Raw genomic sequence first — 42,874 nt, 5'->3', positions numbered from 1 at the left:
TTGTTAGGGTGGTCGGGGGTAGGATGTGGTTGTTGTGTCCCCCCCCCCCCCCCACCGCATCCCCCCCCCCCCCTCCTCCCCCCCCCCCCCCCCCCCCCCCCCCCCCCCCGCACCGGTCGCGGGCCGCGGGGGCGGCGCGGGGCCGCCGGGTTCAGACCTGCGGGCGCAGGCGGGCGTGGTCGGCCGGGGTGCGGCCGTCGCGGGTGCCCGAGAGGAGGGCGCTGCCCTCGCGCCAGTCCTTCCAGTCCATGTTCCAGTCGCCGAAGCCGTTCCCGAAGGTGTCCATGTCCTCGCCGATGCTGTTGACGACCTGGACGATGTCCCCTTCGGTGATGTTCTCGTAGAACCAGGCGGCGTTGGCGGTGCTCATGCCGGTGCAGCCGTGGCTGACGTTCGCGTAGCCGTGGGACCCGACGGACCACGGGGCGGCGTGCACGTATTCACCACTCCAGGTGACACGGGTGGCGTAGTAGACGGGCAGGTCGTAGTTCTCGCTGCCGCCGATGCCGACGGTGTCCCCGCGCATACGGACGTAGTACTGCTTGCCGAGCACGACCTTGACGCCGTTGCGGGTGGAGAAGCCGGGCTTCCCGGTGGTCACGGGGAGGGTGGTCACCACCTCGCCGTTGCGCTTGAAGGTGAGGTGGTGCGCGGCGGCGTCGGTGATGGCCTCGACGCGGTCGCCGAACTCCAGCGTGAGCGGGGTGCCGGCGGCGCCGTGGAGCTCGCCGTCGATCCTGATGCCCTCCAGGTTGCTCCGTACGGAGACGGTGCTGTTGGCGGGCCAGTACTCCTTGGGCCTGAAATGCAGCCGCTTGTCGTCGACCCAGTGCCAGGCGCCCTCGACCCCGGGCGGGGCGTCGACGACCAGGCCCCGTTCGACGACGGCGCGGGCGGCCTTGTCCTTGACGGGCTCGCTGAGCTCGGCCGTGAGGGGCTGTCCGACGCCGTACTTGCCCTTTTCCGGGCCGAATTCGACGTTCAGGACCTTCTTGGCCGGAGTGGTGTGGAACGTCAGCGTGCGCTGCCCGGGGGCGCCCCGCTCGTCCTCGGTGCTGACGGTGACCGTGTAGCGGACGCCGGCGGCGAGGGGGCCGGTGCTGTGCCAGCGGTCGCCCTTGGCGGTGAGCTCGCCGGCGAGGTGGCGGCCGTGCACGTCCACGGCGGTGACGTCGGTGATGCGGCTGCTGCCCGCGCCCTTCGCGGTGACCTCCAGGGGGCGGTTGTGGTCGACCGGGCGACCGCCCTGGACCTGGTTGAAGGCGATCTGCTCGCCCGCGTCGTGCGGGCGGGCTGACAGCGGGTTCTCGTGCGACCCGCATGCGGTGGTGCCGGCACCGAGGGACGCGACCAGCAGGGAGCAGCTGATGACCGTCCAGAGACGCGGTGAGTGGTTCATGGGGCCAACGCTAGGGAAATACGACAATCCCGGCGCGCGGGATGACTGCAAACGAGGGGCCCGGGCTCCTCTGTTCGAGGAGTCCGGGCCCCAGGCGTTCGACCGAGCCGAGTGCGGCTACTGGTTCTGGTTCTCACCGCGGTAGTACTCGTACACCCAGCCCCACAGGCCGATCAGGATGATCGGGGCCGAGAAGTACATCAGCCACCAGCCGAAGACGACGCCCATGAAGGCGAGCGCACCGCCGATCGCCAGCGAGAGCGGCTGCCAGCTGTGCGGGGAGAAGAACCCCAGCTCGCCCGCCTCGTCGGCGACCTCGGCCTCCAGGTTGTCCTGGGCCATCTCGTCGACGCGCTTGGCCGTGAAGGCCAGGTAGTAGCCGATCATCACGCTCAGGCCGAAGGCCAGGAAGAGCGCGGTGGTCCCCACGGGCTCCTTCGACCACACGCCGTACACGACGGCCATGATCAGAATGAAGGCGGAGAGCCAGAGGAACATCTTGCCCTGGATCTTCACTTGCCGGCCTCCTTGCCACCGGTGACGGCCTTGGCGCCGTGGTCCTCGAGGTGGTCGAGGGCCGCGATCTCCGGGTGGTGGAGGTCGAAGGCCGGCGACTCACTGCGGATGCGCGGCAGGGTGACGAAGTTGTGCCGCGGCGGCGGGCAGGACGTCGCCCACTCGAGCGAACGGCCGTAGCCCCACGGGTCGTCGACCTCGATCTTCTTGCCGTACTTGGCCGTCTTCCAGACGTTGTACATGAACGGCAGCATCGACAGGCCGAGCAGGAACGAGCTGACGGTCGAGATGGTGTTCAGCGCGGTGAAGCCGTCGGCGGCGAGGTAGTCCGCGTAGCGGCGCGGCATGCCCTCGGCGCCCAGCCAGTGCTGCACCAGGAAGGTGCCGTGGAAGCCCACGAAGAGCGTCCAGAAGGTGATCTTGCCGAGGCGCTCGTCCAGCATCTTGCCCGTGAACTTCGGCCACCAGAAGTGGAAGCCGGAGAACATCGCGAAGACCACGGTGCCGAAGATGACGTAGTGGAAGTGCGCGACGACGAAGTACGAGTCGGAGACGTGGAAGTCCAGCGGGGGCGAGGCCAGGATGACGCCGGTCAGACCACCGAAGGTGAAGGTGATCAGGAAGCCGACGGCCCAGAGCATCGGGGTCTCGAAGGACAGCGAGCCCTTCCACATGGTGCCGATCCAGTTGAAGAACTTCACACCGGTCGGTACCGCGATCAGGAAGGTCATGAAGGAGAAGAACGGCAGCAGTACGCCGCCGGTGACGTACATGTGGTGCGCCCACACGGTCACGGAGAGGCCGGCGATGGCGATCGTCGCGGCGATCAGGCCGATGTAGCCGAACATCGGCTTGCGCGAGAAGACCGGGATGACCTCGGAGATGATGCCGAAGAACGGCAGGGCGATGATGTACACCTCAGGGTGTCCGAAGAACCAGAAGAGGTGCTGCCACAGCAGGGCGCCGCCGTTGGCCGCGTCGAAGACGTGGCTGCCGAACTTGCGGTCGGACTCCAGCGCGAACAGCGCCGCCGCGAGGACCGGGAAGGCGAGCAGGACCAGGACACCGGTCAGCAGCACGTTCCAGGTGAAGATCGGCATGCGGAACATCGTCATGCCCGGGGCGCGCATGCAGATGATCGTGGTGATGAAGTTGACCGAGCCGAGGATGGTGCCGAAGCCGGAGAAGGCCAGACCCATGATCCACATGTCGGCGCCGATGCCCGGCGAGCGGACCGCGTCGGACAGCGGGGAGTAGGCGAACCAGCCGAAGTCGGCGGCACCCTGCGGGGTGAGGAAGCCGGCCACCGCGATGGTCGAGCCGAAGAGGTACAGCCAGTACGCGAACATGTTCAGCCGCGGGAACGCCACGTCGGGCGCGCCGATCTGCAGCGGCATGATCCAGTTCGCGAAGCCGGCGAACAGCGGCGTGGCGAACATCAGCAGCATGATCGTGCCATGCATGGTGAACGCCTGGTTGAACTGCTCGTTCGACATGATCTGCGTGCCCGGACGGGCCAGCTCGGCGCGCATGAAGAGCGCCATCACGCCACCGATCAGGAAGAACACGAACGACGTGACCAGGTACAGGGTACCGATGGTCTTGTGGTCGGTCGTGGTCAGCCATTTGACCACCACGCTGCCAGGCTGCTTGCGCCGTACCGGCAGCTCGTTCTCGTACGAGTCTGCGGCGGCACCCTGGGATTCGTTGAGGATGCTCACAGTGTGTTCGTCTCCGCGTTCCGGGCCGGGTCAGTCTGCTTGATGCCGGCCGGCAGGAAGCCGGTCTGCCCCTTCTCGGCCAGTTCCTTCAGGTGCGCCCGGTACTCCTCGGGCGAGACGACCTTGACGTTGAAGAGCATCCGGGAGTGGTCGACGCCGCACAGCTCGGCGCACTTGCCCATGAAGACGCCCTCCTGGTTGGGCGTGACCTCGAAGACGTTGGTGTGGCCCGGGATGACGTCCTGCTTGAAGAGGAACGGCACCACCCAGAAGGAGTGGATGACGTCGTTCGACGACAGGATGAAGCGGACCTTCTCGCCCTTGGGCAGGTAGAGGGTCGGGCCGGGGTTGCCGGTCTCCGGGTTCCGGTCGCCCGGGATGCCCTTGTCGTAGACGCCTTCGGCGCCCGCCGGGAAGGCCTTGGTGTAGCGGTCCGGGATGCTGGCGAGTTCCTTGGGAACCGCGCCGGCCTTCGGGGTGGCCGCGTCGCCGTCGACGTTCTCGATGTAGTTGAAGCCCCAGCTCCACTGGAAGCCGACCACGTTGATGGTGTGCGCCGGCTTCGAGAGGGCGAGGAGCTTGGACTCGTCACGCGCGGTGAAGTAGAACAGCACCGAGACGATGATGAGCGGGACCACGGTGTACAGCGCCTCGATGGGCATGTTGTACCGGGTCTGCGGGGGGACCTCCACCTTCGTCCGGCTGCGCCGGTGGAAGATGACGCTCCACAGGATCAGGCCCCAGACCAGGATGCCGGTGACCAGAGCGGCCGCCCAGGACCCCTGCCACAGGGAGAGGATGCGAGGCGCCTCCTCCGTGACCGGGTAGGGCATCCCGAGGCGGGGGAAGTCTTTCCATGTGTACGAGCAACCAGTGGCGGTCGCCAGGACCACGCCCGCAGTCAGCGCCTGCAGCAGCTTCCGCCGCATCGGGCGCCGCGGCGAGCGGTCGGAGCCGTAGGGACTCACGTAGCGCCTTCCCGAGAGTCTCGGCCCGCGCGGCCGGCCGCGGCCGTGTTCGGGTCGGTCGCCGGCCCTGACGCAGGCAGGGGTTTGGATGTTTATGCGGACCAAACCCTACTGGACGCTATTTGGGGTCGCGCGGGGAGGGTGCCCAACGCGCCGCTACTGCCCCCGAAGGGATGGATCCGCCGTACGGGGGACGGGCCGGCACCGGCCGAACGGCCGTGTGGGGGCGGCTTCTGACGGGCCCTGCGCTCCGGCGCCGCGGGCGGCTCCCGGCGGGCCGGACGGCGCCGCGCACCGGGTCGGCGCCGCGCCCGGGGACCGCTGCCTTACGGTGGCGGGATGCCGTACTTCGACACCGCGTCCACCGCACCGCTGCACCCCGTGGCCCGGCAGGCGCTGGCGGCCGCCCTCGACGAGGGCTGGGCGGACCCCGCGCGGCTGTACCGGGAGGGCCGGCGTGCGGCGCTCCTGCTGGACGCGGCGCGCGAGGCGGCGGCGGAGGCCGTCGGCTGCCGGGCCGACGAGCTCGTGTTCACTCCTTCGGGGACCCAGGCGGTCCACTCGGGGATCGCGGGCGCCCTCGCCGGGCGCCGGCGCACCGGCCGGCACCTGGTGGTGTCCGCGGTCGAGCACAGCTCGGTGCTCCACGCCGCCGACGTGCACGCCGCCGCGGGCGGCTCGGTGGCCCAGGTGCCGGTGGACCGCACGGGCGCCGTCACCGCCGGGGGGTACGCGGAAGCGCTGACCGCGTCCACCGCGCTGGCCTGCCTGCAGTCCGCCAACCACGAGGTGGGCACGGTGCAGCCGGTGGCGGAGGTCGCGGACGTCTGCGCGGAGGCCGGGGTCCCGCTGCTGGTGGACGCCGCGCAGTCGCTGGGCTGGGGGCCGGTGGAGGGCGCCTGGTCGGTGCTGGCGGCGAGCGCCCACAAGTGGGGCGGGCCGCCCGGGGTCGGCCTGCTGGCGGTCCGCAAAGGTGTCCGGTTCTCGCCGCAGCACCCGGCGGACGAGCGGGAGTCGGGCCGCTCCCCCGGCTTCGTGAACCTCCCGGCCGCCGTCGCGGCCGCCGCCTCGCTGCGGGCGGTGCGGGCCGAGGCGGAGGCGGAGGCGGCCCGGCTGCGGGTGCTGGTGGACCGGATCCGGCGGCGCGTGGCCCGGCTCGTGCCGGACGTCGAGGTGGTCGGCCACCCGGACCGGAGGCTGCCGCACCTGGTGACCTTCTCCTGCCTGTACGTCGACGGGGAGACCCTGCTGCACGAGCTGGACAGGGCGGGCTACTCGGTCTCCTCCGGCTCCTCCTGCACCAGCTCCACCCTGACGCCGAGTCACGTGCTGCGCGCGATGGGGGTGCTGTCGGAGGGGAACGTACGGGTCTCCCTGCCGCCGGGGACGACGGCGGAGGACGTCAACGGCTTCCTGGAGGTGCTGCCCGGCGCGGTGGCCCGGGTCCGGGCGGCCCTCGGGTCGCCGGAGGCGGAGCCGTCGGAGCCGGTCGCGGACTCGGTGGAGGTCGACGCGCTGGGGCTGCGCTGCCCGCAGCCGGTGATCGAGCTGGCCAGGGCCGTCCGCACGGTCCCCGTCGGAGGGACCGTCACCGTGGTGTCGGACGACGAGGTCGCCCGGCTGGACGTCCCGGCGTGGTGCTCCCTGCGCGGCCACGACTACCTGGGCGAGGAGCCGCGGCCGCGGGGGACGGCGTACACGGTGCGCCGCCGGAGCTGAACCGGGCCGGCGCCCCCGCGGGCGCCGGCCGGCGGCATTACCGGATCAGGCGGCGAGGTGGGCGCGCACCTCGGCCGCGGCGTCCTCGCCGTACGCCTTGGTGAAGCGCTCCATGAAGTGGGCGCGCGCCAGGGTGTACTCCTGGGTGCCGAGCGTCTCGATCACGAGGGTGGCGAGCATGCAGCCGACCTGCGCGGCGCGCTCCAGGCCGACGCCCCAGCCGAGGCCGGCCAGGAAGCCGGCGCGGAAGGCGTCGCCGACGCCGGTCGGGTCGACCTTCGCGGTCTCCTCCGGGCAGCCGACCGTGATGGTCTCCTCGCCTGCCCGCTCGATGCGGACGCCGCGGGAGCCGAGGGTGGTGACGCGAGTGCCGACCTTGCCGAGGATCTCCTCGTCGCTCCAGCCGGACTTCGACTCGATCAGGCCCTTCTCGTACTCGTTCGAGAAGAGGTACGTCGCGCCCTCCATCAGGGTGCGGATGTTCTCGCCGTCCATGCGGGCGATCTGCTGGGAGAAGTCCGCGGCGAAGGGGATGCCGCGGGTGCGGCACTCCTCGGTGTGGCGGAGCATCGCCTCGGGGTCGTCGGCGCCGATGAGGACCAGGTCGAGGCCGCCGACGCGGTCGGCGACGGCCTTGAGCTCGATCAGGCGGGCCTCGCTCATCGCGCCCGTGTAGAAGGAGCCGATCTGGTTGTGGTCGGCGTCGGTGGTGCAGACGAAGCGCGCGGTGTGCAGGACCTCGGAGATCCGCACCGAGGAGGTGTCGACGCCGTGCCGGTCCAGCCAGGCGCGGTACTCGTCGAAGTCGGAGCCGGCCGCGCCGACGAGGACCGGGCGCAGGCCCAGCTGGCCCATGCCGAAGCAGATGTTCGGGCCGACACCGCCCCGCCGGACGTCGAGGTTGTCGACGAGGAAGGAGAGGGAGACCGTGTGCAGCTGGTCCGCGACCAGCTGGTCGGCGAAGCGGCCGGGAAAGGTCATGAGGTGGTCGGTGGCGATGGAGCCGGTGACTGCGATGCGCACGGCGTGGATGCTCCTGCGGGAAGGCGAGCGTTGACAGTCAACGCTACCCCGTCGCGGACCTGCCGCCGACCCTGTGAAACTACCCCGTAGTAGGTCTTTCTCCGCGCGGTGGTGCGAGCCTACGGTGCCCCCATGACCTACACCGAGGGATTCGGCTACGGAGAGTACGCGGTCGACACGCGGCCGGGTTTCGCGCGACTGCTGCGCGACTGCGCCAGGATGGCCCCGCACTGGGCGGTCCCGGCGGACCCCCGGCCGGACAGGGTGGCGCCGTCCCGGATCCACGGGGTGCGCGTCCCTGCGGCCTCGGCCCGCCTGATCGCCTCCACGGCGCAGTACGGCGACGGCGGGTAGTCCGGCGGAACCGGTTTCGCGTCTGTTCCGTCACACCCGCATCAGCCACGGCGATACGGGCGTAAGGAGCAAGCGGTGACGAGCGAACAACCCGAGACATCACGCGGCACACGGCGGCGGCCGGCCTGGGCCATCGGCTCCATCGCCGCCGCCGTGCTGCTCGCCGGCGGCGGGACGGCGTACTGGGCGTCGGCCGCGCAGGGCGGCGGCCGCGCGGGCGGCGAGCCGGCGGCCTCGGCGCCGCGGGTGGCGCCGAGCCCGTCCGGGCCGGGCATCGCCCCGGGCGAGCCGGATCCGCAGGGCGGCGGGGTCACCTACCGGGCTGCGGGGAGGCTGCCGGAGGCGCCGGCCACCGCGCCGTCGTACGCGGCGTCCGGGGAGGTCTCGGCCGAGGAGGCGGGCCGGCTCGCGGCGGCCCTCGGCCTGGCGGGCGATCCGCGGCGGGTCGGCGACACCTGGCGGGCCGGGGAGGGCGCGGACGGCTCGGGGCCGCGGCTGACGGTGACCCGGACGGCGCCCGGGACGTGGAGCTTCTCCCGCTTCCACGGCGGGGGCGGCACGGGCGACGACTGCGAGCGCGGCAAGGACACCTGCGGGCCGGCCAGGCTCCCCCAGGGCGGGGACGGCGGGGCGGGCGCCGGAAAGCCTGTGTCGGAGGAGGCGGCGAAGGCCGCGGCGGCGCCGGTGCTGGCGGCGGCCGGGCAGTCCGGCGCGGCGCTGGACGCACGCCTGGTGCAGGGCTCGATCCGTGTCGTGGCCGCCGACCCGGTGGTCGACGGGCGGCCCACCAAGGGCTGGACCACGCAGGTCAGCGTCGGCCCGGACGGCCAGGTGGTGGCCGGCAGCGGCGAGCTGAAGGCGCCGGTGCGCGCCGGCGAGCAGCGCGTGGTCGGGGCGGCGGAGGCGCTGGCCCGGCTGAACCGCTCCTCGGGCGGCCCGGACCGGACGGGGCCGAGCGGCTGCGCCTCGGCGGTGCCGCTGACGACGGACGACCCGGTGGGGCCGGGCGAGACGCCGCCGTGCGACCCGGAGCCGCGGCCGATGAAGCCGCCGCGTACGGAGACGGTGACGGGGGCGGTGCTGGGGCTGGCCGCGGGGACGGTGAACGGGGCCCGCGGGCTGGTGCCGGCCTGGCACTTCGAGGTGGCCGGAAAGGACGGTGCGCCGGCGCACACGGTGGTGCAGCCGGCAGCGGAGGGCGGCCAGGCGGCGCCCGCCCCGTCGGGGGCGCGCACGGTGCCGGGGTTCTCGTACGCGGAGGCCGACCGGAAGCTGACGGTGAACTTCTGGGGCGGGGTGTGCAGCACCTACGCGCTGGAGGCGCGGGAGGAGGCCGGCTCGGTGACGGTGCGGATCACGGACACCCCGACCGATCCGGGCCGGGCCTGCATCATGATCGCGCAGGAGATGAGCGTGTCGGCGACGCTGAAGCAGCCGCTGGGGACGCGCGCGGTGGTGGACGCGACCTCGGGGAAGCCGCTCCCCCGCCAGGGGTAGTCCCGCGGCGCCGGACGGCGAGGCCCCCGGCACCGAGGACGGTGCCGGGGGCCTTCGCTCTGCTTCCGCGGGCCCTGGCGGGGGCTTAGCTGAAGGAGTCGCCGCAGGCGCAGGAGCCGGTGGCGTTGGGGTTGTCGATCGTGAAGCCCTGCTTCTCGATGGTGTCGACGAAGTCGATGGAGGCGCCCTGGAGGTAGGGGGAGCTCATCCGGTCCGTGACGACCTTCACGCCGCCGAAGTCCTTGACGACGTCGCCGTCGAGGGAGCGCTCGTCGAAGAAGAGCTGGTAGCGCAGGCCGGAGCAGCCGCCGGGCTGGACGGCGACGCGGAGCGCCAGGTCATCGCGGCCCTCCTGCTCCAGCAGGGTCCTGACCTTGTCGGCGGCGGCGTCGGACAGGAGGATGCCGTCGCTCACAGTGGTCTTGTCGTCCTGTACGGACATCTGCATTCACTCCCGAAGTGGGCGGCTCCCCGCCGGCAGGCAGGGAAACGTCGGACTCTTGCCGTCGGTGGCAACGAGCGGGGGCGCGGATTCATTCCGGACCCGACGCGTGTTCCAGACATTCATGCTCGCACACCGGCGCGGACCGGTGGACCGGACGCGGGGACGGGTTCACGACCGGGCGAATGCGTCACATCGACACTATCGGCATCGTCAAAGTGACGTGAACCGGCTATCATAGATAGCGTCAAATAGACGAAAAGTCGAAGCAGACGCTTCCAGAAGTCCCTTGTCGCAGAACAGAAAGGGTGCGTGTCGTGACCACCGCCCAGCCCTTGGACGTCCAGCCGACGCCCCTTGCCCTGCTGCTGCTCGGCCGCGAAGCCGACCCCAAGAGCGAGCGCGGCGTGGAGTGCCCCGGCGACCTCCCCTCGCCGTCGGACCCCGACCTGGTGGCGCGCGCCCGCGCCGCCAAGGAGAAGCTCGGCGACAAGGTCTTCATCCTCGGGCACCATTACCAGCGTGACGAGGTCATCGAGTTCGCCGACGTCACCGGCGACTCCTTCAAGCTGGCCCGCGACGCCGCCGCCCGCCCGGAGGCCGAGTACATCGTCTTCTGCGGCGTCCACTTCATGGCCGAGTCCGCGGACATCCTGACCGGCGACGACCAGAAGGTCGTCCTGCCGGACCTGGCCGCCGGCTGCTCCATGGCCGACATGGCCACCGCCGAGCAGGTCGCGGAGTGCTGGGACGTGCTGTCCGAGGCCGGCATCGCCGACGTGACGGTGCCCGTCTCGTACATGAACTCCTCCGCCGACATCAAGGCCTTCACCGGCAAGCACGGCGGCACCATCTGCACCTCGTCCAACGCGAAGAAGGCCCTGGACTGGGCGTTCGAGCAGGGCGAGAAGGTGCTCTTCCTCCCGGACCAGCACCTGGGCCGCAACACCGCCGTCCGCGACATGGGCATGTCCCTGGACGACTGCGTGGTCTACAACCCGCACAAGCCGAACGGCGGCCTGACCGCCGAGCAGCTGCGCGACGCGAAGATGATCCTGTGGCGCGGCCACTGCTCCGTGCACGGCCGCTTCTCGCTGGACTCCGTCAACGACGTCCGCGAGCGCATCCCGGGGGTGAACGTGCTGGTGCACCCCGAGTGCCGGCACGAGGTCGTGGCGGCGGCGGACTACGTCGGGTCGACGGAGTACATCATCAAGGCGCTGGAGGCGGCCCCGGCCGGCTCGAAGTGGGCCATCGGCACCGAGCTGAACCTCGTGAAGCGCCTGGCGAACCGTTTCGCCCCGGAGGGCAAGGAGGTCGTCTTCCTCGACCGGACGGTCTGCTTCTGCTCCACGATGAACCGCATCGACCTGCCGCACCTGGTCTGGGCCCTGGAGTCCCTCGCCGAGGGCACCCTCGTCAACCGCATCCAGGTCGACAAGGAGACCGAGAGCTTCGCCAAGCTGGCCCTGGAGCGGATGCTCGCGCTGCCGTAGCGGGTCCCGCCCCGCGCACCGAGAGCCGGAAGCACCTGCCGAAAGGGCCGCTCCCCTCCCCCACCGGGGGACGGGAGCGGCCCTTTCGCCTTCGGCTCCGTGCCGGTCAGACCCCTGCCGGGGCGTGCTCGCCGGCCTCGGTGCCCTGCGGCGCCGGGACGGCCGCCAGGCGCGACCGGCGCTTGTCCCTGCGGCGCTCCTTGCGCAGCTCGATCATGGTGTACAGGGTCGGGACGAGGAGCAGCGTCAGCACCGTCGACGAGACCAGCCCGCCGATCACCACGACGGCGAGGGGCTGGGAGATGAACCCGCCCTCGCCGGTCACGCCGAGCGCCATCGGCAGCAGCGCGAACACGGTGGCCAGCGCCGTCATGAGGATCGGGCGCAGGCGGTGCCGGCCGCCCTCGACGACGGCCTCGACGACGCCGAGTCCCTGGGCCCGGTACTGGTTGACCAGGTCGATCAGGACGATCGCGTTGGTGACGACGATGCCGATCAGCATCAGCATGCCGATCATGGCGGGGACGCCGAGCGGGGTGCCGGTGACGAGGAGCAGGCCGAGCGCGCCGGTGGCCGCGAACGGGATGGAGACGAGCAGGATCAGCGGCTGCACCAGCGACCGGAACGTGGCCACGAGGAGCATGAACACGATCGCGATGGCGGCGAGCATGGCGAGGCCGAGCTGGCCGAAGGCCTCGCTCTGGTCCTCGGAGACGCCGCCGATGGAGGCGGTGGCGCCCTCGGGGAGCTTCAGCGCGGCGATCCTGGTCTGGAGTTCGGCGCCGATGGCGCCGGTGTTGTCGCCGACCGGCCTGCCGGTGACGGTCGCGGCGCGGGCCCCGTCGATACGGGTCAGGGAGACCGGTCCGGGCACCTCCTTGACCTCGGCGACGTCGCCGAGGCGGAGACCGGGCCCGACGGGCAGCGCCTGGAGTTCGGCCAGGGTGGACGCGGGCTGCGCCGACTTGATGACGATGTCCCGCTCGGTGGTGTCGAGGACGGCCTTGCCTGCCGGGGTGCCCCGTACGGCCTGGGCGGTGATGGCGCCCAGCGCGGCTTGGTTCAGGCCGGCCTCGGCGGTCTTCGGGGTGGCGGTCACCGAGATCCGCGGCACGGACTGGGAGAGGTCGCTCTGCACGTCGGTGACGTCGTCGAGGCCCGCCATCTCGGCCCGGACCTGCTCCGCGGCCTGCGCCAGGACGGCGGCGTCGCCGGCCTTGACGACCACGCTGAGGTTCTGGCCGCCGAAGCCGCCGCCCGCGGAGATGCTCGTGTCGCCGATGCCGTCGAGCTTCGCGAGGGCGTCCTCGATCCGCTTCTTGACGTCGTCGCTCTCGCCGGCGTCGTCCAGGACGACCTGGAAGGTGGCCTGGTTGGAGCCGGTGCCGCCGCCGAAGGCGGCCAGGAAGCCGGAGGAGCCGACGGTGACCTGGTGGTCCTTGACGCCCTCGACGCCGTCGAGGGCCTTCTCCACCCGGCGGCTCGCCTCGTCGGAGGCGGCCAGGGAGGTGCCGGCGGGCAGCTGCTGCTTGACGGTCAGGACGGCCTGGTCGCCCTGGTCGAAGAAGTTCGTCTTCAGCAGCGGGGTCATGCCGAGGGTCGCGACGAAGATGACGGCGGCCAGCACGAGGGTGGTCGCCCGGCGCCGGGTGACCAGGCCCAGGGCCCGGACGTAGCCGCGCTGGAGGCGGCTGTTCGCCTCCTTCTCCTCGGCCTCGCGGCGGGCCCGCTCGGCGCTCGCGGCGTCCCCGGCGCTCACGCCCTCCGGCGCGCGCAGGAACCAGTACGAGAGCACGGGCACGACCGTCAGCGACACCAGCAGCGAGGCCAGCAGGGCCGCGGCGACGGTGAGCGAGAAGGGGCCGAAGAACTCGCCGACCATGCCGCCGACGAGGCCGATCGGCACGAAGACGGCGACGGTGGTGAGGGTGGAGGAGGTGACCGCTCCGGCGACCTCCCTGACGGCGGTGAGGATGGCGGCCTCGCGCTCCTCGCCGTAGCCGAGGTGGCGCTTGATGTTCTCCAGGACGACGATCGAGTCGTCGACGACGCGGCCGATCGCGATGGTCAGGGCGCCCAGGGTGAGCATGTTCAGCGACAGGTCGCGGGTCCACAGCACGATCAGCGCGAGGACGACGGACAGCGGGATGGAGACCGCCGTGACGAGCGTCGAGCGCAGGGAGGCGAGGAAGACCAGGATCACCACGACGGCGAAGAGCAGGCCGAGCAGGCCTTCGGTGGTGAGGCTGGAGATGGACTGGGCGACCGGCGGGCCCTGGTCGGCGACGACGGTCAGCTCCGCGCCGGAGCCGAGGGCGGCGCGCAGCTCGGGCAGCTTCTCCCGGACGGCGTCGGAGATGGCGACGGCGCTGCCGTCCTTGTCCATGGTGAGCACCAGGGCGAGGCTGGGCTTGCCGTTGGTGCGGGTGAGGGAGACGGGCTTGGCGGGCTCCTGCCGGACGGCGGCGACGTCGCCGAGGCGGACGGCCGGCCTGCCGGGTCCGGCGGTCAGGCGGAGCTCCTCCAGCTGGGCGAGGGAGGTGTAGCCGGCTCCGACGCGGACGGTCCGGTTCTTGCCCTGCTCGTCGAAGGAGCCGGCGGGCACGGTCGCGCCGCCCGCCTGGAGGGCCTGGGCGAGGGAGGCTCCGTCGAGGCCGGCCGCGGCGAGGCGCGCGGGGTCGGGGGTGACGGTGACCTGGACGTCCTGGGCGCCGTCGACGGTGACCTGGCCGACGCCCTTGATGTCCTCCAGGACGGGGACGACGGTGCGGCCGAGCTGGTCGGCGAGGGCCTGCTGGTCCTTGTCGGAGGTGACGGCGAGGACGACGGTCGGGATGTCGTCGGTGGAGCCGGCGACGACCTGCGGGTCGACCTCGGAGGGGAGCCGGACGCGGGCCCGGTTCACGGCCTGCTGGACGTCGGCGACGAGCTGCTTGGTGCCGGCGTCGCCGTAGTCGAAGGTGGCCATGATGAGGGCGTTGCCCTCGCTGGCGGTGGAGGTGATGCCGGTGATGCCGTCGACGCCCTTGAGGGTGGCCTCGATCGGCTCGACGACCTGCTTCTCCACGACGTCGGGCGAGGCGCCCTGGTAAGGGGCGAGGACGGACACCATCGGCAGGTCGATGGAGGGCAGCAGCTGCTGCTTGAGCTGGGGGACGGCTATGGCGCCGAAGAGCAGCGCCGTGAGCGACACGAGGCCGATCAGCGCTCTCTGGGACAGGCTGAAGCGGGACAGCCAGGACATGGGCGTCGGTATCTCTCTGCAGTCGGTCGGAGCGAGGCCGCACGGGCGTGCGCTGCCCCCCAGCCTGCCGCGGCCGGGGCGCTGCCGCGTCGCCCCTGGGTCCCGGCTTTATGCGGCGCATACCGCGCCTGTAGTACGCGGCCCCTACTGCGGACGGCGGCCCTGATCCGCCGGACAGACCCTACTCGCCGCGGGGCCGGACCAGTCCGGACTCGTAGGCGACGACGACCAGCTGGGCGCGGTCGCGGGCGCCGAGTTTGGCCATGGCCCGGTTGACGTGCGTCTTGACGGTGAGCGGGCTGACCTGGAGCCGCCCGGCGATCCCGTCGTTGGACAGGCCCGCGGCGACGTGGACGAGGACCTCCCGCTCGCGGCCGGTCAGCGCGGCGAGCCGCTCGGCGTGCCCGCCGGCCGGGGCCGCGGGGTCCGCTCCGCCGCCCTGCGCGAGGAACGTGGCGATGAGCCCCTTGGTGGCGGCCGGGGAGAGCAGGGCCTCGCCTGCGGCGGCGACGCGGATGGCGTTGAGGAGCTCCTCCGGTTCGGCGCCCTTGCCGAGGAAGCCGGAGGCCCCGGCCCGCAGGGCCGCGGCGACGTACTCGTCGACCTCGAACGTGGTGAGCATGACGACGCGTACGGCGGCGAGTTCCGGGTCCGCGCTGATCAGGCGGGTGGCGGCGAGGCCGTCGGTGCCGGGCATGCGGATGTCCATCAGCACCACGTCGGGCGCGGTCTCGCGAACCCGCTCGTAGGCCTGGGCGCCGTCGCCGGCCTCGCCGACGACCACCATGTCGGGTTCGGAGTCGACGAGTACGCGGAACGCGCTGCGCAGCAGGGCCTGGTCGTCGGCGAGGAGCACCCGGATGGGCGTCGGCGTCTCTTCCACGGCCCGACCCTACGCGCCCGTACGCGCCCGGGGGCCGCCGGGGAGGGGGGTACGGGCCCGGTGGCGGCGGCGGGGGCGGTCAGCCGAGGGCGAGCACGACCAGCGCGGTCGTCGCTGCGGTCTCGGCGACGGCGCCGAAGACGTCGCCGGTGACCCCGCCGAAGCGGCGCACGCACCGGCGCAGCAGCAGTTCCGCGACGGCCAGGGCGGCGGCCACGGCGGCGGCGGCGCGGACGGCGGCCAGGGCTCCGCCGGGGGCGGCCGCCGCCGCGGCGAGAACGGCGACCGCTGCGGCGGCCAGGGCGGCCGTGTGCCGCGGCACGACCCCGGCGACGGCGGCCCCCAGTCCCTCCGGGCGTGCGGGCGGGATCCCCCCGCGGGAGGCCAGCGTCAGGGCGAGGCGGGCGGCCACGCCGGCCGTGGCGGCGGCGAGGGCGCCGCGGGCCCAGCCGTCGGCGAAGGCGTCGGCGAGGGCCCCGGCCTGGAGGAGCAGGAGCAGCAGCAGCGCGACGACCCCGAAGGGGCCGATGTCGGACCGCTTCATGATGGTCAGCGCCTCGGCGGCCGGTTTGGCGCTGCCCAGGCCGTCGGCGGTGTCGGCGAGGCCGTCCAGGTGCAGTCCCCGGGTCAGGGCGGCGGGGACGGTGACGGCCGCGGCCGCGGCGAGGAGCGGGCCGCCGCCCAGCACCGCCAGGGCGGTTCCCGCGGCGGCGGCGGCCGTGCCGACGGCCAGTCCGGCGAGCGGCGCGCACGCCATGCCGGTGCGGGCCGCGGGCCGGTCCCAGCGGGTGACGCGGACGGGCAGCACGGTCAGCGTGCCGAAGGCGAAGCGGAGCCCGTCGCCGAGCGCGGCGCGCTCCCGCGGGGGCGCGGGCCGGGACGGCGGGGACGGGTCGCCGGCGGGGTCTGTCGTGGGATCGGTCATCGGCGGGAACGGTACCTGCTGCCCGCGGCGGCGATTTGCCCGAGGGGCCCGAGCCGCGAAGCTGGTGTCATGGGTTCTTGGTGGTACCGGAACATCATCGAGCCGGGGAAGCTCCCGCTGCTCCTCGCCCTGCTCGCGTTCATCCTGTCGTTCCTGGTCACCCGGGTCATCACGCGCCTGATCCGGGCCGGGCGCGGGCCGTTCGGGAACATCGCGCCGGGCGGGCTGCACGTCCACCACGTGGTGCCGGGGGTGATCCTGGTGGTCATCGGCGGGTTCGGGGCGATCGCGAGCGGCGGGCAGGGCTTCGGGTCGCTGCTGTCGGCCGTCGTCTTCGGGCTGGGCGCGGGGCTGGTCCTGGACGAGTTCGCGCTGATCCTGCACCTGGACGACGTGTACTGGAGCGAGCAGGGCCGCAAGAGCGTGGAGATCGTGGTGCTGACGGCCGCCGTGGTCGGGCTGGTGCTGGCCGGCTTCCTGCCCTTCGGGGTGAACGACCTGACGACGGAAGAGCTGCAGAACCGCGGACTCGTGGTCATGAACATGGCCACGAATTTCTTCCTGGCGCTGGTCGCCCTGTGGAAGGGCAAGGCCCGCACCGCGCTCTTCGGGATGGTGATCCCCTTCGTGGCGCTGATCGGCGCGGTCCGCCTGGCCCGCCCGGGCTCGCCGTATGCGCGGCGGTTCTACGCGAACCGGCCGCGGGCGCGGGCGCGCGCCGGGCTGCGGGCCTTCCACCACGACCGGCGGTGGGCGGCGCCGCGGCGCCGGTTCGAGGAGTTCATCGGGGGCGCCCCGGACCCGGCGAAGACCCCTGCGGCGGCCGCTCCCGAGGAGCCGCCGCCGCACTGAGCGGGCCGCCGGCGGACCGGTACGGGCCCGGGGCCGGCCGGGGTCAGCCGGGGATCAGCCCGTTGTCGCCGAGCATCTCCCGGACCTCCTCCAGCGTGGCGTCCGGAGCGGGCAGGATCAGCTCGGACGGCTCCAGCGCGTCGTCCGGCAGCGGTACGCCGAGCCGGCGGACGGCGTCGAGGAGCGCGCCGAGGGTGCGCCGGAAGCCCGGCTCGTCACCGCCCTCCAGCTCCGCGAGCAGCTCGTCGTCCAGCTTGTTCAGCTCGGGGAAGTGGCTGTCCCCGATCTCGACCTGGCCTTCCCCCATGATGCGGACGATCACGACGGGCCCCTGTCCTACTGCTTGTCGAACCGGTGCTGGGTCTGCTGCTGCTGGGCGGAGCCCGGGGCGCCGCCCTCGATGGCCTGCTGCTGGGCGGAGGAGCCGCCCGCCAGCTCGGCCTTCATCCGCTGGAGCTCCAGCTCGACGTCGGTACCGCCGGAGAGGCGGTCGAGCTCGGCCTGGATGTCGTCCTTGGAGCCGAGGCCGCTCTGGTCGTCGAGCGCGCCGGAGGCGAGCAGCTCGTCGATGGCGCCGGCGCGGGCCTGGAGCTGGGCCGTCTTGTCCTCGGCGCGCTGGATGGCGAGCCCGACGTCGCTCATCTCCTCCGAGATGCCGGAGAAGGACTCGGCGATCCGGGTCTGCGCCTGGGCGGCGGTGTAGGTGGCCTTGATGGTCTCCTTCTTGGTGCGGAAGGCGTCCACCTTGGCCTGGAGGCGCTGCGCGGCCAGCGTCAGCTTCTCCTCCTCGCCCTGGAGGGTCTCGTGCTGCACCTGGAGGTCGCCCACCTGCTGCTGGAGCGAGGCGCGGCGGGAGAGGGCCTCGCGGGCCAGGTCCTCGCGGCCCAGGGCCAGCGCCTTGCGGCCCTGGTCCTCCAGCTTGGCGGACTGCGTCTGCAGCTGGTTCAGCTGGAGCTCCAGGCGCTTGCGGGAGGTCGCGACGTCGGCGACGCCGCGGCGGACCTTCTGGAGCAGCTCCAGCTGCTTCTGGTAGGAGTAGTCGAGGGTCTCGCGCGGGTCCTCGGCCCGGTCAAGGGCCTTGTTCGCCTTCGCGCGGAAGATCATCCCCATACGCTTCATGACACCGCTCATGGGCTTCGCGCGCCCCCTTCTGACGGACTTCGCTCCAGACGACCAACAAGACCCACAGTACGGGCCCTGTCTCCATTACCGCACTGTTCGTGAGCGGATGCGCTCCTCCTCGAGGACGACTGTGCCCCGGCCCCGGTAGGGCGTGAGGATGAGACGCGCCTCCGGGTGCCCCCGGCCGCCGCACGAACCCTGCACCGGTCCAGACGCCCGCCGTTGCCGGATCGTTCCCCGGCAGGGTGGGGCAGCAGTCGCCGACCACGTAGGCTTGGGTTTTGTGTTTGGTAGCCGTTCCTCCAAGGAAGAGAAGGCCGCCGCCGCCGACAAGGTGAGCGCCGAGCCCTCGCAGCCCCGTCACCCGCAGGCCCCCAAGGGCCGCCCGACGCCGAAGCGCGCCGTCGCCCAGTCGCAGCGCAAGGCCGTGGTGGCCTCGACCGGCAACCGCAAGGAGGACATGCGGCGCGCCCGCGAGCGCCGCCGCGTGGAGCTGGCGAGGCAGCGCGAGGCCCTGGCCAACGGTGACGAGCGCTACCTGCCCGCCCGCGACAAGGGCCCGGTGCGCCGCTTCGTCCGCGACTTCGTCGACTCCCGCTTCTCCGTCGCCGAGATGTTCCTGCCGCTCGCGGTCATCATCCTCGTGCTGAGCATGGTGCGGGTCCCGTCGATCCAGAACGCCGCACTGCTGCTGTGGCTCGCCGTGATCGCCCTGATCATCTTCGACTCCGCGGCCCTGGCGTTCCGCCTGCGCAAGGCGCTGAACGAGCGCTTCGCCGACCAGCCGCGCCGCGGCGCCGTCGCCTACGGCCTGATGCGCACCCTCCAGATGCGCCGCCTCCGGCTGCCGAAGCCGCAGGTCAAGCGCGGGGAACGGCCCTGAGCGGACGGCCGTCCGGAGTGTCGGGGGACGGCTTCGCGGGGGGAGCCCGGCTGTGGCTCGAGGGCCTGGGAGGACTGCGCAACGCCGTCCGCCAAGAACTCGTCGGCCGGCAGATCGACGAGCAGATCGCGCAGCGCTTCCCCGTGGGGCAGCGGCTGCGCGTTCTGGACGTCGGCATGGGCCAGGGCACCCAGGCGCTGCGTCTCGCCCGCGCCGGACACCGGGTGACGGGTCTGGAGAAGGACCCCGGCATGCTGGAGGTCGCCCGCGAGGCGCTCTCCGCGGAGCCCGCCGGGATCCAGGAGCGGGTTCGGCTCCTGGAGGGCGACGGCCGGGAGACCGGCGCGCACTTCACGCCGGGCAGCTTCGACGTCGTGCTGTGCCACGGCGTACTGATGTACGTGCCGGAGCCGGACGCCATGCTCGCCGGGCTCGCCCGGATGCTGGCCCCGGGCGGGCTGCTGTCCCTGCTCGTCCGCAACGGCGACGCGCTCGCGATGCGCCCCGGGCTCGACGGCGACTGGCCGGGCGCGCTCGCCGCGTTCGAGTCCGTCGACTACACCAACCGGCTCGGCCTGGAGGTCCGCGCGGACCGGCTGTCCGAGCTGACGGGCACGCTGTCCGGGATCGGCGCCCCGCTCCAGGCCTGGTACGGGGTGCGCGTCTTCACCGACGGCACCGAGGCGGGCTCGGCGCTCCCGCCTGAGGAGGAGCTGGACCGGCTCCTGGCCGCCGAGGACCGCGCGGGCCGCACCGACCCGTACCGCGCCGTGGCGGCGCTGCTCCACCTGTGCGGCGTCCGGGGCTGACCCGGACCGCCGCCCCCCTAGGGATGTTGCGAAGGTCCCGCACGGCGCCCGCGGCGCCCGGCACGCACTCCCGCCGCACCGGCCGAAGCCCCGAGTACGCCCGGTACGAGGGCCTTCGCCCGGCACGCCGAGAGCACGCACCGGGCACCGCACAGGACTTTCGCAACACCCCCTGGACGACCGCGCCCCGGGCCCTGGACGGGTCCCGGGGCACACGTGTGTCCGCCGCTCAGGCGTCGAGGGCCTCGCGCAGGCTCATCGCGTACACCTCGGCGCCGCTGTCGTCCGACAGCTTGACCCGCTCGGTGCCGCCCTCCAGCAGGTCCCTCCAGTACTCGCCGATCCACGACTCCGCGTCGCCCTGCGTGGTGAACTCCTCCGGCTCCACCGCCGGCGCCGCCGGGCTGCCGTCGGCCGTCTCGAAACGCCACGTCCACGCCATGTCCGCCTCCGTTGCTCGTCCGCTGCTCGTCCGCTGCTCGCCTTGAGTCTGCCCGCAGAGTAGCCGGGCGCGCACCACTCCCGGGTACGCGGGAGGATCTTCTCGTGGAACTCACTCTGCTCGGCACCGGAACCCCCGAGGGCCTGCCCCGCCCCGGCTGTCCCTGCGCGGCCTGCGCGGTCTCCGTCGGCCCGCTGGCGCGCGCCGCGACCTCCCTGCTCGTCGACGGGGCGCTGCTGCTGGACCTGACCCCCGGGGCGGTCCTCGCGGGCGCCCGCGCCGGCCATTCGCTGGCCGGGGTCCGGCAGGTCCTGCTCACCCATCCGCACGACGGGCCGCCCGTGGAGCTGCCGCCGGGCCTGCCGACGGCGGGGCGGGTGCCGGACGGGCGGGAGCTCGCCGTGATCAGCGGGCACCGGGTGCGGGCGGTGCCGATGGACGCGCCGGGCACCGGGTACGAGGTCGTCGGCCCGGACGGGAGCCGGCTGCTGTACCTGCCGCCGGGCGGGGCGCCCGCGGGGACGAACGGCACCATGGCCGAGCGCCCGTTCGACATGGTGCTGGCCGACGTGCTGGGGCGGCCGGAGGCGCTGGCGCGGCTGCGTGCGAGCGGGGCGGCGGGGCCGACGACCGACGTCATCGCCGTGCACCTCGACCACGACGTGCCGCCGGGCCGGGAGCTGCAGCGGCGGTGCGCGGCGGCGGGGGCGCGGGCGGTGCCGGACGGGGCGACGGTGACGGTCGGCGAGTACCACGCGGTGCCGGACCTGCCGCGGCGGACGCTGGTGCTGGGCGGCGCCCGCTCGGGGAAGTCGGTGGAGGCGGAGCGGCGGCTGGAGGGCTTCCCCGAGGTCGTGTACGCGGCCACGTCGGGCACCCGTGCGGGGGACGCGGAGTGGGCGGCGCGGGTCGGACTGCACCGGGACCGGCGGCCGGCGAGCTGGCGGACGGTGGAGACCTGCGACCTGGTGCCGCTGCTGGCGGAGGGCGGCCCGCCGCTCCTCGTCGACTGCCTGGCGCTGTGGCTGACGGACGCGATGGACCGGGCGGGGGCCTGGGACGACGCGGTGTGGGAGGCCGGCGGCCGGGAGGAGCTGCGGAAGCGGACCGCGGAGCTGGTCGCGGCGGTACGGGCGACCCGGCGCACGGTGGTGGCCGTCAGCAACGAGGTCGGCTCGGGCGTCGTCCCGGCGACGGCTTCGGGGCGCCGGTTCCGGGACGAACTCGGGCGCCTGAACGCGGCGGTGGCCGCCGAGTGCGAGCACGTCCTGCTGGTGGTGGCGGGTCAGGCGCTGGTCCTGAAGGACTGACGCCGCCGTGCCCCGGGGGCGGCTCCAGGGCGTGCGCCGGGGCGCCCGCGGGGGCGGTCCCGCCGGGCTTGGGCAGGGCCTCACCGGCTGTACGCTCTGGCAGATGACCACGCTGAATCTCGACGACTTCTCCGACCTGATCGAGCGCCCCGACAACGGAGTCCGGCGGGACGCCGAGGAGCGCCGCGAGCGGCTGTCCGTGCCGGCGGGGGCCCTCGGGCGGCTCGACGAGCTCGCCGAGTGGCTGGCAGCCGCGCAGGGCCGGGTTCCGGTCAGGCCGGTCGAGCGGCCCCGGGTCGTCCTGTTCGCCGCCGACCACGGCATCGCCGCCGCCGGGGTGTCCGCCCGGCCCGCCGGCGGCGCGCACGCCCTGGTGCGCTCGGTCCTCGACGGCGCGAGCCCGGTCTCCGTCCTCGCCGGCCGGTTCGGCGCGTCGGTGCGGGTGGTGGACGCGGGTCTGGACTGCGAGCCGGGCCTGCTGCCCGAGGACGTCGTCCGCCACCGGGTGCGGCGCGGCAGCGGCCGCATCGACACCGAGGACGCCCTCACCCGGGAGGAGGCCGAGGCCGCGGTGCGGCTCGGTGTCCGGATCGCCGACGAGGAGGCCGACTCCGGCACGGACCTGGTCGTCCTCGGCGACCTCAGCGTCGGCGGGACCACGGTCGCCGCGGTGCTGGTGGCCGCCCTGTGCGGCACCGACGCGTCGGTGGTCACCGGCCGGGGCGGGGTGCCGATCGACGACCTGGCCTGGATGCGCAAGTGCGCGGCGATCCGCGACGCCCTGCGCCGGGCCCGGCCCGTCCTGGGCGACCAGCTGGCCCTGCTCTCCGCGGTGGGGGGCGCGGACGTCGCCGCGATCACCGGGTTCCTGCTGCAGTGCGCGGTGCGCCGCACCCCGGTCGTCCTCGACGGCGTCGTCTCGGCGGCCTGCGGGCTGGTCGCGCAGCGCGCGGCGTTCCGCGCGCCGGACTGGTGGCTGGCCGGCCAGGCGAGCGGGGAGCCGGCGCAGGCCAAGGCCCTCGACCGGATGGCACTCAACCCCCTGCTGTCCCACGGCGTCACCGTGGGGGAAGGGACCGGGGCGCTGCTGGCCCTCCCGCTCGTCCAGGCGGCCGCCGCACTCGCGGCGGAGCTGCCGGAGCGGGCGGAGGAGCCGCAGCCGCAGGAGCCGCAGCCGGAGGAGCCGGCGCAGCAGGGCTGAGCCGCCGGGCCGTGGCACCGGGCCGCGGCCCCGCGGGACGGCCGTTCGCGGTCGGCGGCGCCCCATATGATCGGCTTTCATGGGAGAGGCCCGCTTGACCAGCGCAGATATCGACCGGAACGCCGCACAGGCCGCACAGAAGACACAAGCGACACAGAAGGCGAAACCAGCACAGACCGCCGGCGGGGGAACCGCCGGCACCTCCGCCAACACCCCGTCCGGCAGCGGCAAGGACGGTGCCGGACGCAAGGACGACGGGGGCCCCGGCTCCGGCCGCGGGTCCGCCCGCTCCCGGCGCAGCGCCGCCTTCGCCGTCTGGTACCTGCGCGCCGTCACCTTCGTCAACTTCCTGAGCGCGGTGTGGGTGTCGCTCGGGCAGGACCTGCGCCGGCACAACACCGCCGACTTCTACACCCCGTACCTGCTGACCGCCGGATTCGCCTCCGGCCTGTTCTCCCTGCTCCTCGCGGTGACCATGGGCCGCCGCAAGCGGGCCGCCTGGATCCTGAACCTGGTCCTGGCCGGCCTGCTGCTGCTCGCCTTCGCGACCGCCGCCTTCGCCCCGTGCACCGGCAGCGGGCCGGACCTGTGCTACCCGGAGTTCCGGGACCACGCGCAGAACTGGGTCTCGCTGGCCCTGACCGCCGCCTTCGTCGGCGCCCTGCTGCTGGGCCGCCGGGAGTTCTACGCCAAGGGCGACCGCTCGAACCCGAAGCTCGCCACCGCCGTCGCCGCGGTCGGCCTGCTCGTCACCTCGCTGCTCGCCGCGCTGATCGTCGGCGCCGCCAACACCGACCCGGACGCCTCCCAGGCATCGTTCCTGGCCCGCTGGCGCTACGGCGCGATGCGGCTGATCACCCTCGACCCCGACGCCCGCGACTACGCCGCCATCACCACGCCCGCCTGGGTCGACGTCGTCATCAACGTGATGTCGATGGTGCTGCTGCTGGCCGTGCTGCTCGCCGCGTTCCGCTCCCGCCGCGCCGTCGACCCGCTGACCGAGGAGGACGAGGAGAAGCTGCGCGCGCTGCTCGCCCGGCAGGGCGACCGCGACTCCCTCGGCTACTTCGCCCTGCGCCGCGAGAAGTCCGTCATCTGGTCCCCGACCGGCAAGGCGGCCGTCACCTACCGCGTCGTGGGCGGGGTCTCGCTCGCCTCCGGCGACCCGATCGGCGACCCCGAGGCCTGGCCCGGCGCGATCGAGCCGTGGCTTGCCGAGGCCCGCGAGCACGGCTGGGTGCCGGCCGTGATGGGCGCCAGCGAGGAGGCCGGCCAGATCTACGCCCGGCACGGCCTGGACGCGCTGGAGCTGGGCGACGAGGCCATCGTCGAGACCGCCGAGTTCACCCTGGAGGGCCGCGCCATGCGGACCGTCCGGCAGGCGTTCAACCGCGTCAAGCGCGCCGGATACAGCGTCCGCATCCGCCGCCACGCCGACATCCCCGCCGAGGAGATGGCCGAACTGGTGCGCCGGGCCGACGACTGGCGCGACGGCGCCACCGAGCGCGGCTTCTCGATGGCGCTGGGGCGCCTCGGCGACCCGGCCGACGGCCAGTGCGTGATGCTGGAGTGCACCGACGGCAACGGCGACCTGAGGGCGCTGCTGTCCTTCGTGCCCTGGGGCCCCAAGGGCCTCTCCCTCGACCTGATGCGCCGTGACCGGGACTCCGAGAACGGCCTGATGGAGTTCATGGTCATCGAACTGCTGGAGCGCTCGAAGGAGATCGGCGTCAGCCAGGTCTCGCTGAACTTCGCGATGTTCCGCTCGGTCTTCGAGCGCGGCTCGCGGCTCGGCGCCGGCCCGGTCCTGCGCCTGTGGCGCTCGCTGCTGAGCTTCTTCTCCCGCTGGTGGCAGATCGAGTCGCTCTACCGCGCCAACGCCAAGTACCGGCCGATCTGGGAGCCGCGGTTCATGCTGTTCGAGAAGAGCTCCGACCTGCTGCGGATCGGCATCGCGGCCGGCCGGGCCGAGGGCTTCCTGGAGGCTCCGGGGCTGCCGAAGTGGCTGAACCGCCGGCACCTGGAGACCAACCGCTGACCGGACCTGCGAAGGCCCCGCCCCCGGCGGGCGGGGCCCCCGGCCCGCACCCCGTACCGTAGGCGGGATGACGACTGACCTCGGGCCGTTCGCCCCCACCCGGCACTGGATGCGCGCGCACCCGCTCGCCACCGATGCCGTCCTCGCGTTCGGGGCGCTCGTCTCCATGGTCGTCGGCTCGTTCGCCGATCCGCACGGCCCGCACGGCCCGACCTTCGGCACCCGCACCCCCGATCCGCTGTCCCTGCTGCTGATGGTGCTGGCCTCGGCGGCGCTGGTGTTCCGGCGCCGCCACGTCCGCGCCGTCCTCGCCGCGACCATCGCGCTGTCCCTGCTGGAGCTGACCACCGGCGAGCCGCGGGCCCCCGTCGCCATGGCGGCCGTCATCGCCCTGTACACGCTGGCCTCCCGCACCGACCGGCCCACCACCTGGCGGATCGCGCTGCTCACGATGGCGGGGATGACCGGCATCGCCATGCTCGCCGGGCCGCTGCCCTGGTACGCGCAGGAGAACATCGGCATCTTCGCCTGGACGGGCATGGCCGCGGCCGCCGGCGACGCCGTCCGCAGCCGGCGGGCGTTCGTCGACGCGATCCGCGAGCGCGCCGAGCGGGCCGAGCGGACCCGCGAGGAGGAGGCGCGGCGGCGGGTCGCCGAGGAGCGGCTGCGGATCGCCCGCGACCTGCACGACGTGGTCGCCCACCACATCGCCCTCGTCAACGTGCAGGCGGGGGTGGCCGCGCACGTCATGGACCGGCGACCCGACCAGGCCAAGGAGGCCCTCGCCCACGTCCGCGACGCGAGCCGGTCGGCGCTGAACGAGCTGCGCGCCACCGTCGGCCTGCTGCGCCAGTCCGGGGACCCGGAGGCGCCGACCGAGCCCGCCCCCGGCCTCGCCCGGCTGGACGATCTGGTCGACACCTTCCGCAACGCGGGGCTGCCGGTGAAGGTGATGGTGGAGCTCGGCCGGGACGCCGACCCGCTGCCGGCCGCCGTCGACCTCGCCGCGTACCGGGTGATCCAGGAGGCGCTGACGAACGTCCGCAAGCACGCGGGGCCGCAGGCGCGCGCCGAGGTCAGCGTGGTGCGGGTCGGGGATTCGGCCGAGGTGACCGTCCTCGACGACGGCGGCGCCGCCGCGGCCGGCGCGGGCGCGGAGCCCGCCCCGGGAGACGGGCCGGGCGGCGGGCACGGCCTCCTCGGGATGCGGGAGCGGGCCGGCGCACTGGGCGGCTCCTGCTCCGCCGGGCCCCGCTTCGGCGGCGGCTACCGGGTCCACGTCACCCTGCCGGTGAAGTGAACCGCGGGCGGGGGCGGGCCGCCGCCCCCGCTCAGCAGGGCTTGCGCCAGGCCCCCAGGTCGTATTTCTTCTGCATCGAGGCGAATCCGAGCTTCCGGGTCTGGGCGCAGAACCGGCTCGCGGGCAGCTCGTACTCGACGTGGAAGACGGCCTTGCCCGCCGCCGTGAACGGGGCCAGCCGCTCGCACTCGTCGTACTGGGCGCACTGCTCGTTGACCGCGAAGTCGAAGTCGCCGACCAGCTGGGGGACCTGGTCGAGGTCGTTCTTCAGCCCGACCGCGAGGCCCCGGTCGCGGGCGAGGCGGGCGATCAGCCGGTTGTAGCGCAGCTGGTCCTCCGCGGTCAGCGGGAAGCCCGTCTCGTTGGCGTACCCGTCCATGTTGTCCGGTTCGACCGCGTCGAAGCCCTTGTCGCGGCACATGTCCAAGCGGGCGGCCATCAGCGGCTCCAGCTCGGCGGTGCGCCGGATGTCCAGCCAGCGCTCCCCCTCCCAGCCGTTCCCCCGGCCCAGGAGTTCGGCGGGGAACGCGGCCGCGTCGGGCCGGAAGTCCTCCCAGGCGCCAGTCGACAGGTAGCAGATGACCCGGCGCCCGGCCTTGTGCAGGGTCGCGACCTGCTCGCGGTCGGTGTCGAATCCGTCGACGTCGTAGACGGGCGCGTCCACCGAGGTGTCGAGCTTCCCGGTGAGCTGCCACTGCCAGGAGGTGACGGGCCCGGGCCGCCACCGCTCCCCCGGCACCGGGTCGGCCGCCCTGTCGGGGGCGGCGTCGTCGCCGGGCTGACCGGTGCAGGCCGCGGCCAGGAGCAGCAGCGGCAGCAGGAGCAGCAGGGGCCGGCGGGGCCGGATCCGCGGGCGGTTCACCGGGCGGCTTCCAGGGCGTGGGGCAGGGTGCCCCAGGGGTGGGCGCCGGTCCCGGGCACGGCGCAGTGGACGGCGGCGCCGCGCTGCTCGGCCAGTTCCGCGGCGGGCGCGCCGGGCGGGACGGCGTAGACGAGGTGGCAGAACCGCTGGGCGGGGTGGTCGGCCGTCCAGGGCGGCACGGCCGCGTCCCGGTAGGCGTCCCAGGGCCCCTCGAAGGTGACGAGCAGGTCGGCGAGTTCGGCGTAGCCGGGGTGCGGGTGGACGCCGTGGTTGAGGACGAGGGTGCGGGCGCCCGCCGCGCGGGCCGCGACGGCGAGCCGCCCGTAGTGGGGCAGCAGCGCCGGGTCGGGCGCGGCCTGGTCGAGGAAGGCCCCGTCGGCCCCGTACCAGTCGCGGTGGCGCAGCAGGTCCCGGACGACCGCGGCGTGCGGGCGCCGCCCGTAGTCGGTGTCGGTGTACCCGAGGACGGGCACCCCGGCCGCGCGCAGCCGCCGGGCGACGGCCTCGAACCGCTCGTCGGGGGCCTCGCCCGGCCCGCTGGCCGGGTTGAGGACCACCGAGTGCAGCCGCCCGGCGGAGCGGATCAGCAGCTCCCAGTCGTCGGGCCGGTCGGCGGGATGCTCGTAGAGCGGCACCAGCAGCATGGCGTCCTTCTTCTCGTACGTGCCGTACGTGTCGTACGCGGTCACGGTCAGCGGTGTGCCGTCGCCCGGCCGAGGAGCAGGCAGGCGAGGACGGCGAGGACGGCCGCGGCGGTGCCGGCCACGGCGAACTGCACCGTGCGGGGCTGACCGTACTCCAGCAGCAGGGCCAGGCTCTGCGCGGCGGCCGCGCCGGCGCAGACGGCGGCGGCGGCCCGGACGGCCCCGAAGGACTGGAGCAGCAGCCCGGTCCACAGCACGGCGCCGAGCAGCAGCAGCGTCGCCGCCCGGGCCCCGGCGAGCGGCGGCGCCCCCGGCCAGCACAGGGTGCCGGCGAGGCCGAGGGCCAGCAGCACGGCCAGGTAGGAGGCGAGGCAGCCGGCCAGCACGCCGAGCATCCGCAGCCGGAACCGCCGTGGCGAGCGGGCCGCGCGCAGCCCGGCGAGGGTGCCGCTGCGGAAGCGGTGGAGCAGCCATTCGGCGGGTCCCATGCTGAGGGTGAGCGCGACGGCGGAGGGCGCGGCGACGGCTTCGGCGGGCCCCCCGGCGAGCACCTCGCCGAGGGCGGTGTACAGCACGAGCAGGCCGGTGCCGAGACCGAAGACCCCGTACGGCACCGAGTCCGCGAGGCGCGGCCCGCCCGGCCCGTACGGCTCATCCGGCCCGCGCAGCATGCGCCAGCGGACCGGGCACGACGCGCCGGCCGCGGCGGCCCGGCGGTGGCGGCGGCCGGGCCGGCGGTGTCCGGCCGCGCGCCGGCGGATCCGGCGCCGGGCGGCCCGTACGCCGGCGGCGAGCGGCAGCTCCCGCGCCGCGAGCGTGCAGGCGGCGAGCAGGGAGGCGGCGAGCAGGGACGCGCGGAGCGCCGCGGGCAGGTCGACGGCGAGGGCGAGGACGGCTCCGGCGGCCATCGGGGAGAGCGCCGCGAACAGCAGCCGCTCCCGGCCGAGGACGAGCAGCACGGTGGCGGCGCCGACGTAGGCGGCCTGCCCGGCGGCGAAGGCGTGGCTGAAGGGCGGCGCACCGGGCACGGCGTAGGCGGCGGCGGTGCCGAGGAGCGCGCCGGCGGGCGCGCCGAGGAGGAGGGTCCGCCCGGCGGCGGCCCGGTCGCCGAGGCCGAGCCAGGAGTAGGCGCGGTGGGAGAGGGCCTGGTCCCACACCCAGCCGATGAGGGCGCCGGCGACGAGGGTGAGGGTGCCGGCGGGCAGCCCGAGCCGGTCGGGCGGGCCCTCCAGGAAGGGGGCGCCGACGACGTAGGCGAGGCCGGGCAGCGCGAAGACGATCCCGCGGAGCAGGCAGGGGCCGAGGGGGACCCTCCACGGGTCGGGGTGCCGGTCGGGCTCGGGGTGGGCGCGCGGCACCCGGGCGTAGAGCTCCTCGGCGAGGGAGAAGGAGTCGGGGCGGCCGTAGGCGAGCCGGATGTGCTCGTCGGTCATCCCGTCGGACTCCAGGACGGCGGCGATCTCGTCGGGGTGGACGGCGGCGGCCGCGACGCCTCCGAAGCGGTCGGCGAGTTCGTCGAGGGGATCGCGGGCGGCCGCGCCGGGGCCGGCGGGGCGGGGGCGGGGGACGGCGGGCAGGGTGTCGCCGCCGGGGGCGTGCAGCCAGAGGGATCCGCTCACCACAGGCTCCCGTCGGCGGCGAGTTCGCGGTACCAGGGGTCGGCCAGCCGCTGCGTCCAGGTGTCGCCGTCGTGGACGGGCAGGAGGGGCTGGCCGGCGAGTTCGCGGTAGATGTGGCGGAAGCCGTCGACGGACTGGTGGAGGGTGAACTTCTCCACGACGCGCCGGCGGGCGAGCCGGCCGAGTTCGGCGCGGCGGGCGTCGTCGCGCAGGAGGGCGAGGGCGGCGCGGGCCATGGTCTCCGGCTCGCGGGGCGGGACGACGAGCCCTGTGTCGCCGACCGCCTCGCGGACGCCCCCGACGTCGGTGGAGACGGTCGTTCGGCCGCAGGACATGGCCTCGATGATGCTGAAGGGGAAGCCCTCGCTGATGCTGGAGAGCATGACGATGCTGCCGGCGGCGTACGCGTCGGCGACCCGCTCGATGCGGCCCTCCCAGGACACGCCGTCGGCGATGCCGAGTTCGGCGGCCAGCTTCTCCAGGCCGGCCTTGTGGTCCTCGCAGCCGGCGGGCACCGGGCCGAACAGGCGCAGCCGCAGCTCGGGCAGTTCGCGGCGTATGGACGCGTAGGCCCGCAGGAGCGTCTCCAGGTCCTTGATGGGGTCGATGCGGCCGCACCAGCTGAGGGTGGGCACCTCCGGCTCGGGCCCGGCGTCGGGGAAGGCGTGCGGGTCGACGCCGTTGTAGACGGTGCGGATCCGGTCGGCTGGCGCGCCGCCGCGCTCCTCCCAGCGGCGGTTGTACCGGTTGCAGGGCGTGATCAGGTCGGCCTGCCGGTAGCCCTCGGTGTTGAGCTCGCGGTAGAAGCCGAGCACGAGGGCCTTGACGGGCCAGCGCTGGGCCGCGGTGCGGTAGCCGAGATAGCGCTCGCGCAGGTAGATGCCGTGCTCGGTGAGGAGGAACGGGACGCCGTCGAGGTGTTTCGCGGCGAGGGCGGGGAGGGTGGCGAGGCCGCTGCTGACGGCGTGCGCGACGCAGTCGGGCGGGATCCGCACGCACAGCGGCCGCAGCGCGTGCTCCAGCAGGTCGGTCGCGGCCAGCGCGTCGTGGACGGTCGGGGCCGCGGCGGCGGTGGCCAGGCCGGGGCGATTCCAGACGGACATGAGCAGGCGCAGGACGGACTCGGAGCGCAGGGCCGGCGCGAGCCGGCCGGCGCGGGCGAGGACGGCGAACTCGCGCAGGGCCTCGCGGAATCCGCCGGCGGCGGGGTCGAGCAGGGACAGCAGGAAGGTTTCACAGGTTTCGTGGAAGCGGCGCCGCGCCCGGCCGCCCGGGAGCCTTCGGCCGCGTCCGGGGGGCGGCCCCCACAGCGGGAAGGCGGTGTGCCGGTAGACGTTGCGCGGCAGCTCCCAGGCGACGGGCTCGCGGCCGGTGCCGGTCAGGGCCGTGACGTTGAAGTCGACTTCCGGCATGCCCCGGACCAGTTGGTCGCACCAGGTGCTCACGCCCCCGTGGACGTGCGGGTAGGTGCCTTCGGTGAGCATGGTGACATGGCGCCCATGGCTCATGCGGTGTGTCCCCCCAAGGACTGTTGCGTCGGTTCGCGCAGGACAGCGGCCGAGCGGGCTGCGCGGCCCGCTCGGCCGGATGGATCGGAAGGGCCGGCTCAGCCGGGCAGGCGGAGCACCACCGAGCTCTGCAGCGGTTCGGGGCCGGTCCAGGCGGAGCGGGTCCCCGCGTACGCGGTGCCGAACTCGGCGGTGCCCAGCAGGAGCTGCTTGCGGGTGCCGTTCGGCGCGGTGACCGGGGCGAGGACGCCGGAGGGCGCCTTGACGGTGACGGTCGTGCCGATGCGGTAGGCGGTGACGCGGCCCGCGGCGAGCGCCTTGTCCCAGGCGGCGCGGCGGCCGAGTTCGACGCCGGTGTCCTTCATGCTCTGGTTGACGAGCGGCGTGCTGGGCGCGAAGAGGGTCCGGTACTCGTCCAGGACCCGGTCCAGGACCGGGTAGAGGGTGCGGTCCTCGGCGAGGTTGGACTGGTGGACGTAGTGCGGGCGCGGGTCTCCCGCCAGCACGTGGCGCAGGGCGGTGCGGGCCTCCTGCGGGACGATGTGGGCGAGGTAGCCGGTGGCGGTGTCGAGCGGGGCGGGCAGGCAGGTCGAGGTCGCCGGGTCGTCCTCGCAGAGGCCGCTGCCGCCGTGGGCGCGGCTGGTGTAGATCCAGTTGTACTCGTCGGCCATCTCCTCGTTGGTGCCCGTGTTGTAGTACACGTTCATCGGGTGGCGGGGGACGGTCAGGGCGGCGCCTACGGGCCGCTGGGCGGGCTCGCGGGAGTTGTCGCTGCCGACCCACTTGACCCCGTTGTCGGCGAGCGCCCCGGCCAGGTTGGGGTTGTCCTGGGGCTGCTGCGGCAGCGTCTTGAGCCCGGAGTGCTCGCCGGTGACGAGTTCGGTGCGGTCGAGGGGGACGCCCTTGGCGGCCGCCCAGGCGACGTTGTCGCGGATCTGCGCCGAGATCTCCGCGCGGCTCATGTACCGGATGTTGCCCTGCGCGTCCTTCGTGCAGGTCCACGGGGTGGCGGCGGTGTCCTGGACGCAGCCGAGGTAGGGGTGCGTGTAGGTGTGGTTGAGCCAGCGGTACTGGGCCTTGTCCGCGAGCAGCTGCGCGGTGAGGGCGTCGGTGCCGCCGTTCTCGGCCTTCCACTCCTCGCCGGCGCCGGCGTTGAAGAGCATGTCGAGCTTGAAGCCCTTGGCCTGCTGCCACTGGGCGGCGTACCGGGCGTCCTCGGCGGTCATCCGGATGGTGCTCTCCCGGCCCTCGCCGCCCGCGCAGGCGTAGTCGCCGGGCGTGCAGTTCAGCTCGGTGTTCCAGCGGGCGTCGGGTGCGAAGACGTCGTCGACGTGCACCGCGAAGTAGTTGCGGCTGCGGCCGAGGTGGACGCCCTGGGTGAGCCAGTCGACGATGCCGCGGGCCAGCAGCCGGAACTGCCGCTGGTGCTGGTTGTAGCCGAAGGTGACGACGAGTTCGGTGCGCCCGTCATGCGCGTACTCGCCGACCAGCGAGGCGCGGCCGGCGCCGGCGGGCGCGTCCACGAAGCTGGTGTAGCCCTCCCTCGGCCGGCCCATGAAGCCGTAGCTCTCGGGGACGAGGGCGGAGTTGTCCTCGAAGGCGACCTCGCCGCCGAGGTAGCCGAACGGGCCGGCCTTGCCGGCGGCGGTGACGGCGGCCCGCGTCCCGTCGAGCTGCCCGCTGTACCCGCCGTTGTCGGTGTACTCCAGTCCCACCCCCGGGTGGGCCCAGGTGTAGGCGTCCACCTGGCGGATGCCGAACGCCGACTCGTAGGAGGCGAGCGCGGCCATCTCGGCCGAGCCCTCCCCGAACGGGTTCTCGTTGGGCAGGACCACGCCCTGGTACTTCGCGCGCGGCCGGCCGTCGACGGTGTCGCTGAGGAAGGCGGCGTCGATGACCGGGCGGCCGCTCGCGCCCAGCAGGACGCGCGTGTAGGGGACCCCGGTGTCGCGGAGTTCCGCGGTGATCGCCTCGACCGAGCTGCCGCCGTCGTCGACGACGAGCACCTTCAGGTCGATGCGCGGTGTGGCGGCCGCCGCCTCGGCGGACGCGGCGGGCAGTGCCACGGACATCAGCGCGGCGGCCGCCAGGGCTGCCGCGGTCCTGCTCGTCCGGTTCCTTGTGACCATGTCGGCCTTTCCCCCCGCAGGCACCACCCCGGCCGCGGACCGGGCGGATGGCCGGGCCGGGGAGGCTCTGTGGAAATCGTGCAAAGGAACCCCGCGTCCCCTTGCGCTCGTGTGGCCCGAGTCTCGCGGCAGCCCGGGGCGGCGAAGAGGCAAACCCGGGGCGAAGACCACGGACGGGTGAACCGGGGGGCTTCCTGTTCGAACGCCGTGGCAAACCTTCGAGTGGCATACGGGCCGACCCGTACGCGTAGGCTCATTTCTGGCGGCCGCCGGGCCGGAATACGATCGCTGCCGGAAGGCCGTCCACCCACTCGGCCCACAACACAAACGGAAGCGAGACCTCACCACCGTGACTGCTCTGACTCTCAGCACTGCCGGCGCGGCGACGCTGCGCGCCGACGCCCTCGTGGTCGGCGTGGCGAAGGGCCCGAAGGGTCCCGTCGTCGCCGCGGGCGCCGAGGCCGTGGACAAGGCGTACGACGGGAGGCTCGCCGCCGTTCTCGACGCGCTGGGCGCCACCGGCGCCGAAGGCGAGACGACCAAGCTGCCGTCCCCGGACGGCCTCAAGGCCCCGGTCGTGCTGGCGGTCGGCCTCGGCCCGGCGCCGGACGAGGACGAGTCGTTCGACGAGGAGGCGCTGCGCCGCGCCGCCGGCTGCGCGGCCCGCGCGCTGCACGGCAGCAAGAAGGCCGCGTTCGCCCTCCCCCTGGAGGACGCCTCCGCCGTCACCGCCGTCGCCGAGGGCGCGCTGCTCGGCGCGTACGCCTTCACCTCCTACCAGGGCGGCGAGAAGAAGGGCGCGGCCGCGAAGAACGGCGGCCCCAAGCGCCCCCTCGCCGAGGTGGCCCTGCTCGGCGCCAAGCCGCGCGACAAGGAGCAGAAGGCCGCGGTCGAGCGCGCGATCGTCGTCGCCTCCGAGGTCAACACCGCCCGCGACCTCATCAACACCCCGCCGAACGACCTCACCCCGGCCGCGTTCGCGTCGATCGCGTCCGCCACCGCCAAGGAGCACGGCCTCAAGGTGCAGGTGCTCGACGAGAAGGCCCTCACCAAGGGCGGCTACGGCGGCATCATGGGCGTCGGCAAGGGCTCCGAGAACCCGCCGCGCCTGGTGAAGATCACCTACACCCACTCCGAGGCGGTCAAGCACCTCGCCTTCGTCGGCAAGGGCATCACCTACGACTCGGGCGGCATCTCCCTGAAGCCGGCCGGCCACAACGAGACCATGAAGTGCGACATGTCCGGTGCCGCCGCCGTGTTCGCCTCCGTCGTCGCGGTGGCCCGCCTGGGCCTGCCCGTCAACGTCACCGGCTGGCTCGCGCTCGCCGAGAACATGCCCTCCGGCTCCGCCACCCGCCCCGGCGACGTGCTGCGCATGTACAGCGGCAAGACCGTCGAGGTCCTCAACACCGACGCCGAGGGCCGCCTCGTCCTGGGCGACGCGCTGACCAAGGCGTCCGAGGACAACCCGGACGCGATCATCGACGTGGCGACCCTGACGGGCGCGATGGTGCTGGCGCTCGGCGACCGCACCTTCGGCATCATGGCCAACGACGACGCCTTCCGCACCGCGGTCCACGAGATCGCCGAGGAGGTCGGCGAGCAGTCCTGGCCGATGCCGCTCCCCGCGGACCTGCGCAAGACGATGGACTCCCCCACCGCCGACATCGCCAACATGGGCGTCCGGATGGGCGGCGGCCTGGTCGCCGGCCTCTTCCTGCAGGAGTTCGTCGGCGAGGGCATCACCTGGGCCCACCTCGACATCGCCGGCCCCGCCTTCCACGAGGGCGCCCCGTACGGCTACACCCCCAAGGGCGGCACCGGCTCGGCCGTGCGCACCCTGGTGCGGCTGGCGGAGCGGACGGCCACGGGCGACCTGGGCTGACCGCCCCGCCCCGCCGCCCCCGCGGTGTGACGCACGACGCACCCCGGCCCCGGACCGCAGGTCCGCGGGGCCGGGGTGGTCGCCCACAACGAAATCCGCAGGTTTCTACGCTTCGGTAACCCTCCCTTCCGGCAGAACGACCTGCCACAGTCCGGGCCCGGCGTCCCGCGTTCCCCCGACAAATGCGAAGATGGGTTCTCGGCAGGACAGGGCCCCCACCACAGGGCCGAAGAAACAAGCGGCCGAATACCAGCCGCCGCCCGGTCACAGAGGACCGGTGCCCGGCGCACATGCATGGAGGACGTGACGTGGCGAACGACGCCAGCACCGTTTTCGACCTAGTGATCCTCGGCGGTGGCAGTGGCGGTTACGCCGCGGCTCTGCGCGCTTCCCAGCTGGGTCTGGACGTTGCCCTGATCGAGAAGAACAAGCTCGGCGGCACCTGCCTGCACAACGGCTGCATCCCGACGAAGGCCCTGCTCCACGCGGGTGAGATCGCCGACCAGGCGCGCGAGGCCGCGCAGTTCGGTGTCAAGGCCTCCTTCGAGGGCATCGACATCGCGGGCGTGCACAAGTACAAGGACGACGTCATCGCGGGCCTGTACAAGGGCCTCCAGGGCCTGGTCGCCTCCCGCAAGGTGACGTACATCGAGGGTGAGGGCCGCCTGTCCTCCCCGACGTCCGTCGACGTGAACGGGCAGCGCGTCGAGGGCCGCCACGTCCTGCTGGCGACCGGTTCCGTGCCGCGCTCCCTGCCGGGCCTGGACATCGACGGCAACCGCATCATCTCCTCGGACCACGCGCTGGTCCTGGACCGCGTGCCGCAGTCCGCGATCATCCTCGGCGGTGGCGTCATCGGCGTCGAGTTCGCCTCGGCGTGGAAGTCCTTCGGCACCGACGTCACGGTCATCGAGGGCCTGAAGCACCTCGTCCCGGTCGAGGACGAGAACAGCTCCAAGCTGCTGGAGCGCGCCTTCCGCAAGCGCGGCATCAAGTTCAACCTGGGCACCTTCTTCGAGAAGGCCGAGTACACCGAGAACGGTGTGCGGGTCACCCTCGCCGACGGCAAGACCTTCGAGGCCGAGGTGCTGCTGGTCGCCATCGGCCGCGGCCCGGTCTCCCAGGGCCTGGGCTACGAGGAGCAGGGCGTCGCGATGGACCGGGGCTACGTCCTGGTCGACGAGTACATGCAGACGAACGTGCCGACGATCTCGGCCGTCGGCGACCTGGTCCCGACCCTGCAGCTCGCGCACGTCGGCTTCGCGGAGGGCATCCTGGTCGCGGAGCGCCTGGCGGGCCTGAAGACCGTCCCGATCGACTACGACGGCGTTCCGCGCGTGACGTACTGCCACCCCGAGGTCGCCTCCGTCGGCATCACCGAGGCCAAGGCCAAGGAGATCTACGGTGCGGACAAGGTCGTCGCCCTGAAGTACAACCTGGCGGGCAACGGCAAGAGCAAGATCCTGAAGACCGCGGGCGAGATCAAGCTCGTCCAGGTCAAGGACGGTGCCGTGGTCGGCGTCCACATGGTCGGTGACCGGATGGGCGAGCAGGTCGGCGAGGCCCAGCTGATCTACAACTGGGAGGCCCTGCCGGCCGAGGTCGCGCAGCTCATCCACGCGCACCCGACGCAGAACGAGGCGCTCGGCGAGGCCCACCTGGCCCTGGCCGGCAAGCCGCTGCACTCCCACGACTGATCGTCCCGGGCGCGACGACCACTTCCGCACTTTCACAAGGAGCAACTGAAACCATGGCGGTTTCCGTAACCCTTCCGGCGCTCGGCGAGAGCGTCACAGAGGGCACTGTCACCCGCTGGCTGAAGGCCGAGGGCGAGCGCGTCGAGGCCGACGAGCCGCTGCTGGAGGTGTCGACCGACAAGGTCGACACCGAGATCCCCTCGCCCGTCGCCGGCGTCCTGGCCTCGATCAAGGTCGCCGAGGACGAGACCGTCGAGGTCGGCGCCGAGCTGGCCGTCATCGACGACGGCTCCGGCGCTCCGGCCGCGGCCCCCGCCCCGGCCGCCGAGGCCGCGGCTCCGGCCGCCGAGGCCCCCGCGGCCGAGGCGCCTGCCGCCCCGGCTCCGGCCGCCGAGGCCCCCGCCGCTGCCGCCGCGCCCGCCGCGTCCGGCACCGACGTCGTGCTGCCCGCGCTGGGCGAGTCGGTCACCGAGGGCACCGTCACCCGCTGGCTGAAGGCGGTCGGCGAGACGGTCGAGGCCGACGAGCCGCTGCTGGAGGTGTCCACCGACAAGGTCGACACCGAGATCCCCGCGCCGACGTCCGGCACGCTGCTGGAGATCCTGGTCGGCGAGGACGAGACCGCCGAGGTCGGCGCCCGTCTCGCCGTCATCGGCGTCGCCGGCGCGGCTCCGGCCGCTGCCCCGGCCCCGGCCGCCCCGGCCCCGGCTGCCGCTCCGGCTCCGGCCGCTCCGGCTCCGGCGGCTCCGGCGGCTCCGGCTCCGGCTGCCGCCCCGGCGGCTCCGGCCGCTCCGGCCCCGGTCGCCGCGCCGGCTCCGGCCGCGCCGGCCGCGCCGGCTCCGGCCCCGGTCGCCCCGGCGGCTCCGGCCGCTCCCGCGGCTCCGGCTTCCGCCGGTGACGAGGGCGCGTACGTGACCCCGCTGGTGCGCAAGCTCGCCTCGGAGTCCGGCGTCGACCTGAACACCGTCACGGGCACCGGCGTCGGCGGCCGTATCCGCAAGCAGGACGTCCTGGCCGCCGCCGAGGCCGCCAAGGCCGCTGCCGCCCCGGCTCCCGCCGCCGCTGCCGCCCCGGCCGCCCAGGCCCCGGCCGCCGCGGTCTCGGAGCTGCGCGGCCAGACGGTCAAGATGACCCGCATGCGCAAGGTCATCGGCGACAACATGATGAAGGCCCTGCACTCGCAGGCGCAGCTGTCGTCCGTGGTCGAGGTGGACGTCACCAAGATCATGAAGCTGCGGGAGAAGGCCAAGGCCTCCTTCCTGGCACGCGAGGGCGTCAAGCTCTCCCCGATGCCGTTCTTCGTCAAGGCCGCCGCCCAGGCGCTGAAGGCCCACGCGGTCGTCAACGCCCGGATCAACGACGACGAGGGCACCATCACCTACTTCGACTCGGAGAACATCGGCATCGCCGTGGACTCCGAGAAGGGCCTGATGACCCCGGTCATCAAGGGTGCGGGCGACCTCAACCTGGCCGGCATCGCCAAGGCGACCGCCGACCTGGCCGGCAAGGTCCGCGGCAACAAGATCACCCCGGACGAGCTGTCCGGTGCGACCTTCACCATCAGCAACACCGGTTCCCGCGGCGCCCTGTTCGACACGGTCATCGTGCCGCCGAACCAGGTCGCGATCCTCGGCATCGGCGCCACGGTGAAGCGCCCGGTGGTCCAGGAGACCGCCGAGGGCACCGTCATCGCCGTCCGCGACATGACGTACCTGACCCTCTCCTACGACCACCGCCTGGTGGACGGCGCGGACGCGGCCCGGTACCTCACCGCGGTCAAGGCGATCCTGGAGGCCGGCGAGTTCGAGGTCGAGCTCGGCCTGTAAGGCCCCCAGCCGACGGCCCCCCGTCGCAGCACCACGGCGCCCCCGCCCGGAACCGATCCGGGCGGGGGCGCCGTCGTTCTCCGCGGCTGTAACCAGCCTCACCCGGCGACCCCGTCCGCGGACCCTTCCCGTGCGGCTACTGCGCCGTATTGTCTACGCATCAGAGCTGTGCACGACTTCACAGGAGATGAAGCCCCGATGATCACCCCACCCGTCGTGCAGTCCCTGCGCGAGCAGATCCGCGAGCACATCGTGGAGGGGATCGTCAGCGGGCGCTGGAAGCCCGGCGAGCGGATCGTCGAGCGGCGGATCGCCGTCGAGCTGGAGGTCAGCCAGACGCCGGTGCGCGAGGCCCTGCGGGAGCTGGAGACGCTCCGGCTGATCGAGTCGGCGCCCAACAAGGGCGTACGGGTGCGGAACCTGTCGGCGGCGGACCTGGAGGAGATCTACCCGGTGCGGGCCGGCCTGGAGCAGATCGCGGCCGAGCTGGCGGCGCCGCGGCTGGCTGCGGACTGCTCGGCGCTGGAGCCGCACGTGGCGGCGCTGTGGGAGGCGGACCGGCTGGAGGACGGCACGGCGCAGGTGCGGCACACGGTCGGCTTTCACCGGGAGATGGTGCGGGCGGCCGGGAACAGCGTGCTGCTGCACACCTGGGAGAGCCTGGGCATCGAGGTGTTCACGGCCCTGTCGATCCGCTGGCTGGGGACGGTGCAGAAGTCGTACGCGGAGGAGCACGAGGCCCTCGTGCAGGCCTTCCGCACCCGGGACCCCGACATCGGCGTGCTGGTCAAGCGGCATGTTCTGGGGTGCGCGCCGCGCGCCTGACACAACGACAGGAGTCCGTTTCCACCGCATTTGACCGGCACCGGGTGCCTGAATCCCTGGCACCCGGTGCCGACTTTTGCCTGATGTCCGCCATCTCGACCGCAAACGTTTGATCGATCATCGATCAGGGATTTACAGTCGGGGCGGACCCCCACCGGAGTCCGCCCCCCTGTCCTGCCCGTCAGGGATCTTCTTCACCACCTCTCCTTTGTCCGGAAGGCGGCGCACACCGATGTCCGACCCCGTAGGAAAGCTTCCGAGCGAGCTCGACCAGCTCCCGGACCGCGACACCGAGGAGACCGCCGAATGGGCGGCCTCCCTCGACGCCGTCGCCAAGGCCGCCGGTACGCGCCGCGCCGAATACCTGCTCCGCCGCACCCTCCAGCACGCCGAGAGCGCCGGCCTCGCCCTGCCGAAGCTGCTGGAGACGGACTACGTCAACACCATCCCCACCTCCGCCGAGCCGGACTTCCCCGGTGACGAGGAGATGGAGGCCCGCATCACGGCCTGGAACCGCTGGAACGCGGCCGCCATGGTGACCCGCGGCTCCAAGTACGGCGTCGGCGGCCACATCGCCACCTTCGCCTCCGCCGCCTGGCTGTACGAGACCGGCTTCCAGCACTTCTTCCGCGGGAAGGAGGCCGACGGCTCCGGCGACCAGCTCTACATCCAGGGCCACGCCTCCCCCGGCATCTACGCCCGCGCCTTCCTCGACGGGCGCATCTCCGAGCAGCAGCTCGACAACTTCCGCCAGGAGGCCGGCGGCAACGGCCTGCCCTCCTACCCGCACCCGCGGCGCCTGCCGTGGCTGTGGGAGTTCCCGACGGTCTCCATGGGCCTCGGCCCCCTGTCGGCGATCTACCAGGCGCGCTTCAACCGCTACCTGGAGAACCGCAGGATCAAGGACACCTCGAACTCGCACGTCTGGGCCTTCCTCGGCGACGGCGAGATGGACGAGCCCGAGTCGACGGCCGCCCTTGCCCTCGCGGCCCGCGAGCGCCTCGACAACCTGACCTTCGTCGTCAACTGCAACCTGCAGCGCCTCGACGGCCCGGTCCGCGCGAACTTCCGCATCGTCCAGGAGCTGGAGGCCCAGTTCCGCGGCGCCGGCTGGAACGTCGTGAAGACCCTGTGGGGCTCCGCCTGGGACGAGCTGTTCCGCCTCGACACCACGGGCGCCCTGGTCCGCCGCCTCCGCGAGACCCCGGACGCGCAGTTCCAGACGTACGCCACCCGCGACGCCGCCTACATCCGCGAGCACTTCTTCGGCGGCGACCCGGCCCTCGCGGCCCTCGGCGCCCTGCTGTCCGACGCGAAGATCTCCGAGTGCTTCCACACCTCCCGCGGCGGCCACGAGCCCCGCAAGGTGTACGCCGCGTACAAGGCCGCGCTGGAGCACAAGGGCGCGCCGACGGTCATCCTGGCGCAGACCGTCAAGGGCTACACCCTGGGCGCCGGGTTCGAGTCGAAGAACGCGAACCACCAGATGAAGAAGCTGACGATCGACGAGTTCAAGGGCATGCGCGACCTGCTCGGACTCCCGATCCCGGACAGCGCCTTCGACAGCGGCGTGGTCCCCTACGGCCACCCGGGCGCCGACTCCCCCGAGGTCCGCTACCTCCAGGAGCGCCGCGCGGCCCTCGGCGGCCCGGCCCCGGCCCGCCGCGTCCACCAGGTGGCCCTGCCGCAGCCGGCCGACAAGTCCTTCGCGCCGCTGCTCAAGGGCTCCGGCAAGCAGGAGATGGCCACGACGATGGCCTTCGTCCGCCTGGTCAAGGACCTGATGCGGGACAAGGAGACCGGCCGCCGCTGGGTGCCGATCGTCCCCGACGAGGCCCGCACCTTCGGCATGGAGTCGCTGTTCCCGTCCGCGGGCATCTACTCGCCGCTGGGGCAGACGTACGAGCCGGTCGACCGCGACCAGCTGATGTACTACAAGGAGGCCAAGGACGGCCAGATCCTCAACGAGGGGATCACCGAGGCCGGCGCCATGGCCGACTTCATCGCCGCCGCCACGTCGTACGCGACGCACGGCGAGACGATGATCCCGTTCTACATCTTCTACTCGATGTTCGGCTGGCAGCGCACGGGCGACCAGATGTGGCAGCTCGCCGACCAGCTCGGCAAGGGCTTCATCGTCGGCGCGACCGCCGGCCGCACCACCCTGACCGGTGAGGGCCTCCAGCACGCCGACGGCCACTCGCACCTGATCGCGGCCACCAACCCGGCCTCGCTCAACTACGACCCGGCGTTCGCGTACGAGATCGCGGTGATCGTCAAGGACGGTCTGAAGCGCATGTACGGGGAGAATCCCGAGGATGTCTTCTACTACCTGACGGTCTACAACGAGCCGAAGCCGCAGCCGGCCATGCCCGAGGGCGTGGAGGAGGGCATCGTCAAGGGCCTCTACCGCTTCAACACGGCGGCGGACCTCGGCGAGGCGGCGCCGGCCGCGGACGCCCCGAAGATCCAGCTCATGGCCTCGGGTACGGCGATCCACTGGATCCTGGAGGCGCAGCGGCTGCTGGCCGCCGAGTGGAACGTCGCCGCAGACGTCTGGTCCGCCACCTCCTGGGGCGAGCTGCGCCGGGACGCGCTGGAGGCCGACGAGGCCCTGCTGCGCGGCGAGGAGCGCACCCCGTACGTCACCCGTGTGCTGGAAGGCGCGCCGGGCCCGGTCCTGGCCGTCTCCGACTGGATGCGCCAGGTGCCCGACCAGATCAGCCAGTGGGTCCCGCAGGACTACTCCTCGCTGGGAACGGACGGCTTCGGCCTCTCCGACACCCGCGACAACGCCCGCCGCCACTTCGGCGTCGACGCCCAGTCGATCGTCGTGGCCGCGCTGGCCCAGCTCGCCCGCCGCGGCGAGGTGCCGGCGTCGTCCGTGAAGGAGGCGCGCGAGCGCTACGGCCTCTGAGCCGGCCGCCGGCCCGCGAGCCGGCGCGCGGACCCGGAGCCGCGGAGGCGGCCCCTCCCCCTGGCAGGGGCGGGGCCGCCTCCGGCGTTTCCGGGGCCCCTGTCGGATTCTCGCGGTGGCGGGCCACCGGCCGACCCGTGATGCTGGATGCCGTGATGGACGAGACGGAGTTCTGGGAGATCGTCGACAGCACCCGGGAGGCCGCCGAGGGCGACCCCGAGGAGCACGCCGAGCTGCTCGTGGACCGGTTGGCGCAGCTCGACCCGGACTCCGTCCTCGACTTCGCCCGGCATTTCGAGTCCCGGTACAACCGGGCGTACACCTGGGACCTGTGGGGCGCCGCCTGGGTGCTCCTCGACGGCGCGAGCGACGACGCCTTCGACTACTTCCGCTGCTGGCTGATCGGCCAGGGGCGGGAGGTCTTCGAGGGCGCCCTCCACGACCCGGACACGCTGGCCGAGCTCCTCGACGAATTCGACGAGGACGTCGACGGCGACGGCGAGGAGCTCGGCTACGCAGCCGACGAGGCGTACGAGCAGCTGACCGGGGCGGTCGCCCCCGACCTCGGGGTCCCGCTCCAGGCGGCGGAGCCGGCGGGCACCCCGCTCGACTTCGAGGACGAGGCCGTGCTGGCGGAGCGCTTCCCCCGGCTGTGGGACCGCTTCAGGGGCTGAGGGCGGGGGCCGGACAGGCCCTAGGGCCTGTCGTCAAAGTGATCTTGGGTTGTGGATCATGGAGTGGTGATACGTCGCCATGAACTGTCCGACGCCGAGTGGGACCTCATACGCCCGTTGCTGCCCCGGCCTGCGCTGGGGCGG

Annotated in this window: 34 protein-coding genes; 17 read left to right on the top strand and 17 right to left on the bottom strand. The window is 73.4% G+C overall.

Annotated elements, in window-relative coordinates:
- Positions 1-151: 151 nt before the first annotated feature.
- From ACZ462_RS19710 to ctaC, 4 genes are all read right to left on the bottom strand, one after another.
- The gene (locus ACZ462_RS19710) at positions 152-1,399 is read right to left on the bottom strand and encodes a L,D-transpeptidase (protein ID WP_467808966.1); all 1,248 of its coding nucleotides are present in this window, start codon (positions 1,397-1,399) and stop codon (positions 152-154) included.
- 117 nt (positions 1,400-1,516) lie between these two features.
- The gene (locus ACZ462_RS19705; protein WP_385677618.1) at positions 1,517-1,915 is read right to left on the bottom strand and encodes a cytochrome c oxidase subunit 4; all 399 of its coding nucleotides are present in this window, start codon (positions 1,913-1,915) and stop codon (positions 1,517-1,519) included.
- A complete protein-coding gene (ctaD, locus tag ACZ462_RS19700; protein ID WP_467808967.1) occupies positions 1,912-3,636 on the bottom strand; it encodes an aa3-type cytochrome oxidase subunit I in 1,725 nt (574 codons plus the stop codon). The genes ACZ462_RS19705 and ctaD overlap by 4 nt, the downstream gene beginning before the upstream one ends.
- Positions 3,633-4,604, bottom strand: a complete 972-nt coding sequence (ctaC, locus tag ACZ462_RS19695; protein WP_467808968.1) for an aa3-type cytochrome oxidase subunit II — start codon at positions 4,602-4,604, stop codon at positions 3,633-3,635. The genes ctaD and ctaC overlap by 4 nt, the downstream gene beginning before the upstream one ends.
- A gap of 339 nt (positions 4,605-4,943) precedes the next feature.
- On the opposite strand from ctaC, the gene ACZ462_RS19690 reads away from it, so the two are divergent.
- Positions 4,944-6,323: an aminotransferase class V-fold PLP-dependent enzyme gene (locus ACZ462_RS19690; RefSeq protein WP_467808970.1), complete on the top strand. Its 1,380-nt coding sequence runs from the start codon at positions 4,944-4,946 to the stop codon at positions 6,321-6,323.
- Between the two features lie 45 nt (positions 6,324-6,368).
- Here ACZ462_RS19690 and ACZ462_RS19685 read toward each other — a convergent pair whose 3' ends face one another.
- Positions 6,369-7,346, bottom strand: a complete 978-nt coding sequence (locus ACZ462_RS19685) for a carbohydrate kinase family protein (protein WP_467808971.1) — start codon at positions 7,344-7,346, stop codon at positions 6,369-6,371.
- A 132-nt stretch (positions 7,347-7,478) separates the two neighbouring features.
- On the opposite strand from ACZ462_RS19685, the gene ACZ462_RS19680 reads away from it, so the two are divergent.
- Together ACZ462_RS19680 and ACZ462_RS19675 are read left to right on the top strand one after the other, a co-directional pair.
- On the top strand, positions 7,479-7,700 hold the full coding sequence (locus ACZ462_RS19680) for a hypothetical protein (protein ID WP_467808972.1): 222 nt from the start codon (positions 7,479-7,481) through the stop codon (positions 7,698-7,700).
- Between the two features lie 75 nt (positions 7,701-7,775).
- Complete coding sequence (locus tag ACZ462_RS19675) at positions 7,776-9,197, top strand: hypothetical protein (protein ID WP_467808973.1); 1,422 nt, start codon at positions 7,776-7,778, stop codon at positions 9,195-9,197.
- An 85-nt stretch (positions 9,198-9,282) separates the two neighbouring features.
- Here the strand turns inward: ACZ462_RS19675 and ACZ462_RS19670 are convergent, their stop codons facing one another.
- The gene (locus ACZ462_RS19670) at positions 9,283-9,639 is read right to left on the bottom strand and encodes a HesB/IscA family protein (RefSeq protein ID WP_467808975.1); all 357 of its coding nucleotides are present in this window, start codon (positions 9,637-9,639) and stop codon (positions 9,283-9,285) included.
- A 308-nt stretch (positions 9,640-9,947) separates the two neighbouring features.
- Between ACZ462_RS19670 and nadA the strand changes: the two genes are divergently transcribed.
- Positions 9,948-11,135, top strand: coding sequence for a quinolinate synthase NadA (gene nadA / locus ACZ462_RS19665; protein WP_467808976.1), 1,188 nt, complete (start codon positions 9,948-9,950; stop codon positions 11,133-11,135).
- A gap of 106 nt (positions 11,136-11,241) precedes the next feature.
- On the opposite strand, the gene ACZ462_RS19660 is transcribed toward nadA, so the two are convergent.
- The 3 genes from ACZ462_RS19660 to ACZ462_RS19650 form a co-directional block, all read right to left on the bottom strand.
- A complete protein-coding gene (locus ACZ462_RS19660) occupies positions 11,242-14,379 on the bottom strand; it encodes an efflux RND transporter permease subunit (RefSeq protein WP_467808977.1) in 3,138 nt (1,045 codons plus the stop codon).
- A gap of 181 nt (positions 14,380-14,560) precedes the next feature.
- On the bottom strand, positions 14,561-15,262 hold the full coding sequence (locus ACZ462_RS19655; protein ID WP_467808979.1) for a response regulator: 702 nt from the start codon (positions 15,260-15,262) through the stop codon (positions 14,561-14,563).
- Between the two features lie 79 nt (positions 15,263-15,341).
- A complete protein-coding gene (locus ACZ462_RS19650; protein ID WP_467808980.1) occupies positions 15,342-16,187 on the bottom strand; it encodes an adenosylcobinamide-GDP ribazoletransferase in 846 nt (281 codons plus the stop codon).
- Positions 16,188-16,256: 69 nt separating this feature from the next.
- On the opposite strand from ACZ462_RS19650, the gene ACZ462_RS19645 reads away from it, so the two are divergent.
- Positions 16,257-17,039 carry a hypothetical protein gene (locus ACZ462_RS19645; protein ID WP_467808981.1) on the top strand — a complete coding sequence of 261 codons (783 nt, stop codon included), beginning with the start codon at positions 16,257-16,259 and terminating at the stop codon, positions 17,037-17,039.
- Between the two features lie 43 nt (positions 17,040-17,082).
- On the opposite strand, the gene pspAA is transcribed toward ACZ462_RS19645, so the two are convergent.
- Complete coding sequence (gene pspAA / locus ACZ462_RS19640; protein ID WP_467808982.1) at positions 17,083-17,361, bottom strand: PspA-associated protein PspAA; 279 nt, start codon at positions 17,359-17,361, stop codon at positions 17,083-17,085.
- A 14-nt stretch (positions 17,362-17,375) separates the two neighbouring features.
- On the bottom strand, positions 17,376-18,170 hold the full coding sequence (locus ACZ462_RS19635; protein ID WP_467808983.1) for a PspA/IM30 family protein: 795 nt from the start codon (positions 18,168-18,170) through the stop codon (positions 17,376-17,378).
- A 265-nt stretch (positions 18,171-18,435) separates the two neighbouring features.
- Here ACZ462_RS19635 and ACZ462_RS19630 point away from each other — a divergent pair, with 265 nt between their 5' ends.
- Complete coding sequence (locus tag ACZ462_RS19630; protein ID WP_467808984.1) at positions 18,436-19,044, top strand: DUF3043 domain-containing protein; 609 nt, start codon at positions 18,436-18,438, stop codon at positions 19,042-19,044.
- Positions 19,045-19,094: 50 nt separating this feature from the next.
- Entirely contained in the window at positions 19,095-19,853 is a 759-nt protein-coding gene (locus tag ACZ462_RS19625) for a class I SAM-dependent methyltransferase (protein ID WP_467809000.1), read from the top strand.
- 229 nt (positions 19,854-20,082) lie between these two features.
- Here the strand turns inward: ACZ462_RS19625 and ACZ462_RS19620 are convergent, their stop codons facing one another.
- Complete coding sequence (locus tag ACZ462_RS19620) at positions 20,083-20,295, bottom strand: hypothetical protein (RefSeq protein WP_467808985.1); 213 nt, start codon at positions 20,293-20,295, stop codon at positions 20,083-20,085.
- Between the two features lie 104 nt (positions 20,296-20,399).
- Here ACZ462_RS19620 and ACZ462_RS19615 point away from each other — a divergent pair, with 104 nt between their 5' ends.
- The 4 genes from ACZ462_RS19615 (at position 20,400) to ACZ462_RS19600 (ending at position 26,144) form a co-directional block, all read left to right on the top strand.
- Entirely contained in the window at positions 20,400-21,605 is a 1,206-nt protein-coding gene (locus ACZ462_RS19615; RefSeq protein WP_467808986.1) for a bifunctional adenosylcobinamide kinase/adenosylcobinamide-phosphate guanylyltransferase, read from the top strand.
- A gap of 103 nt (positions 21,606-21,708) precedes the next feature.
- Positions 21,709-22,806, top strand: a complete 1,098-nt coding sequence (cobT, locus tag ACZ462_RS19610; protein ID WP_467808987.1) for a nicotinate-nucleotide--dimethylbenzimidazole phosphoribosyltransferase — start codon at positions 21,709-21,711, stop codon at positions 22,804-22,806.
- A 79-nt stretch (positions 22,807-22,885) separates the two neighbouring features.
- Entirely contained in the window at positions 22,886-24,844 is a 1,959-nt protein-coding gene (locus ACZ462_RS19605; RefSeq protein WP_467808989.1) for a phosphatidylglycerol lysyltransferase domain-containing protein, read from the top strand.
- A gap of 67 nt (positions 24,845-24,911) precedes the next feature.
- Entirely contained in the window at positions 24,912-26,144 is a 1,233-nt protein-coding gene (locus ACZ462_RS19600; protein WP_467808990.1) for a sensor histidine kinase, read from the top strand.
- Between the two features lie 31 nt (positions 26,145-26,175).
- Here the strand turns inward: ACZ462_RS19600 and ACZ462_RS19595 are convergent, their stop codons facing one another.
- From ACZ462_RS19595 to ACZ462_RS19575, 5 genes are all read right to left on the bottom strand, one after another.
- Positions 26,176-27,006: an endo alpha-1,4 polygalactosaminidase gene (locus ACZ462_RS19595; RefSeq protein WP_467808991.1), complete on the bottom strand. Its 831-nt coding sequence runs from the start codon at positions 27,004-27,006 to the stop codon at positions 26,176-26,178.
- Positions 27,003-27,650: a spherulation-specific family 4 protein gene (locus ACZ462_RS19590; RefSeq protein ID WP_467809002.1), complete on the bottom strand. Its 648-nt coding sequence runs from the start codon at positions 27,648-27,650 to the stop codon at positions 27,003-27,005. The genes ACZ462_RS19595 and ACZ462_RS19590 overlap by 4 nt, the downstream gene beginning before the upstream one ends.
- A gap of 47 nt (positions 27,651-27,697) precedes the next feature.
- On the bottom strand, positions 27,698-29,269 hold the full coding sequence (locus tag ACZ462_RS19585; RefSeq protein ID WP_467808992.1) for a hypothetical protein: 1,572 nt from the start codon (positions 29,267-29,269) through the stop codon (positions 27,698-27,700).
- Positions 29,266-30,777 carry a GT4 family glycosyltransferase PelF gene (gene pelF, locus ACZ462_RS19580; protein ID WP_467808993.1) on the bottom strand — a complete coding sequence of 504 codons (1,512 nt, stop codon included), beginning with the start codon at positions 30,775-30,777 and terminating at the stop codon, positions 29,266-29,268. Before pelF ends, ACZ462_RS19585 begins: the two co-directional genes overlap by 4 nt.
- A gap of 98 nt (positions 30,778-30,875) precedes the next feature.
- Complete coding sequence (locus ACZ462_RS19575; protein ID WP_467808994.1) at positions 30,876-32,906, bottom strand: hypothetical protein; 2,031 nt, start codon at positions 32,904-32,906, stop codon at positions 30,876-30,878.
- 349 nt (positions 32,907-33,255) lie between these two features.
- Between ACZ462_RS19575 and ACZ462_RS19570 the strand changes: the two genes are divergently transcribed.
- The 6 genes from ACZ462_RS19570 (at position 33,256) to ACZ462_RS19545 (ending at position 42,730) form a co-directional block, all read left to right on the top strand.
- Positions 33,256-34,791, top strand: a complete 1,536-nt coding sequence (locus tag ACZ462_RS19570; protein WP_467808995.1) for a leucyl aminopeptidase — start codon at positions 33,256-33,258, stop codon at positions 34,789-34,791.
- A gap of 308 nt (positions 34,792-35,099) precedes the next feature.
- Positions 35,100-36,488, top strand: a complete 1,389-nt coding sequence (gene lpdA, locus ACZ462_RS19565) for a dihydrolipoyl dehydrogenase (protein ID WP_467808997.1) — start codon at positions 35,100-35,102, stop codon at positions 36,486-36,488.
- Between the two features lie 53 nt (positions 36,489-36,541).
- Positions 36,542-38,314: a 2-oxoglutarate dehydrogenase, E2 component, dihydrolipoamide succinyltransferase gene (gene sucB, locus ACZ462_RS19560; protein ID WP_467808998.1), complete on the top strand. Its 1,773-nt coding sequence runs from the start codon at positions 36,542-36,544 to the stop codon at positions 38,312-38,314.
- A gap of 201 nt (positions 38,315-38,515) precedes the next feature.
- On the top strand, positions 38,516-39,139 hold the full coding sequence (locus ACZ462_RS19555; RefSeq protein WP_467809003.1) for a GntR family transcriptional regulator: 624 nt from the start codon (positions 38,516-38,518) through the stop codon (positions 39,137-39,139).
- Between the two features lie 232 nt (positions 39,140-39,371).
- The gene (aceE, locus tag ACZ462_RS19550) at positions 39,372-42,056 is read left to right on the top strand and encodes a pyruvate dehydrogenase (acetyl-transferring), homodimeric type (RefSeq protein ID WP_467808999.1); all 2,685 of its coding nucleotides are present in this window, start codon (positions 39,372-39,374) and stop codon (positions 42,054-42,056) included.
- A gap of 155 nt (positions 42,057-42,211) precedes the next feature.
- Positions 42,212-42,730: a DUF4240 domain-containing protein gene (locus ACZ462_RS19545; RefSeq protein ID WP_467809004.1), complete on the top strand. Its 519-nt coding sequence runs from the start codon at positions 42,212-42,214 to the stop codon at positions 42,728-42,730.
- Positions 42,731-42,874 lie beyond the last annotated feature (144 nt).

The organism is Streptomyces sp. NPDC031121 (assembly GCF_055570615.1).
The sequence above is the reverse complement of the archived record's forward strand: the minus strand, read 5'-3'. Positions and strand labels throughout refer to the sequence as shown.

What these genes read in the sequence shown, in the direction of transcription:
- cobT (WP_467808987.1), top strand. Translation starts at nt 21,709, where the DNA reads ATGACCACGCTGAATCTCGACGACTTCTCCGACCTGATCGAGCGCCCC.
- pelF (WP_467808993.1), bottom strand. Translation starts at nt 30,777, where the DNA reads ATGAGCCATGGGCGCCATGTCACCATGCTCACCGAAGGCACCTACCCG.
- sucB (WP_467808998.1), top strand. Translation starts at nt 36,542, where the DNA reads ATGGCGGTTTCCGTAACCCTTCCGGCGCTCGGCGAGAGCGTCACAGAG.
- ACZ462_RS19600 (WP_467808990.1), top strand. Translation starts at nt 24,912, where the DNA reads ATGACGACTGACCTCGGGCCGTTCGCCCCCACCCGGCACTGGATGCGC.
- ACZ462_RS19660 (WP_467808977.1), bottom strand. Translation starts at nt 14,379, where the DNA reads ATGTCCTGGCTGTCCCGCTTCAGCCTGTCCCAGAGAGCGCTGATCGGC.
- ACZ462_RS19680 (WP_467808972.1), top strand. Translation starts at nt 7,479, where the DNA reads ATGACCTACACCGAGGGATTCGGCTACGGAGAGTACGCGGTCGACACG.
- ACZ462_RS19690 (WP_467808970.1), top strand. Translation starts at nt 4,944, where the DNA reads ATGCCGTACTTCGACACCGCGTCCACCGCACCGCTGCACCCCGTGGCC.
- ACZ462_RS19670 (WP_467808975.1), bottom strand. Translation starts at nt 9,639, where the DNA reads ATGTCCGTACAGGACGACAAGACCACTGTGAGCGACGGCATCCTCCTG.
- ACZ462_RS19620 (WP_467808985.1), bottom strand. Translation starts at nt 20,295, where the DNA reads ATGGCGTGGACGTGGCGTTTCGAGACGGCCGACGGCAGCCCGGCGGCG.
- ACZ462_RS19575 (WP_467808994.1), bottom strand. Translation starts at nt 32,906, where the DNA reads ATGGTCACAAGGAACCGGACGAGCAGGACCGCGGCAGCCCTGGCGGCC.
- ACZ462_RS19545 (WP_467809004.1), top strand. Translation starts at nt 42,212, where the DNA reads ATGGACGAGACGGAGTTCTGGGAGATCGTCGACAGCACCCGGGAGGCC.
- ACZ462_RS19590 (WP_467809002.1), bottom strand. Translation starts at nt 27,650, where the DNA reads ATGCTGCTGGTGCCGCTCTACGAGCATCCCGCCGACCGGCCCGACGAC.
- ACZ462_RS19710 (WP_467808966.1), bottom strand. Translation starts at nt 1,399, where the DNA reads ATGAACCACTCACCGCGTCTCTGGACGGTCATCAGCTGCTCCCTGCTG.
- ACZ462_RS19645 (WP_467808981.1), top strand. Translation starts at nt 16,257, where the DNA reads ATGGGTTCTTGGTGGTACCGGAACATCATCGAGCCGGGGAAGCTCCCG.
- ACZ462_RS19635 (WP_467808983.1), bottom strand. Translation starts at nt 18,170, where the DNA reads ATGAGCGGTGTCATGAAGCGTATGGGGATGATCTTCCGCGCGAAGGCG.
- aceE (WP_467808999.1), top strand. Translation starts at nt 39,372, where the DNA reads ATGTCCGACCCCGTAGGAAAGCTTCCGAGCGAGCTCGACCAGCTCCCG.
- ACZ462_RS19605 (WP_467808989.1), top strand. Translation starts at nt 22,886, where the DNA reads ATGGGAGAGGCCCGCTTGACCAGCGCAGATATCGACCGGAACGCCGCA.
- ACZ462_RS19650 (WP_467808980.1), bottom strand. Translation starts at nt 16,187, where the DNA reads ATGACCGATCCCACGACAGACCCCGCCGGCGACCCGTCCCCGCCGTCC.